We start from the raw sequence: 57,671 nt of genomic DNA on the forward strand, positions 1-57,671 counted from the left end.
CGGGGTGTGCGGAGTGGGCTTGTCGCGTGGGGAGTTGGGGGTGGAGCTCATGCGTTCTCGCCCTGCGCCTGGATCGCCGTGATCGCGACCGTCGTCACGATGTCCTGGACGAGCGCGCCGCGCGACAGGTCGTTGACCGGCTTGCGCAGCCCCTGGAGCACCGGGCCGACGGCCACCGCGCCCGCCGAGCGCTGCACGGCCTTGTAGGTGTTGTTGCCGGTGTTCAGGTCCGGGAAGATCAGCACCGTCGCCTGGCCCGCCACCTCCGACTCCGGCAGCTTGGTCGCCGCGACGGACGGTTCGACCGCCGCGTCGTACTGGATCGGGCCCTCGATCCGCAGATCGGGCCTGGCCGCGCGCACCAGCTCGGTCGCCTCGCGCACCTTGTCGACATCGGCCCCCGAGCCCGAGGTTCCGGTGGAGTACGACAGCATCGCGATCCGCGGCTCGACCCCGAACTGGGCGGCCGTGGCCGCCGCCTGGACGGCGATGTCCGCGAGCTGCTCCGCGTTCGGGTCCGGGTTGACCGCGCAGTCGCCGTACACCAGCACCTTGTCGGCGAGACACATGAAGAAGACGGAGGACACGATCGACGCCTCCGGCTTGGTCTTGATGATCTCGAAGGCCGGGCGGATCGTCGCGGCCGTCGAGTGCACCGAACCCGACACCATGCCGTCGGCCAGGCCCTCCTCGACCATCAGCGTGCCGAAGTAGTTCGCGTCCGACACGACGTCGTACGCCATCTCCACCGTCACGCCCCGGTGGGCGCGCAGCCGCGCGTACTGCTCGGCGAAGCCCTGGCGCAGCTCGGAGGTGACCGGATCGATCAGCTGCGTGGAGCTCAGGTCGATACCGAAGTCGGCCGCCTTCTTCCGGATGACGTCGGTGTCGCCGAGCAGGGTCAGCTCGCAGACGCTGCGACGCAGCAGTACGTCGGCGGCGCGCAGTACACGCTCCTCGGCCCCCTCGGGCAGGACGACCCGGCGGCGGGCGGCGCGTGCCCGCTCCAGCAGTTCGTGCTCGAACATCATCGGCGTCACATGCCCGCTGCGGGCCACCGACATCCTGGCCAGCAGATCGGCCGTGTCCACATGGCGCTCGAACAGGCCGAGCGCGGTCTCCGCCTTGCGCGGGGTGGCCGCGTTCAACTTCCCTTCCAGGCCGAAGAGTTGCGTGGCGGTGGGGAAGGAGCTGCCGGGTACGGAGACGACCGGCGTGCCGGGTGCGAGCCGGGCCGCCAGGGTCAGGACGGACTCGTCGGGCCGCTCGTCGAGGGTGAGCAGGACGCCCGCGATGGGCGGGGTGCCCGCCGAGTGCGCGGCGAGGGCCCCCACCACCAGATCGGCGCGGTCCCCCGGGGTGACCACCATGCAGCCGGGTGTCAGCGCGCCCAGGAAGTTCGGCAGCATCGCGCCGCCGAAGACGAAGTCGAGCGCGTCACGGGCCAGGCCCGAGTCGTCGCCGAGCAGCACCGTGCCCCCCAGGGCGTGGGTGATCTGCGCGACCGTGGGGGCGGCCAGGGCCGGCTCGTCGGGCAGCACGTAGCAGGGGACCGGGAGCTGGGACGTGAGGCCCTCGGCGATCGCCCCGCGGTCCTCGGCGGCGACCCGGTTGACGACCATCGACAGGACGTCGCAGCCCAGGACCTCGTAGGCGCGGTGGGCGTTACGGGCCTCGGCCCGTACGGACTCGGCGCTCTGGCCCTTGCCGCCCACCACGGCTATCACGGAGGCGCCGAACTCGTTGGCGAGCCGTGCGTTCAGCGACAGCTCGTCGGGGAGCTGGGTGGCCGCGTAGTCCGTACCGAGGACCAGCACGACCTCGTACTCCCGGGTCACCCGGTGGAAACGCTCGACCAGCCGGGACACCAGCTCGTCCGTACCCCGCTCGGCCTGGATCGCGGCCGCCTCGTGGTAGTCGAGCCCGTAGACGGCCGACGGGTCCTGCGACAGCCGGTACCGCGCGCGCAGCAGGTCGAAGAGGCGGTCGGGTCCGTCATGGACCAGCGGGCGGAAGACTCCCACCCGGTCCACCTGGCGGGTCAGGAGTTCCATGACTCCCAGCTCGACGACCTGGCGGCCGTCGCCGCGATCGATCCCGGTCACGTACACGCTGCGCGTCACGCGTGTTCTCCCGTCCGTGCTCGTGGGACGTCCCCGCGGTGGGCCGCGAGGAGGCGTCCCCGCGGTCCGTGGGAGGTCCCGGCTCATGTGAACTCAATGGAACTCATATGGGGAACTTATGTTTGGACAAAAATTCCCGTTAGGGTGGCGATGCGCTCTTGACAATACCTCTGTGGGTGATTAAGGCCCCTGTGGGAGTGGCTCGGGGAGCCGAGAGGAATCGGAGGCCCTGGAACGGGTATCCGACAGCCCTCCGCTCAAACGGTCGGCGGATATGAGGTCCCGGCCTCCCATGGGAAGATCGGGAGCACCGTCGGGACCGTCGGGAGCACCGGGCTCGGTGGGCTCGGTGGCCTTGGGCTCGGCTCACGAGCGGAGGGGCGAAGTCCTGTCGGGGGCCGGAGGCCGCCCCTCGTCCCGGTTCTTTTCGTTCTTTTCGTTCACCCCGTCCGTTCCTGTCCCCCCGCACCCCGGGAAAGCACAGCACTAGCGAGCAGGAGATACAGCACGATGCGTATCGGAGTTCTCACCGCAGGCGGCGACTGTCCAGGCCTGAACGCAGTGATCCGGTCGGTCGTGCACCGGGCCCTGACCGGGCACGGAGACGACGTCATCGGGTTCGAGGACGGCTTCAAGGGGCTGCTCGACGGCCACTTCCGTCCGCTCGACCTCAACGCCGTCAGCGGCATCCTCGCCCGCGGCGGCACGATCCTCGGCTCGGCCCGGCTGGAACGCGGCCGGCTGCGCGAGGCCGCCGAGAACTGCGCCGAACTGGCCCACCGTTACGGCATCGACGCGCTCATCCCGATCGGCGGCGAAGGCACGCTGACCGCCGCCCGGCTCCTCTCGGACGCGGGGATGCCCGTCGTCGGCGTACCGAAGACCATCGACAACGACATCCACTCCACCGACCGCACCTTCGGCTTCGACACCGCCGTCACCGTCGCCACCGAAGCCATCGACCGGCTCAAGACCACCGCCGAGTCACACCAGCGGGTGATGGTCGTCGAGGTCATGGGACGGCACGCGGGCTGGATCGCGCTGGAGTCCGGCATGGCGGGCGGCGCGCACGGAATCTGCCTGCCCGAACGGCCCTTCGAGGTCGACCGCCTCGTCAAAATGGTCGAGGAACGCTTCTCCCGGGGCAAGAAGTTCGCCGTCATCTGCGTCGCCGAAGGCGCGCACCCGGCGCCAGGATCGATGGAGTACGGCAAGGGCGAGATCGACCAGTTCGGGCACGAGCGGTTCCGGGGCATCGGGAACGTACTCGCGGCGGAGCTGGAGCGGCGGATGGGCAAGGAGGCCCGGCCGGTCATCCTCGGGCATGTGCAGCGGGGCGGCACACCGACGGCGTACGACCGGGTGCTGGCGACGCGGTTCGGGTGGCACGCGGTGGAGGCGGCGCACCGGGGCGAGTTCGGGCGGATGACGGCGTTGCGGGGGACGACGGTGGAGATGGTGCCGTTGGCGGAGGCGGTGACGCAGCTGAAGACGGTGCCGGAGGACAGGATGTTCGAGGCGGAGTCGGTGTTTTAAGGGCTCGGTTCGTCTCCGGGGCGGGGCGCCGTCCGGCGGGGGTGCGGTGCCGTGTGGCACGGGTGCGTCGTTGTGGGTGCGGGGGCCGGTGGCTCCGGAGGCGCATGTCCGGACTGCATGAATTACGCCGCGTGCGGGTTGTCTTTCAGGTGCGGGTTGTCGTGCGGCACAAACCACGCTTTACGTCCGGACACGTCACCTCCTGCGCCCCCGTCCCCCTCCCGCCGGTTCCTCGCCTGCCGGTCGCGTTGGGGGTGGGTAGGTCCGCCGCCCCGCCCCCGGCCTGGGGGGTGATGGATGGGGGCTGGGGTGGTTTCCAGCCCCGGGCGCTGTCATCCCTTTACCGCGCCGCCCAGCGCGAATCCGCCCCCCAGCCGTCTTGAGATCAGGACGTACAGCACCAGCACCGGTGCCGAGTAGAGGATCGAGAACGCCGCCAACTGCCCGTAGACCACCGATCCGTAGTTGCCGAAGAAGGTGAAGATCGAGACCGAGGCCGGCAGCTGGTCCGGGGTGAGCAGCAGCATGAACGGTACGAAGAAGTTCCCCCACAGCTGGATGAAGGTGTAGATCGTCACCACCGTCAGCCCCGGCCCCATCAGCGGCAGCACCACCCGCGTCAGCGTCTGGAAGTTCGACGCCCCGTCGGTCCACGCCGCCTCCTCCAGGACCGTCGGCACTCCGTCCATGAAATTCTTCATCAGCCAGATGGAGAACGGCAGTTGGGACGTGGCGAGGAAGAGGGACGTGCCGTACATCGTGTCGATCAGGTCGACCTGGACGAAGAGTCCGTACACCGGCACCATGATCGCGGTGATCGGCAGACAGGTCGTGAAGAGGATCGTCAGCAGGTACGGGCGGTTGAAGCGCGAGCGGTAGCGGGAGAGCGGGTACGCCGCCAGTGCCGCGCACACCACCGTCAGCAGGGTCGCGCTGCCGCACAGCAGCAGGCTGTTGAGCATCGGTGTGAAGGTGATCTCGTCGGTGAGGACCGCGTCGAAGTTGTCCGTGGTCAGTGACGAGGGGACCCGTACGCGCATGTCCGCCTCGGCGTCGACCGACGCCAGTACGAGCCAGATCAGGGGCAGCGCGAAGGCCGCCGAGGTCAGCAGCAGGGCGGCGTTCGCGGCGAGAGCGGTCCTGGTGCGGCGGGTGAGCGCGGGTCTCATCACACCTCGACCTTCATCAGGCGGAGATAGACGATCGAGAAGAGCGAGCCGACCAGCAGCAGAAGCAGTGCGACCGCCGTGCCGTAGCCGATCAGGCTCTTGAGGAACGCCTGGTCGTACATGAACACCGGAAGGGTCTGGCTGCGGTTGCCCGGGCCGCCGCGCGTCATCGCCCAGATGAGGCCGAAGACGGAGAGGGTGGAGAGGGTGTTGAGCATCAGGTTCGTGCCGATGGAACGGCGGATCATCGGCAGCGTGATGTGCCACAGCCGCCGTACCCCGCTCGCGCCGTCGACCTGTGCCGCCTCGGTGACGTCCTGGGGGATCTCGGAGAGCGCGGCCGAGTAGATCAGCATGGAGAAGGCCGTACCGCGCCAGACGTTGGCGAACGACACCGCGAGAATCGGCAGTGTGAACAGCCAGTTCTGGGACGGCAGATGCAGCCAGTCCAGAATCGCGTTCAGCGTCCCCTCGCGGCGGAAGAACGCGTAGAGCAGGAACGCCGCGACGATCTCGGGCAGCACCCACGCGGCGATCACGAGGGAGCCGGTGAGCGTACGGAGCGGCCGGGAGGCGGCGCGCATCAGGCCTGCCAGGGCGAGCCCCAGGGAGTTCTGGCCGAGGACGGACGAGACGAAGGTGAAGACCAGGGTCAGCCAGACGGCGTTGCGGAAGTTCTCGTCGGAGAGGGCGCGGCGGAAGTTCGCCAGGCCGACGAAGTCCGAGGCCGAGGAGCCGGTCAGCTGGGTGTTGGTGAACGCGATCCAGACGCAGTAGCCGATGGGACCGGCCAGGAAGAGCAGCAGGAGGGCGGTGGCGGGGGCGAGCGGCAGCCAACGCCACAACCGGCGCCGACGGCCGGCGGGACCCTTCCGGGGCGTCTGAGCGGGTGCCCCCGCCGGTTCCGGGGCGGGCATCTGAGCGGGTGCCCTCGCCGGTTCCGGGGCGGGCATCTGAGCGGGTGCCCTCGCCGGTTCCGGGGCGTCCGCGGATCGCGGTGGCCCCGGAACGCCCACCGCGTCGGCCGACGTCACTTGTCGGCCACCGCGCCGTCCACGATCGTCCTCAGCTGCTCGTCGTACTCCTTCGCCGCCTTCTCCGGAGACCCGTCACCCGTCGTCACCGTCTCCATCGCCTCGCCGATCGCCGTCGACACCTGCGGATAGACCGGCAGCGCCGGGCGGTAGTGCGTGACCCCCACCAGCTTGGTGAAGAAGTCGATGCCCGGCATCGACCTCAGATACCGGGGATCGGCCGCCACGTCCTTCCGTACGGCGATCTGCGCGTCGACCACGGCCCACTCGACAGCGTTCTCCCGGGTCTGGAGCGTCTTGAGGAAGTCCCAGGCCAGATCCGGGTTCTTGGACTTCTGCGGGATCGCCCACGTCCAGCCGCCCGACATCGACACCTGGCCCGGCGCCTGCCCGTTCTGCGTGGGCATCGGCGCCTGCCCCAGCTCCTTCGACCAGTCCGGCCACTCCTTCGGGCCCTTGTTGATCCAGTTCTGGCCCATCCAGGAACCGTCCAGCGAGATCGCCAGCTTCCCCTCCGGGAACCACTCGGTGGCGACGTGGGTGGTGATGTTCGGATCGAGCGCGTCGGACACGTCGGGGCCGAGCTTCTCGCCGTACACCGTCTCCACGAAACCGAGCGCGTCCCGGAAGCCCCGGCCGCCCGTCACCCACTTCTTCGCGCCGGTGTCGTACAGCGGGTCCGCGCCCGTGCCGTACAGCAGCATCTCGAAGCCCTGCATCACCGCCACCTCGCCGGGGGCCTTGCCGGTGTAGACGTTCAGCGGGATGACGCCGGGGACCTTCCGCTTGACCGTGCGGGCCGCGTCCAGGACCTCGGCCCAGTTCGCGGGCCGCCAGTCGGCGGGCAGGCCCGCCCGCGCGAAGATCTTCTTGTTGAACCAGAGGCCGCGGGTGTCCGTGCCGTCGGGGACGCCGTACGTCTTGCCGTCCTCCGCCTCGGCCGCCGCCTTCGCCGTGTCGACGAACTGGTCCCAGGCGTCCCACTTCGCCAGGTAGTCGTCCAGCGGGCGCAGATAGCCGGCCTTGATGTCGGCGTTGATACGGAAGGTGTCCTCGTAGACCAGGTCCGGCGCGGTCTTGGGGGAGCGCATCATCTGCTGCGCCTTGGTCGCGTAGTCGTTGTCCGGCGCCTGGATGGGGATGAGCTGGACCTTTTTGCCCGGATGCGCCTTTTCGAACTGCTTCTTCACGGCTTCGAGATGGCGGTCCTTGAAGCGGATCTTGTTGTCGGTGGACCGGTTGTACGCGACCTTGACGGTGTCCGGATCGCTGCCGGAACCGCCGCCGCACGCGGTGAGCGAACCGGCGGCGAGGACGGCGACGAGGATCAGTGGGGCGGTGGGGCGCACGGGCACGACCTCCTCATGAGCCGCTGAGGGCTGCCCGGCGACCGTAGGACTGGGCCAATACCAAGGTCAATCCCCTTGCAGGGGAGAGTAGTTGGCGCCCCCCGGCTTGCTGGGGCGCGTTCGCACGCGCGGGGCCGACCGGCCCGGTGGGGTCTGCTTGTTCCGGTCGGGCCGGTGGGGCCTGCTCGGTCCGGTAGGCCCGGTGAGGCCTGCTCGGTCCGGTCGGTCCGGTGAGGCCCGCTCGGTCCGGTGGGGTCTGGTCAGCCGGGGCGGGTCAGTGGGTCGCCGCGATCCAGCGGTACTGGAGTTCCGGGCGCCCGACCTGCCCGTACTGCGGACTGCGCTCGGCCCGCCCGTTCGTGACCAGGTGCTCCAGATAGCGCCGCGCCGTGATGCGCGAGATCCCGACCTGGACCCCGGCCTCGGCGGCCGTCAGCCCGGTGCCGGACGCGCGCAGTGCCCGGGTCACGGCCTCCAGCGTGGGGGCGCTCAGCCCCTTGGGCAGCGAGGACGGCTGCGGGGCCCGGAGCGCGCCGAGCGCCCGGTCCACCTCCTCCTGGCCGCTGGCCTCGCCGGCCGCCGCCCGGAACTCGGCGTACCGGGTGAGCCGGTCGCGCAGCGTGGCGAAGGTGAAGGGCTTGAGGACGTACTGGACGACCCCGAGGGACACGCCCTCCCGTACCACCGTGAGATCGCGCGCCGAGGTGACCGCGATGACATCCGCGTGATGCCCGGCCGCGCGGAGGTTGCGCAGCAGCTGGAGCCCGTGCCCGTCCGGGAGGTACAGGTCGAGCAGGATCAGATCGATGTCCGTACGCTCCAGCGCCCGCCCGGCCTCCACCCGGGAGTGGGCGACGCCCGCGACGGTGAAGCCGGGCACCCGGCCCACGTACAGCTGGTGCGCGTCGGCCGCGACCGGATCGTCCTCGACCACCAGCACCCGGATCGCCGGGCCGGCTGAGTCCGTGGCACTCATGGAGTCGCCTCCGTGTCACCGGACGTGCCCGCGCGACCAGAAGTACTCGAGTCACCGGAAGGACCCGAGCCCGCGTCCGTCGTGTCCGTGCTCCTCGTGCCCGCGTCCGTCGTGCCCGCGCGCCTCGTGTCCGCGCGCCTCGTGTCCGTGCTCCTCGGGTCCGCGTCCGTCGTGCCCTCGTGGCTCGTGTCAGCGCGCCTCGCGGCCGTACCGGCGTCGCCCGGCCGATTCCCCAGCGGCAGCCGTACGGTGAACTCAGCGCCGCCCTCAGGGCCCCGCGTCAGCCGCACCGTCCCGTGCGCGCGGTGCACCGCCTGCCGTACGAGCGCCAGCCCGAGCCCGCGCCCCGGCCCTCTGGTCGACCAGCCGCGCCGGAACACCTCGTCCATGTCGCCGGGCTCGACTCCGGCGCCGGTGTCCCGTACGTCCAGCAGCAGCTCGTCGTCCTCGACCAGCGCGGCCACCATGACCCGCGCGCCCTCACTGCCCTGGGCCGCGTCCATGGCGTTGTCGATCAGATTGCCGAGGATGGTCACCAGGTCGCGCGCCGGGAGCGACTCCGGCAGGACGCCGTCGTCGATCTGGCTGTCCTCCGTGAGCTCCAGCTCCACACCGCGTTCGTTCGCCTGCGCCGCCTTGCCCAGCAGCAGCGCCGCGAGGACGGGCTCGCCGACCGCCGCGACAACACGGTCCGTGAGCGCCTGGGCCAGTTCCAGTTCCGCTGTCGCGAACTCCACCGCCTGTTCCACCCGTTCCAACTCGATCAGCGAGACCACTGTGTGCAGCCGGTTGGCCGCCTCGTGCGCCTGTGAGCGCAGAGCCTGGGTGAACCCACGCTCCGAGTCCAGCTCTCCGGAGAGCGCCTGCAGCTCGGTGTGGTCGCGCAGAGTGATGACCGTACCGCGCCGCTCACCGCCGACCACCGGCCGCGTATTGACCACCACTACCCGGTCGGCTGTCATGTGCACCTCATCCGTACGGGGCGTCGCGGAGAGCAGGGCGCCGGTGAGCGGCACGGGCAGGCCCAGCTCCGCCACGGGACGGCCCACGGCGGAGTCGTCGAGGCCGAGCAGTTCCCGGCCGCCGTCGTTCATCAGCGCGATCCTGTTCGCGCCGTCGAGCATCAGCAGCCCCTCGCTCACGGCGTGCAGCGCGGCCTCGTGGTAGTCGTGCACGCGGCTCAGTTCCTCGGCGTTCATTCCGTGGGTGTGCCGCCGCAGCCGGGCGTTGACCACGTACGTACCGAGGCCGCCGAGCGCCAGCGCCCCGCCCGCCATCAGAGCCAGTGCCTGGACCTGCTTGGTCACCTGCGAGGAGACCCGTTCGACGGTGATGCCGACGCTGACGAGACCGACGATCCGGTCGCCGTCCCGCACCGGGGTGACCACCCGGATCGACGGGCCGAGCGTGCCCGTGTAGGTCTCCGTGAACGTCTTGCCGTGCAGCGCCGGTGCCGTACGGCCCAGGAAGGGCTTCCCGATCCGCGACGGGTCGGGGTGCGTCCAGCGAATGCCCTGTGGGTTCATGATCGTGATGAAGTCCAGGCCGGTGTCGTGCCGTACCCGCTCCGCGTACGGCTGGAGCTTGGCCGTCGGATCCGACGTACGGATCGCTGTTTGTACAGAGGGCGAATCGGCCATCGCGTGCGCCGTCGCAACCACTTCTTTGCGCGCGGTGTCGTCGGCCTGGGCGCGTCCGGTGATGTACGCGAAGACCGCGCATCCCGCCACGACGGCCGCGACCAGCACGACCTGCATGGCGAAGAGCTGGCCCGCGAGGCTGCGCGGTCGGGGCAGGTGCATGCAACAAGAATGCCTGGCCTGATTCACATGAACGAAATGAACGTAAGGGTGACCAGCATCACAGCCGTGGTGGATAGTCACCGGGACCCCTCGAGACAGGGACGGGGGAACGCAGGAGACGAGTCAAGGAGGACCCGTGGCCGCAGCAAAGCGGGACCGTACCCACTTTCTGTACATAGCGGTGATCGCAGCCGTACTGCTCGGCATCACGGTGGGCTTCGCGGCCCCCGGTGTGGCCGTCGAGCTGAAGCCGCTAGGTACCGGCTTCGTGAACCTCATCAAGATGATGATCTCCCCCGTCATCTTCTGCACGATCGTGCTGGGAGTCGGGTCGGTCAGGAAGGCCGCGAAGGTCGGCGCGGTGGGCGGACTCGCCCTCGGCTACTTCATGGCGATGTCGACGGTCGCACTGGCCATCGGCCTGGTCGTCGGCAACATCCTGCACCCCGGTGACGGTCTGCACATCACCGAGGCGGCTCGCAGCGCGGGTGCGGCGCAGGCCGAAGGCGGCGGCGAGACCACCGCGGAGTTCCTGCTCGGCATGATCCCGACGACCATGGTGTCGGCGTTCACCGAGGGCTCGGTCCTCCAGACGCTGGTCATCGCGCTGATGACGGGCTTCGCGCTCCAGGCCATGGGCTCGGCGGGTGAGCCGGTGCTGCGGGGTATCGGGCACATCCAGAAGCTGGTCTTCCGGATCCTCGCCATGATCATGTGGGCCGCGCCGGTGGGTGCCTTCGGCGCCATCGCGGCGGTCGTCGGCGAGACCGGGCTGGACGCCCTGAAGTCGCTCGCGATGATCATGATCGGCTTCTACATCACCTGTGCGCTCTTCGTCTTCCTCGTCCTCGGCGCGCTGCTGAAGCTGGTCTCGGGCGTCAACATCTTCTCGCTGCTGAAGTACCTCGGCCGGGAGTTCCTGCTGATCCTCTCCACGTCCTCCTCGGAGTCGGCGCTCCCGCGTCTGATCGCGAAGATGGAGCACGTGGGCGTGAGCAAGCCCGTCGTCGGTATCACCGTGCCGACCGGCTACTCGTTCAACCTGGACGGCACGGCCATCTACCTGACGATGTCCTCGCTCTTCATCGCCGAGGCCATGGGCAAGCCGCTCGCGATCTCGGAGCAGATCTCGCTGCTCCTGTTCATGATCATCGCGTCGAAGGGCGCGGCGGGTGTCACCGGAGCGGGCCTGGCGACGCTGGCCGGAGGCCTCCAGTCGCACCGGCCCGAGCTGGTGGACGGCGTCGGCCTGATCGTCGGTATCGACCGCTTCATGAGTGAGGCGCGTGCCATGACGAACTTCGCGGGCAACGCGGTCGCCACGGTCCTCGTCGGTACGTGGACGAAGGAATTCGACAAGGAACGGGCGGCGAAGGTGTTCGCCGGGGAGTTCCCGTTCGACGAGAAGACCCTGGTGGACGACGGCCACGGCGGCGGCGACAGCGATGACGCCGACGGCGGCGAGTCGTCGCAGGCCGGCCAGTCGCAGGAGCCGGCGCCGAGCCTGGAGAAGGGCGTTGTCGAGGCGCGCGGCGGCGACAAGGCTGGAGTCTGACTCCTGGGTCCGACCGCTGCTGAGTCCGACCACTTTGGTCCGACTCCTCGGTCTGATCCCTCAGAGGTTCCTCGAAGGGCTCCTGGAGAGCCTTTCGAGGCCCCAAGAGCCCCAGGCCGGGGCTTCTCCCCCCTTTGTCCCGGCCTGCCTCAGAGCCCCAGGCCGGGGCCTTTCCCCCTCACCCCGGCCTGGGGCTCCAGCCGTGGACCCTGCGGGCTTCGGGTAGTCCCGCACGTCGTACGGGGCGGTGGCCCCGCAGGTCGTACGGGGCCACCGAAGCCGTAGATCGTCGAAAGCCGGCCCCGGTCAGGCGCCGACGTACGCCGCGAGGTGCTCGCCCGTGAGGGTGGAACGGGCGGCGACCAGGTCGGCGGGGGTGCCCTCGAAGACGATCCGGCCGCCGTCGTGGCCCGCGCCCGGCCCGAGGTCGATGATCCAGTCGGCGTGCGCCATGACCGCCTGGTGGTGCTCGACGACGATGACCGACTTGCCGGAGTCGACGAGCCGGTCGAGAAGGCCGAGCAGCTGCTCGACGTCGGCGAGGTGGAGGCCGGTGGTCGGCTCGTCGAGTACGTAGACGCCGCCCTTCTCGCCCATGTGCGTGGCCAGCTTGAGCCGCTGCCGCTCGCCGCCGGACAGCGTGTTGAGCGGCTGGCCGAGGGTGAGGTACCCGAGCCCGACGTCGGCGAGCCGGTCCAGGATCCTGTGGGCGGCCGGGATACGCGCCTCGCCCGCGCCGAAGAACTCCTCGGCCTCGGCCACCGACATCGCGAGCACCTCGCTGATGTCCCGGCCGCCGAGACGGTACTCCAGCACCGACGCCTCGTACCGTTTGCCGTCGCACTCCTCGCAGGTGCTCGCGACACCGGCCATCATCGCCAGATCGGTGAAGGTCACACCGGCGCCGTTGCAGTTGGGGCAGGCGCCCTCGGAGTTGGCGCTGAACAGGGCCGGCTTCACACCGTTGGCTTTCGCGAACGCCTTGCGGATCGGTTCGAGCAGCCCGGTGTACGTCGCCGGGTTGCTCCGCCGCGAGCCTCGGATCGCGCCCTGGTCGATCGACACCACATCCTCGCCGGCGGCCCCCGACAGCTGAGGCAGTGACCCGTGTACGAGCGAGCTCTTGCCGGAGCCCGCGACGCCGGTGACGACGGTGAGCACCCCGAGCGGGATGTCGACGTCCACGTCGCGCAGGTTGTGCGCCGTCGCGCCCCGGATCTCCAGTGCGCCGGTGGGCGTACGCACCTTCTCCTTGACGGCGGCCCGGTCGTCGAAATGGCGGCCGGTGAGGGTGCCGCCGGCTCGCAGTCCCTCGACGGTGCCCTCGAAGCAGACGGTGCCGCCCGCCGTACCGGCGCCGGGGCCGAGGTCGACGATGTGGTCGGCGATCGCGATCGTCCCCGGCTTGTGCTCCACGACGAGCACCGTGTTGCCCTTGTCCCGCAGCCGCAGCAGCAGGCCGTTCATCCGCTCGATGTCATGCGGGTGGAGCCCGATGGTGGGCTCGTCGAAGACGTAGGTGACGTCGGTGAGCGAGGAGCCGAGGTGGCGGATCATCTTGACGCGCTGTGCCTCGCCGCCCGACAGCGTGCCCGCCGGCCGGTCGAGCGAGAGGTAGCCAAGACCGATCTCCACGAACGAGTCCAGGGTGTGTCCGAGCGTCGTGAGCAGCGGCGCCACCGACGGCTCGGCCAGGCCGCGGACCCATTCGGCCAGGTCGTTGATCTGCATCGCGCACGCCTCGGCGATGTTGATCCCACCGCTCCCGCCGCTCCCACCGATCCGCGACGACCGGGCCGGCTCGCTGAGCCGGGTGCCGTCGCACTCGGGGCAGGCGGTGAAGGTGACCGCCCGGTCCACGAACGCCCGGATGTGCGGCTGCAACGCCTCCCGGTCCTTGGAGAGGAACGATTTCTGGACCTTGGGTATCAGCCCCTCGTAGGTGAGGTTGATGCCGCTGACCTTGACCTTCGTCGGCTCCCGGTAGAGGAAGTCGTGCAGCTCGGTCTCGGTGAAGTCGCGGATCGGCTTGTCCGGGTCGACGAAGCCCGACTCGGTGAAGATCCGCAGGGTCCAGTGGCCGTCCTTCGTGTAGCCGGGGACGGTGATCGCGCCCTCGGCGATCGACTTGGAGTCGTCGAAGAGCTGGGCGAGGTCGATGTCGGAGACCGTGCCCCGGCCTTCGCAGCGCGGACACATGCCGCCGGTGCGGGTGTAGGTCTGCTTCACGGTCTTACGGGCGCCGCGTTCGACCGTGATCGCACCGCTCGCCCGGACCGAGGGGACGTTGAAGGAGAACGCGGGCGGCGGACCGATGTGCGGCTGCCCGAGCCGGCTGAAGAGGATGCGCAGCATCGCGTTGGCGTCGGTGGCGGTGCCCACCGTGGAGCGGGCGTCGGCCCCCATCCGCTGCTGGTCGACGATGATCGCGGTCGTCAGACCTTCGAGTACGTCGACCTCGGGCCGCGCCGGCGTCGCCAGGAAGCCCTGCACGAAGGCGCTGTGGGTCTCGTTGATCAGCCGCTGCGACTCCGCGGCGATCGTGCTGAACACCAGCGAGCTCTTGCCCGAGCCGGAGACGCCGGTGAACACCGTCAGCCGCCGCTTCGGGATCTCGACGCTGACGTCCTTGAGATTGTTCTCGCGCGCGCCGTGCACGCGGATCAGATCGTGGCTGTCGGCATCGTGCGGCGCAGGCGACCGCGTGTGGTCCGTTCTCGTGGCCATGCTTCTCGTGTCTCCGTATCTGTTGGCGGAGCCGCCTTCGCGGTCCCGTCGGTGTCGCCTGGCTCGATGCGAACAGCTGCGAGCAGTACGTCTGGTTGCGAGCAGACGCCCGATTTCAGTACGCCCGGTTTCAGTACGTCCGGTTCGGTACGTCTGGTTCTTCTCCGTCGGTGCGGTCGCGTCCGTCGGCGCGGTCGCGGCAACGGTCCGCTGTCGGCCTGACGGCGGTGTCGGCCGGTGTCGGCCGGTGTCGGCCGGTGTCGGCCGGGGAAGGCCGGGTGGCGCGACGCCTGTCCGGCCTGTGTCAGCCGGTTTCGGCCGGGGGCGTGCTCGGCGCGAGACGCGGGTTCGCCTGCAGGGTAGCGCCAGGGCGTGTCACGAAAGTAGCGCCGCCGGGCCCGGAGGGCGTCGCGGGCCGGGCGGGACTCTCGTCACACGCCCTGGGTTCGCGGGACCGGAGCTCACTGCCCCCGGGGCTGGGTGAAGCGCAGCATGTTGCCGGAGGGGTCGCGGAAGGCGCAGTCGCGGACGCCGTACGGCTGGTCGATCGGCTCCTGCAGCACCTCGCCACCCGCGGCGCGGATGCGTTCGAAGGTGGCGTCGCAGTCGTCGGTGCTGAAGATGACACCGCGCAGCAGGCCCTTCGCCAGCAGTTCCGCCATGGCCTGCTTGTCGGCGGGGGAGGAGTTCGGGTTCGCGACGGGCGGTTCGAGAACGATGTTCACATCGGGCTGCGACGGCGCGCCGACAGTCACCCAGCGCATCCCCTCCCAGCCGACGTCGTTGCGCACTTCCAGGCCGAGAACGTCCCGGTAGAAGACGAGCGCCTTGTCATGGTCGTCGACGGCGATGAAGCACTGCGAAAGCTTGATGTCCATGCGTTTCACGCTACGGGCGGGGTGCGGGTTCCGCTTCTCCGTTCCTGACCGGTCAGGAACGGAGTGGTCAGGAACGAGCCGGACCGTTCCTGACCGGTCGCGTGTGGATCTTGGCGACACAGGCCGGGATGGCGGCGCCCTCGTCATGGCGGCGGGCCCGGTACGAACTCGGGCTCTCGCCGACCAGCTCCGTGAACCGCGAGCTGAACGACCCCAGCGAGGTGCAGCCGACCGCGAAGCAGACCTCCGTCACCGTCAGGTCACCCCGCCGCAGCAGCGCCTTGGCCCGCTCGATCCGGCGCGTCATCAGGTAGCTGTACGGCGTCTCCCCGAACGCGGCGCGGAAGCTGCGGGAGAAGTGACCCGGTGACATGAGGGCGACGCGCGCCAGCGCCGGAACGTCGAGCGGCTCCGCGTAGTCGCGGTCCATCCGGTCACGGGCCCGGCGCAGCCGGACGAGGTCCTCCAACGTCACACGACCACCCTCCCACAGCGCGGGGCGCCGCCGGTGTCGGTGCCGTACGGGCCGGTTCGCTCAGGCCCGGGTGGCTGCCACCGCCGTACGTACGGCGGTCACCAGCGCGTCGTCGTCATGTTCCTCGCTCGCCCACGCCACGTGGCCGTCGGGGCGGATGAGGGCGGCCCGTACCCCGGACCACTCGGGGCGCGGGCCGGCCGGCGGCTCGGACAGCGGCGCGCTGTGGACGGTGATGTCCGGTGCGAGCACGAGCGGCCGGCCGCCTGCCGCACCCGTGAGCGTGCCGGTGAGATCGAGCAGGACGTGACGGCCGTCGTTCAGCAGGCCGAACAGGGACTTCCCGTGGGAGGCGAAGGCCAGGTCCGGTGCGCGCCGCCCGGTCAGCGGGTGTACGCCGACGGTCGATGCGTCCAGTGTGTCCGGTGCGTCCGGCGCGTCCCGTGCGTTCGTCACGGGCGGGTAGGCGACGGCGAGCGCCGACACGCGCTCGGCGAGGTCCTTCGAGAACTCCGGCCGGGTGGCGATGAGTTGACTGAGGAACGAGCGCAGCGCCTGCCCCTCGGGCGTGAAGCCGGTGATCAGCGCGGTCTGCGCGCGCGTGCTCTCCAGGAGGTCCGCGCCGACCGGGTGCCGCTCGTCGTGGTAGCTGTCCAGAAGGCTGTCGGGCGCGGTGCCGTTGAGGGTCGCGGCCAGCTTCCAGCCGAGGTTGGTGGCGTCCTGGACGCCGATGTTGAGCCCCACGCCCCCGGTGGGGAAGTGCATGTGCGCGGCGTCCCCGGCCAGCAGTACCCGCCCCGCGCGGTACCGCGCGGCCTGCCGGGTGGCGTTGCCGAACCGTGAGAGCCAGACCGGGGCCCGCATCCCGAAGTCGTCGCCCGTGATCCGTACGACGTTGTCCCGCAACTCCTCCAGGGTCAGTTCACCGGACGGATCGGTCCGTACGTCGTCCCGCCCGATGCCGATGAAGCGGTGGAACCCGCCGGGCATGCGGAGGGCCATCAAGCCGCCCTGGAGGTTCGACACGCTGATGCCCCGAGTCTGCGGCGGGCTGTCCAGGACGACATCACCGAGCCAGCCCCAGATCGTGGCGTCGGTGCCGGGGAAGTCGATGCCCGCCGCGCCGCGCACGGTACTGCGGGTGCCGTCGCAGCCGACGACGTACGCCGCTTCCAGCGTGTACGGCCCGTCCGGTCCCTCGACCGCCACGGTCACCGAGTCCTGCCGCCGGGCCGGTCCCGTCGGCCCTGCTGGTCCCGCCGATCCCGTCAGTTCCGCCGACCTCGCCAGTCCCTCGGAAGCCGTCAGTCCCTCGGAACCCGCCAGTCCTGCCAGTCCCACCACCCGGTGCCCACGTCGTATCCGTACACCGGCCGCTCGTGCGTGCTCCTCCAGCAGCTCTTCCGTACGGGCCTGCGGAAGCGCCAGCGTGAACGGGAACGGCGTGTCCAGCACGCTGAAGTCCATCCGGTCGTCCAGGCCGCCGAAGTGGCCGTCGGGGAGCCGTACGCCCTCCGTGAGGAACTTCTCCACCAGGCCCCGGAAGGCCAGGATTTCGAGGGTGCGCGGGTGGAGCGTGAGCGCTTTCGAGTGCGAATCCCGCTCCTCCCGGGCCTCCAGAAGGGTGACGGACACCCCGCCCAGCCGTAGCTCTGCGGCCAGCCAGAGCCCCACCGGCCCGGCGCCGACCACGACAACCTGCTGCTCCACGCATCCTCCTTGGTCGCTGACCAATAACTCTGCTCAGTAGACTAGGTCAGTGACAAAAAGGCAACAGGACGGTGAACCCTCCCGGCCCCGGCTCGACCCCGGGACCGTGGTGAAGGCGGCGCTGGAACTCCTCGACGAGAAGGGCGTGGAGGCCGTGTCGATGCGCGGCATCGCGGAACGCCTCGGCGTCCGGATGAACACGGTGCTCTGGCACGCCAAGTCCAAGGCCCGTCTGCGGGAGTTGATGGCGGACGCGATCGTCGCCGACATATCGCTGGACGATCTGCCCGACCCCTGGGAGGAGCGCGTTCGCGCCCTGGCCCACCGCTACCGCCGCGCCCTGCTCGGGTACCGCGACGGGGCCGTGATCGTGGCCGGTACGTACGCCGCCGAGCCCGCCACGCTCGGGTCGTCCGAAGTGATGGTCGAGGCGCTGCTCGAAGGAGGGCTGTCGGAACGCGACGCGGCCTGGGCCTGCTTCACCATCGTCTACTACGTGCTGGGGCTGGTCCAGGAGGAGCAGGCGGCCCCGGACGCGGTCGGCCACCGGCTCGTCGGGCCGCTCGCCTCCGGGGACTACCCCTCGCTGAGCCGGGTCGCCGCGCACCTGGCGGGGCCGTCCTTCGACGAGCGCTTCGACTACGGCCTCTCCCTCATCCTGCGATCACTGGCTGAGGACAAGTCGCCTGGCCCGTCCGGCGGTTGAGAACGGGCCCGGCGACGTGGCGCGCGGCTACCAGGCCACCGGCAGCTCGCACGGGAAGCGCCGGATGGTCTCCGTGTCCCAGCGCAGCTCCTCCGCCGGAACCGCCAGTCGCAGCTGCGGGAACCTGGCCAGCAGGCCGCCGATCGTGACCTCCAGCTCCGCCATGGCCAGGGGGGCCGCGATACAGCGGTGTCCGCCCCAGCCGAAGGTCATGTGCGGAGTGTTCGGCCGGTGCGGGTCGATGTCGTGCGGGGTGGTGAACCTCTCCGGGTCGCGGTTCGCCGTCAGGTACGACACGTGGACGAAGTCGCCTGCCCGGATCGTCACTCCGTCCATCTCCACGTCCTCCAGTGCGACGCGCGGGATGCCCACGCCCTTGCGGAACGGGATGTAGCGGAGAAGTTCGTCGAGCACCGGCGTCAGCGACTCGGGCCGGCTCCGCAGCAGGTCCATCAGCTCGGGGCGGGTGAGCAGGAGGTAGGCGATGTTGCTGATCTCGCAGGTCGCCGTGTCGTGGCCGCTCAGCATGAGGGTGAGCGCCATGACCGCGAGGTCCTTGTCGTCGAAGGCGTCGTCACCGTCCTTGGCGGCGGCCAGGGTGCTGATCAGGTCGTCCCCCGGGGTGCGCCGCCGCTCGGCCACCAGCGCGCCGAAGTAGTCGCGCAGCCGCGCCTTCGCGTCCGCCGCCGCCTGTCGCGTGTCCGGGGCGGTGGACAGCATCTGATGGGCGTACGTCTGCATCCGGGGCCGGTCGTCCGGGGCGATGCCCAGCAGCTCGCAGATGGTGTGCTGCGGGAGCTTGTCCGACAGGTGGTGGGCCAGATCGGCCGGGGCGCCGTGCTCGGCCATCTCGTCCAGGAGCCCGGCGACGATGCCCTCGATGGCGGGCCGCATCCGGTCCACGTGCCGCTTGGTGAACGCCTGCGAGGCCAACTGCCGCAGCCGGGTGCTCCGGGGCGGGTCCATCACATTGATCGACTCGGGGGAGACGATCGGCTCCGGGGTCAACCGCGGGTAGTTGTGGCCCATGATTCCCGCACGGCTGAACCGCTGGTCGGTGGTCACCTGCCGCACCCCGTCGAACCCCGTGACCAGCCAGGCGTCCGCGTCGCCGTACGGCAGCCGGATCCGCGAGACGGATCCTTGGGACATGAGCCCCGCGAGTGAGGGATCGAATTCTAAAGCCTCGCTGAAATCGAACGGACAGGTGATTGATTCGCCAACTTCGGTCATCAAGTACTCCAGGACGAACGCGAACGGTCATCCGGCCAGTGGGGCGGACGGTGTGAGTGAGGGATAATTACCTCCCTCATTTCGCACATATGCCTGCGGTGCGGCAAATGGCGACGACTCGTCATTGTGTTCGTATCGACGGGCTCGCGATCACCGATCCGGCCACACCGCGATCCCGCCGCTGTCCGCGCATGACGCCGGCGACCACCCTCGGATGGCCGCCAGGCAGGGAACAGGACGTACTGTCCGGCTCGTGGAATCCCGGGTCAGAAGCGCCGTCCCCAGTTCACGGTCGCCGAGGCACGGTCGTTCCAACCGAACTGGCTCAGGTGGAAGTAGGTCCGCCCGGCGGGCAGGTAGAGCTGCGAGCCCTGGTAGTTGATGTTCTCGTACAGCGAGATATCCCAACGGCACCAATTGACCGAGGAGATGAAGTCGTTCCAGTTGCCCGTGTGCAGGAATCCGCGCGGCACGCGCGTGAGGTCGCTCCAGGCCCGCGCCGGACCGTTCTGCAGCCAGTCCCCGCCCCCGTCGTCGTGCTCGTAGTAGTACGAAAGCTCCGACAGCGAGTCCGGATTGGTCGTGCCGACGTCATGGAACGGCGCCGCGAGCAGGTGGTTGTTGAGCCCCTCCATGGACGTGAAGCTGTACATGACGGGGTTCTTCTTCGCGTCAAAACCTGGCGTCGAGTACAGCGCCTGCCCGTCGAATTGATGCACTGTGCCCGGCTCGTTGGTCTCGCCGTCGATCACTACCTTCATGGCCGGCGGCTGATGCGGCTTCGGTGCCGGCGGGGCCTTGCCGTCGAGGCCGATCATCATGAGGTGGTCCTCGTGCGAGAGCGGGGCGGAATCCGCGAAACGGTCCACTATCGCGTCGAACGAGTCGATGCCGGATTCCGCGAGGCTCGCGCGTACCCGCGCGGCCCTTTTCTTGTGGCTCGGGTCGGTGGGCATGCGGCTCAGTTGCTCGGTCATGGTTCTCACCTCTCTTGACGAACGTGATCGCCCTTGACGAACGTGATCGCCAACCGGCGCCAGCCAAAAGGAGGTTGAACCTGATGGAAAACCGGTGCTCGGATGTGGCGATGCGGCAGCCCCGCCTATGACCGGCGCCTGGGATCGGTTCCATCGGGTCCGATCAAGAGCGAGCACACCCCGGGCCGTATGGCGTATTCATGCTGCGGACATGCGCCGCCCGGGAGATAACCCCTTTTACTCACAAGCGTAGGTGCCCCTATGACGGCACGCCAGTTGGCAGGTGCCGGGAATGAATGCCTCGGGCCGGTGCGATCGACATAGGCCGAACAGGTGATTGTTTTGTCGGCCGATCCGCACTTAATTCCGCGATGCTCTCGTCCGTCGGGAGACTTGCCCTCGTTTGGGTCAATACGATCCGATGATCACTATGGCGGGTGTGATCGGGGTTCAACGTTCCTCACCTACTCGGGAGAAACCATGCGTATTCGCACGTCCCTCGCTGCCGCCGCCCTGGCCGCGTCCGCGGTCCTCGCGGGCGCCGGTTCCGCTGTCGCCGACGCTGACGCCGACGCCATCGTCGCCAACTCCCCCGGCGTCCTCTCCGGCAACAACATCCAGGTGCCGATCCACATTCCGGTCAACGTCTGCGGTAACACCATCAACATCATCGCGCTGCTGAACCCGACGACCGGCAACGTCTGCATCAACGCGGACGGTGGCGGCCACGCCAAGAAGGGTCACGGCCACCACGGAGGCTGATCTCGGCGGTCAGGCTCACCGGCGCGGCGCCCCGACCGGGGCTGTCGGCGCCGGTGAGCCTGACGGCACCCGTCACGACCCCGCCCGCGACGGGGATCGCGCTCTACCGGTCGAGCTCCTCCGGCATCTGTCGTCGGTGCTGTTCGTAGAGGGTGGCGAACACGCGGGTGGCCGCGGCCAGGGCGCGCATGTGGTCGTAGGCGTGGCCGGGGGGAGTGCGGGGGGTGGGTTGGGCGTCGCGGTCGAGCAGTCCGTACGCCGTTCTGTACAGAGACACATAGTGCGGGGAATCGGTGTCGCCCAGGTCTTCGCACAGGAGCAGGGCGAGCTGGCCCCGGAGCTTGAGCGTGGTGATGTCCGTCCAGTCGCGCTCGGGGAGCGCGAGCCGGCGGGCGAGGGCGGCGGCGACGGTACGGTCGATCGTCACGAGATCCACGGGATATGACGCCTGCTGAGCGCTCCCGACACCGCCTGCACTTCCGGCCTCACGGCAGGTGGCTCTGGGCGTGGGGGAGAACGGCAACCGTTCGAGTTCGCGCAGACGCCACCGGCGCAGGGCGGCCAGGAGGCGGTGAAGTGTCTCCGTATCCGTGGTGTATTCCGGTGCCCGCCAGGGCCAATGGAGTCCCGGAATGCGGCGGTTGATGGTCATCGGACCCCCGCCTTGTACGTACTGAACGCCTGCGTGCCGACGGTGCACCAGGTACACGTCCCGCGCCGCCCCCAGGTGCGGGCGAGCGTGGCGACGAGCAACATGCCCCGGCCGTGCTCCTCTTCCGGCCCCGGTTGTTCGACAACGACCCGCGCGGGGGAATGGTCGTCCACCTCGATCAGCACCTCGTCCGTCTGGTCGTACGAGAGCGAGAACCGGACACACTCGCCCCGCCCGTGCACCACGGCGTTGGTGACGAGTTCACTGACCAGGAGCTGTACGGTCTCGATCGCCTCCTCGCACACACCGCCCTGCCGCAGGAGCGTGCCGGCGGTACGGCGCATGTGCTCGACGCGGCGAGGGTGCGGCCGGAACGAGATGTGCAGGCGCACGGCACCGCGTATGTCGACTGCGGTTGCTGGTGGGGGAGTTGTGCTTTGAGTGGAGGGAGGCATCGCGTGTCCTTGCCGTCGATCCCTTGGGGAAGCCGCGGGGCCGCCTCTCGGCCCGACGCCCAGCTTTCGTATGCTCACTCAAAGCGTCGAAGTGACTGCGTTGCGTGAGTTGCGTGTATAGCCTGGCATCAGATCCGCTGCTGTTGGGACGTTCTAGCGGGATTCTGTTGGCAAGTTCCGCCGTGAATTACCGCGTGAGCGAGGGTGGTTGATGCAGGAGCGCGGTGACTCCCGCTGTGACGAAGAAAGTTCCTTGCGGAAGCGGAAGCAGCGTCGACACACTGGACAGTGCTCTGAGAGGACCTCGGATGATCACGGACATCGAATCGGCAACGCCCGCGCTGTGCCGCTTACACCTGGGCAACGAGCTGCGTCACCTCAGGCAGAAGGCCGGGCTTACCTCAAGTCAGGTCGTCAGGAAGCTCTTCTGGAGTCCGTCGAAGCTGACTCGGCTGGAGACGGGTGAGAACTCGGTTGTCGAGCCGTCCGATGTCATGGCGCTCTGCCAGATCTTCGCGGCCGACGAGGAAACGACCGAGTTGCTCAAGGGGTACGCGGCGGTCACCAAGACAAAGCGGGACTGGTGGCAGTCCACCGAGTATCGCCCGGTCATCGCCCCAGGCTTCAGGGCGTACTTGGGGCTGGAGGCCACGGCCACCGCCTTGCACAACTACGAGTCCGAGTTCGTTCCCGGCCTGCTCCAGACCGAGGCCTACGTGCGCGCGACCCACCGGAGCGCGCACCAAGGTCTCAGCGAAGAGGAGATCGCCCGCATGGTCGCGGTGCGGATGACTCGGCAGAAGGCCCTGCGTCGGGAACCGCCGTTGAAATTCGCGGCGGTGGTCAGCGAAGCGGTGCTGTACCGGCAGGTTGGAGGTCCCGAGGTCATGCGAGCACAGCTCGCGCACATCACCGAGGTGGCGTTGCTGCCCAACGTCCGGGTCCAGGTGATCCCCTTCAAGGCCGGTGCTCACCCGGGGATGAACGGAGCTTTCCACACGCTCCAGTTCCACGACCGGGATGCTCTTAAGCCGATCATCTATTTTGAGAACCTTGCCGACGCCTGGGTGAGTCGGCGGCAGTCGGACGTGGAGCTTCACGAGGAAGCGTTCAACGAGCTGCAAGCCATCGCTCAGGGGCCTCAGGAGTCCTTGAGCGTGATCAAGAAGGCAATGAAGGAGCTTTGATTCCGATGTCGACCATGGCTCGTGCGCTGAGCGGCGCAGATTGGTTCAAGTCGAGCTACAGCAATGACCACGGCGGAGCGTGTGTCGAGGGTGCCCGTCTTGACGGCGATGCCATGGCCGTGCGTGACTCAAAGGATCCCCACGGCCCCGCGTTTGTCTTCACTGGCCGGGCGTGGACAGCGTTTGTTAACGCTCTTGGTGCCGGGGGTCGTTCGTAAGGATCCACTTCATATGCCACCTGTGGGCTGTTCTCCCGGCAGCGGGCCACAGGAGTCCCTGAGCATGATCAAGAGGGAAAAGGAGCACTGATTCTGATGAAGATCACCGCTGACACGCTGTCTGGTGCCGACTGGTTCAAGTCGAGCTACAGCGATGACCAGAAGGGCATGTGTGTCGAGGGTGCCCGTCTTGGCGGCGATGCCATGGCCGTACGTGACTCCAAGGATCCCCATGGTCCCGCGTTCGTCGTCACCGGCCGGGCGTGGACAGCGTTCATCGACGCGGTCGGCGCGGATGGCCGCTCGTAAGGCTCGACTTCGTACGCCACTGTGGGCCGCTCTCTTCCCGGGAGCGGCCCACAGTCGTCACATCCCCCTTGAGCTGGGGACCCTGGCCCCGCAAGCCGTCGCTCGCGGGTGACGTGAGGGTGCGCGGGGGTGCTTCGCGGGGCGGCCCGAAGGCCGTACGCAGGCGTTTCGTGGTGACGTGGGGGCCAGATGATTCGGATTTCAATATGTTGATACCGTGATTTCTGGGGTGCCATCCCGCCCCGTGAAGTGAACCCTCAGCAAGGAATCAGCAATGAAGAGCGACCCTCTCTCTGAAGCGAAGGAAGCCGACCCGACCTCCTCCGTCATCCAGGCGACACGAGCGACACGCTGGGATCCCACCGGCGACTCCTGGGAGACCACCTCTCGCGGGCGCGCCGTCCTCAGTGATCCGCGGCTCAACAAGGGCACCGCGTTCACCGAGGGCGAGCGCCGCCGTCTCGGGCTGACCGGCCTGATCCCGTCCCAGGTGATGACCCTGGAGCAGCAGGTGACCAGGGCCTACGGGCAGTACCGGGCCAAGGCCACGGACCTGGACAAGAACGTGTATCTCCGGTCCCTCCAGGACCGTAACGAGGTGCTGTTCTACCGGCTGCTGGGCCAGCATCTCAGCGAGATGCTGCCGATCGTGTACACGCCCACCGTCGGCACCGCGATCGAGCGCTACAGCCATGAGTACCGGCGCTCCCGTGGCATCTACCTCTCCGTCGATTCCCCTCAGGACATCGAGCCGGCACTGCGTGCGAGCGGTCTCGGCCCCCAGGACGTCGATCTGCTCGTCGCCACCGACGGCGAGGCCATCCTCGGGATCGGCGACTGGGGTGTGGGTGGCATGGACATCTGCATCGGCAAGCTCGCCGTGTACACGGCGGCGGCAGGCATCGACCCGGCGCGTGCGGTGCCGGTCGTCCTCGATGTCGGCACCAACCGCCAGGAGCTGCTGGACGACCCGCTCTACCTGGGCAACCATCATCCGCGCGTGGACCGTGAGACGTACGACGCGTTCATCGCCGAGTACGTCGCCGCGGCCGGCCGGGTCTTCCCCGACGCGTTGCTGCACTGGGAGGACTTCGGTTCCTCCAACGCCCGCCGCATCATCGACACGTACGGCGACCGGGCCCTCACGTTCAACGACGACATCCAGGGCACCGGAGCGGTCAATCTGGCGGCCGTGCTCTCCGGCGCCCGGGTCACCGGGGCGCCCCTGCGCGACCACCGCGTGGTGATCTTCGGTGCGGGTTCGGCCGGACTCGGGATCGCCGACCAGCTGCGCGACGCCCTGATCGCGGACGGCCTCGACCCGCAGGAGGCGTCGGACCGGTTCTGGTGCATCGACCGGTACGGCCTGGTCGTGGACGACGCCGAAGGGCTCGACGAGCACCGGCTGCGGTACGCCCGCAAGGCCGCCGACGTCGCCGACTGGGAGCGCGACGCGCAGGTCGGCGGCATCACCCTCGCCGAGGTCGTCCGCCGCGCCCGTCCCACCATCCTCATCGGCACCTCGGGTCAGGGCGGTGCCTTCACCGAGGACGTCGTACGCGAGATGGCGGCGCACACCGAGCGGCCCGTCATCCTCCCCATGTCCAACCCGACGCCGCTGGCCGAGGCCAAGCCCGAGGACCTGGTCCGGTGGACCGACGGACGGGCTCTGATCGCGACCGGAAGCCCGTTCCCGGCGGTGGAGCACGACTCCGTCACCCATGTCATCGGCCAGGCCAACAACGCTCTGGTCTTCCCCGGGCTCGGGCTCGGCGCGATCGTGGCGCGTGCCACCCGGATCACCGAGGGCATGTTCCTCGCCGCCGCCCAGCAGATCGCCGCCATGGTCGATCCGACGACTCCCGGGTCGCCCATCCTTCCCCTGGTGGACCACCTGCGGGAGACCTCCGCCGCGGTCGCCGTCGCCGTGGCCCGCGCCGCGCAGCGTGACGGTGTGGCGCGCGCGCCCCTCGGCGACGACCTCGAAACCACCGTACGAGACGCCATGTGGAGCCCGGACTACAGCCCGGTCAAGCCAGTCTGACGCCCGTAACAGCAGACGCAAGGGACAAAGACTGTGAGCTTCACTCATATCTTCACGATCATCGTGCCTGTCTTCCTCGTGATCGCCCTCGGTTACGGGGCCGGGCGAGGACAGGCGTTCAGCGGGGAGCGCGGCGGTGCGCTCACGGTGCTCACGATGCAGTTCGCCCTTCCGGCGGCACTGTTCCTGAGCATCATGAACACCCCGCGCCACACCCTGCTCAGCCAGGGGCCCCTCGTCGGGATGCTCGCACTCGGGCTGCTCAGCCTCTACGTACTGATCTTTCTCGGACTGCGGACAATCGGGCACGTGCCGACCGAGAGGGCGGCGATCCAGACGCTGGCGGCCGTCCAGCCTCAGTACGCCTTCATGGGCGTCACGATTCTGGGCAGCCTGTTCGGGGCCGCGGCCGCGGCGATCCCGATCGCCATCGCCGGCATCCTGGTGAATGTCATCCTCGATCCCGTCGTGCTGATCCTGATCAGCCTCGACCGGAAGGGCGCCGACGCGTCGGAAGCGTCGGGAGTGTCGGCAGTGTCGGAACGTGCCTCGGTGCCTGGGCCCCGGAACGCGTCCCGGCGCGTCCCGGTGTCGGCAACTGTCGGGGGCGCCTCCACCGGGAGCGGCTCGGTGAGCGGCGAACGGCTGGACGACGAGACGCCGGACGGTGAGACGCCGCACGGTACGGAAGGGCACGCCGACGCGCCGGTATCCGCCGGCGGTGGCGGCAAGCCCAAGCCCACCTGGTTGCGGATCCTGGAGCCGCTGCGCAAGCCCTTCGCCTGGGCTCCGCTGCTCGGGCTGGTCTTCGCGCTGACCGAGGTCCACCCGCCCGAGATGATCAACTCGTCGCTCAACCTGGTGGGACAGGCGGCCTCGGGCGTGGCGCTGCTGTCGGTGGGCGTGACTCTCGCCCGCGTCGGCAGGCCCCAGCTCAGTGCCGGAGCGTTCGGTATCGCGCTGTGCAGTGTGGTGGTGCTGCCACTGAGCGTCTACGGCATCGGCCTGCTGCTGACCACGCAACAGGTCGCGGCGCAGGCGGCGTTGATCGTCGCCTTCCCCGTCTCGCCCGTACCGATGATGCTTGCCTCGCAGCACGTCAAGAGCGAGGAGCACCGCATAGCCTCGGCCGTGATCATCAGCATTGTGCTGGCCTTCATCACACTGCCGTTGATGATCAACCTGACCGGCTGACCCGCCGCTCAACGGGCTGACCGGAGGACGGGCGAGCGTGAAGGGGCGGGCCGGAGGATTCGGCCCGCCCCTTCACGCTCACCGCCCCTTCGTGCTCGCGCCGATGAGTTTCGGGCGGCGCGGGGGTCGGTAAGGGTGAAGACGTTCTCGCACAACTCGTATGAGGAGACACGCATGGCCACCAAAGGATTTACCACCTGTCTGTGGTTCGACGGACAGGCGGAAGAGGCAGCGAACTATTACGCCTCGATTTTCAAGGACTCCAAGGTCGGCCGGATCGTCCGGCACACCGAGGCCGGGTCGGGGCCCGTCGGATCCGTGCTGACTGTCGAGTTCGAGGCCAACGGCCAGAAGTTCGTTGGGCTGAACGGTGGGCCGCTGTTCACCTTCAACGAGTCCATTTCGTTCCAGATCCACTGCGACAACCAGGACGAGGTGGACCACTACTGGCGCCTGCTCTCGGACGGGGGCGCGGAATCCGACTGCGGCTGGGTCAAGGACAGGTACGGAGTGTTCTGGCAGGTCGTCCCCAGCGGACTCATCGACATGATCAGCGACCCGGATCCGGAGAAGGCGGGGCGGACCATGGAGGCGATGCTGTCGATGCACAAGCTCGACATCGCCACACTGGAGAAGGCCTACGCGGGCGAGTAACGGGGCCGGCCGCCACGAAGCGCGGGATGACGCGCCAAGGCCGCCATGAAGCGCGGAGGATGAGGCGCCGGGCTGCCATGAAGCGCGGCAGGATGGGGCGCCGGGCTGCCATGAAGCGCCGGATCAATGGGCCGGGGTGACCGATGATCCGGCGCTTCATGGGCGCGTCACCGCATGGTGCGGCAGTTGCCGGGACTACTCAACGGACCCGTTACACCCTGCACTCCGGTACGCCACTGGCGCTGACCCAACGGGCTGAGACGTACTTACTGATCTGTCCCGAGACGCGGTACCACTTGTGGTTGCCCTCGACGTTGCCGCCCCGCACGAAGCAGTCCAACCTGACCTTGCGGTCCGAGTTGATCCGGCCCCACTCCCTGGCGCTGACCCTCGGCTCCTCACGGATGGCCACAAAGTCTCTCGCGGTGACCGTGCCCGTGAACGGAGCCGCTGCCTTCACGTCCGTCGGCGATGCCATGGCGGGCGTGGCCGTCACGGCTCCGGTGCCGGCGACCATGAGTGCCGCGAGGACCGCGATGCCCCTGGCCTTGGTGCGCAGTTCGTACATGGATTCCTCCTTCTGTGCGGGTGAATTGCCTTGTCATTTATGGCACTTCGGTCGGGGCGTCAGCCAGAAGGAACGGAGATCCTCACCCTTACGGGGGTGTGGTGCAGGCAAACGGGGTGTATTTGTGTCGCATAGGCGCCAGCTTGCATGGGGCCGGAGTATGACCAATGGCGTTTACGCGCCAATGGGTGGGTGCGCCTATTGCATCTCGACTAAAGTCAACCAGCTCTTTACGGCGTGCAATGCGATTTGATGATGAGCGGGGAACGGTTCGGAGGGAGCGCCGGGCGGCCGAATCGGACGGCCGAACCCGTCGCCCCAGTCCGATGGATCAGGCCGACGGCTAAGTACCCGACGGCTCAGTACTCGACGGTTCGGGACCCGACGGCTCAGTACCCGACCGGGCGCACCAGGCCCGTCTCGTACGCGAAGACCGCGGCCTGAGTCCGGTCGCGCAGGCCCAGCTTGACCAGGATCCGGCTCACATGGGTCTTGACGGTCTGTTCCGCCACCACCAGGCGCTCGGCGATCTCCGCGTTCGACAGGCCCTGGGCGATCAGGGACAGAACCTCGGTCTCGCGTTCCGTGAGGTCGCCGATCCGGTCCTTGAGCGGGGCGCGGGGAGCGCCGGTCATCCGGGAGAACTCCGCTATCAGGCGCTTGGTGATGTTCGGGGAGAGCAGGGCGTCACCGGCCGCCACCACCCGTACCGCCTGGGCGAGTTCGGCGGCCGACGCGTCCTTCAGCAGGAATCCGGACGCGCCCGCGCGCAGCGCCTCGTACACGTACTCGTCGAGATCGAAGGTGGTCAGCACGAGGACCTTGACGCCGTCACCGCCCGGTTCCGTGATGCGACGGGTGGCCTCGATGCCCCCGAGCCGGGGCATCCGGATGTCCATCAGGACGACGTCCGGGGCGAGTTCGGCGACCTTGTCGACGGCGTCGAGTCCGTCCACGGCCTGACCGACGACCTCGATGCCCTCCTCCGCGTTGAGCAGCACCGTGAATCCCTGACGGACCATCATCTGGTCGTCGGCGATCAGTACACGGACGGCGCGTAGGGCGCGGACGGGCGTGGTCATGGGGTGTCCTCGGCAGGGGTGGTGGGGAAAGCGGGTGCGACCGGGGTGACAGGCGGCTTCGCGGGGTGTTCCGTGGGAGGAGTGGTGAGATGGGCCGTGGGAAGGCTCGTGGTCACCTCGTAACCGCCGTCCGGGGTAGGGCCGGTGACCAGTTCGCCACCCAGCATCGTGGCGCGTTCGCGCATCCCCAGCAGCCCGTGTCCGTCGCCCCGCGAGGGCGGGGCGGGCGTTGTCGGCGCGGTGTTGACGACCTGGATGGTGAGGCCGTCCCGCCGGTATCCGATCGCCACCCGCACCGACGATCCGGGCGCGTGCCGCAGAGCGTTGCTGAGCGCCTCCTGGACGATGCGGAAAGCTGACAGTTCGACGCCCGGCGACAGCGGGCGCGGCTCTCCGGTGATCTCGGTGCTGACCGTGAGTCCGGCGCCGCGCACCTTGCCGACCAACTCGTCCAGCTGGTCGAGGGAGGGCTGCGGGGCGTGCCGTACCGCGTCGGACAGAGCGTCCTCGGAGCGCAGCACGCCCAGGACCCGCCGCAGTTCGGTCAGCGCCTCGACCGCGTTCTCGCGGATGCCCGCGAGATTCGCCTTCAGCTCGTCGGACGGGTCCTTTACCAGGTGCGGGGCCACCTGCGCCTGGATGGAGATCACCGACATGTGGTGGGCGACCACGTCGTGCAGCTCGCGTGCGATCCGGTTGCGCTCCTCCAGCAGAGCGCGCCGGGCCCGTTCCTCGGCGGTCAGCTCTTCCTGTACGACCAGTTCTGTACGGGCCACCCGGCGGCCCCGCAGTGAGGCGCCGACCACCGTCGCGATCACGAGGGCCAGGACACCTTCGGCGACGTTGGGGCGGTACATCGGAGGGGGCAATACCAGGCAGGACAAGCCCAGCAGGGAGTTGAGCGCCAGAGCCTCGACCGCCACCCGGGGGCGGACCCGCAACGCCAGCAGGAAGAGTGTCCCGGCCTGGAGGACGAGTCCGGGCGCGGTCCAGGGGATGGACGCGGGTCCGAGCGCCGAGGGCACGGCCGCCTGGGCGCCGATGAACATGACGATGGTGGACAGCCACCAGGCCGGTACCGGGCGGAACATCGCCATGATGAGTGCCACCGACTGGATCACGGCGAGCAGGGTGCCGAAGACCGGTCCCAGTCCGTAGTCGGTGGAGAGCATGGCCGTATTGACGATGGTCGCCGGATAGGCGACGAGGACCACGAGGACGTGCGGCAGCCGGGCCAGCCGACGCGGTCGGCTCATGCGGGGCAGCGGATCGGCGGCCGTCGTCCACAGGTCCGTACGGAGGGTACGTGGCACCGCGACAAGAGCACGGGGTACTACGAGGAGGGCACGTGGCACCGCGCGAAGGGTACGTGGCAACCGGGGCGGTGCCGCTGTCGGCCGCCGCTGCCCGGTGTTCTCCCCGCTGGATTCCCCGCCCCCCGTGGACACGGGGTCAAGGTTAGACATGCCGCGAGGTCCGTTCCGGGGCGGGGCGCTGCGCGGGTACGGACTCCGTCCTGCCCCGCACGATGCCGGTTCGGCTGGGCACGGTGCCCGCCCGACCTGTTCGACTCGTCCGGCCATGTGGCGCGGGTCTTCTCTGCTCGTACGTACGGAACGTCCCCCAGCACACCAGCAGCGCCACCGCGAACACCGGCAGCCAGGCCACCCGGGCCAGCACCCAGCCGGAGCCGTCGGGGACGGTGTGCAGGCCGGGCAGGACCCCGGCCGCGAACAGGCCGACGGCGGTGACCGCGATCATCGCGGTCTGGTGCCAGAGGAAGACCGTCATCGCGGAGAGGTTCACCAGCGCCACCGCCGCCCACGCGACGGGGCGCCGCAGCACCCTCCGCAAGGGACCGAGCAGCAGCAGGGCCGCCCCGCACTGGGCGAGACCGAAGGTGACGGCCGCGAGGGTGGGCGGGTCGAGGTTGGATATGGCGGCCCCGGGCACCCCGACCATGGACGCCGGATAGCCGGCCCACAGGACGAGCGCGGTGGTGGCGGCGGTGCCGCCGAGCAGCAGCGTCCAGCCGGTCCGGCGGCCGTGCGGGCCGCCCCTGGCCCAGAGAGTCCCCAGGCAGTACGGGACCAGCCAGCCGGCCGCCACATTGAGCCAGCCGATCCAGCCGATCCAGCCGAGCCCGCCGAGCAGACCGAGGTGGCCGAGCCAGTCCGACCGGCCGGGGTCGCCGAGGCCGAACCGGATCAGGTCGACATGCAGGACGACGGCGAGCGGCCAGAGCGGATGCAGCCTGGCGACCAGCGGGGTCGCCGCCGTCAGCCCGGCGAAGACCAGCAGGAACCAGAGCGGCGACAGGACCAGCTTGAGCAGGGTGTGTACGGTCTCCGGGCCCACCCCGGACACGAGCATCGCGACGGACGCCACGGTCCACACCGTCAGTACGGCGGCGACCGGCCGGAACAGCCGGGCCATCCGGGCGCCGACCCACTGCCCGTACGGCACGCCCTGGGCGCGGGCGGAGGCGTAACTCCTCGCACCCACATGCCCGCCCACCAGGAAGAAGACCGCCAGGGTCTGGAACAGCCAGGAAATGGGGATGAGTTGGGGCATGTGCTGGAGCGGTCCGGCTCCGTGGACCGTGCCGCTGTCGGCGACCAGGGCGGTCACCAGCCAGTGGCCGAGCACCACCCCGAGGATGGCGAGGGCGCGCAACGCGTCGACGGCGCGGTCGCGGCCGGGCGGAGTGGCGTGATCGATCCGCCGGACGAGGTCACGCATGACGGGTCATCATGGAGGCGCGCTGTCCGGCGGAGGCCCGTTGTCCGGCGGACGGGTGCTGTTCGCCGGAAGGATGCTGTCCGGAGACGATCCGGGCGAGGTTCTCCAGCGGTACGGAGCCGGGCCTCAGGTAGTCGCTGTGACCGCCGTCGCCCGCGGCGAAGACCCGGGCGCCGAACTCCGGCGAGACCGGGTCCGTACCGAACCCGACGGTGAGGAAGGGGAGTTGGAGCCGCGTGTGCGGCACATCGGCGATCCAGTCGTCGGCGCCCCGGCCGGCCCAGACCGTGGCCCGGGTACGCAGAGCGGCGACGTTGCCGACACCGGCGCCGGGGCTCCCGAACAGGACCATGTCCGCGACATCCAGCCCGGACGCGGCCCGTCCGCAGACCACGGAGCCGTAGGAGTGGCAGAGGAGGGAGATCCGGGCGGTGGGCCTGGTCGCGGCCAACTCCCTGACGAAGCGGCGGAGTCCGGGGGCGGCGTCATCCGCGAGGCCGGGCGTCAGTGCCTTGGGACTCACCGTGCCGGGTGTTCTGTACCCGAGCCAGGCGACAACGGCGGAGGCGTCCCCCAACTCCCCCTCTTTATTGCGCAGTTCATGTCGGAGTGCGATAGCACCCGACCGGAAGCGGGCGTACGTGTCCAGGCCGGTGTCCGATCCCGGGACCAGCACGGCGATCCGCTCGGCCCGGGACAGGTCGCCGAAGACCTCGGTGGTCCGGCCGCCGTCGCGGCCGTCGAAGGAGAGGAAGTGGCGCTTCCGGCCCGCCATGGTGCGCAGCACGGCGGCGCGCTTCCGGTCGCCGTGTTCGGCGGCCATCCGCTCGGCCGCCCGGATGCCCGCGCGGTTGACGGCGTACCGCTCGGCCAGGGTGCCGGGGTCCGCTGCCCGCAGCGGTGCGAGCGCGGCCCCGGCCGGAACCGGCGCCGCGACCGCCGCGGGGCGGGCCGCGCCCGACACCGGCACAGCCACCGATGCGGTGACGAACGCGGAGAGCAGGGCGTGGCGCAGACGGCTTCTGAGGGGGCGGGACGCCATGGCGGGTGGTCCTTCCGTACCGGAACTGTGTCGTGCTACCGGAACGGAATCTATGAGTCACGCCACGTGGTCGGCGTCCCGCCAGGGAGGGCATGCCGTACGTAGCTCTGAAGTACTACGGGTAGGGGGAGCCGATCAGCGGGTACGGCGCCGCCATGCGTGGGGAGGGGCGGGTGCTTCGCGGTGCCGTACGGCGCCCCTCCGCGCCGACGTGGATCGGCACGTACGGCGCCCCCTCCGTGTCGCTCCACGTCGCTCCGGGCCGCTTGTCCGGGGCAGCACGGTGGGCACCCTCAGCCGGCGTCGGAGCCCGTGTCGGCCAGCGAACGGATGTCGGTGTTCGCGCCGCACAGCACCACACAGATCTTCTCGCCGGGGCCGGGACGGTACGGGGCGGAGCCGCGCGGGCCGTCCGCGGCGGACGGGCCGGAGCCGTCCCGGGCTGAGCCGGACGGACCGTCCGAGTCCGACGGGCCGGTGAGGGCCGCGAGAGCTGTGGCGGCGGCGTGTTCGACGGCGATACGACGGTCGTCCCAGAGGGACTGGCGGGCGCGCACGATCTCCGTATCCGGCACCAGGACGCTCTGTACACCGTCCTGCTGGGCGGCGCGGAGAGCCATGGCCGAGGCGCGCGGGGCGCCGAGCGAGTCGGCGGCGACCGAGTCGACCGGGGTGTCGACCGGGTGGCCGGCCTCGATCGCGGCGTTCAGGGCGCGGCAGTTCTCCGGCTCCACCGCCACGACCCGTACGCCGTGGTGCCGAGCGGCCGTCGCCACCCCGGCGAACAGCCCGCCACCGCCGACCGCCACCACCACCGTGTCCAGGTCCGGGAGCCGCTCGTGGATCTCCTCCATCAGGGTGCCCGCGCCGGCGGCGATCAGTGGAAGGTCGTAGGCGTGCGAGGCGAGCGCGCCGGTCGTGGCGGTGAATTCCTCGCAGGCGGCCAGGGCTTCGGCGTACCCCGTACCGACCAGGCGCACATCGGCACCGTACGAGCGGAGCCTGGCGACCTTGACCGGTGGGGCGGTCCGGGGCAGGAACACCGTCGCCGTCACACCCTGCCGCCGCGCCGCCCACGCACAGGCGAGGCCCGCGTTGCCGCCGGAGGCGATGGTCACTCCGGCGTCCGGGAGGGTGCCGGAGTCGCGGTGGGCCTGGAGGAAGTTCTGGGCGCCTCGGGCCTTGAAGCTGCCGGTGTGCTGCAAGTACTCCAACGCCAGCCACACCTGGCCCGGTTCGAGGTCTGTGGAGTCGACTCCGACCCCGACCCCGATGCCGAGATCGAAGGCGGGCGCAAGGGCGATCGGGCGGGTCCGGCCCGCGATGCGGTCGGTGGCGGCTTTGATGTCGCCGTGGGTGAGGTGCTGCAAGGGGGTGCTCCCTGAGGGTCGCGCGTGCGCCGGTACCCGGTGCGTATGTTCCGTAACTATCGCCGAGATCTGCCCGTGGTGGCCGACCACGGGGTCTTCTACGGAGCAAAGGAGTCTTCTACGGAGTGACGGAGTCTTCTGCGGCGCGCTGCACCAGTTCATCCGCGCTGCCGACCCCGGGCTGCCCATTCCACAGGTACCCCACAGCGCCGGAACGCCGTTGGTGCGGCACCAGGCGCATCACCGCACTCTTTGAGGTCGTCCATAAACGATCTTTGAGTCGATGCCATCGGGCGGCTGGGCGTTATGGACAGCCGATTCGGCATATCATGTCCTATATGCGGAGATCTCGGTCCCGTCACCCCGGAAGAATCTCGGGCGGGAAAGCCGCTGGCCAGGGCGGCTACACGTGTCAATAGTGCCTTTGTATACAACTCTCGGAGGCATAGAATTTTCGGTCTTGGACAGCGATGGGCTGAGACGCACCGGCTCCCGAGGCCCAGAGCATGATTCGCTCGGGGTGCCGCGCCAGGGCATGTTCTCTCCACAGCTGAAGGGTTACCAACACTGTGCAACAGGTCCAAGAATTTGGTGACAACCCTGTTGAAGTACGAGAAACCGGACACTACACCGAGGAATACGTCCCCAGCTTCGTCGAGAAATGGGACTCTCTCATAGATTGGGAGAAGCGCGCGGCGAGCGAGGGGAACTTCTTCATCGACCTGCTGCGTGAGCGGGGCGTGAAAAGCGTGCTCGATGTCGCGACGGGTACCGGATTTCACTCCGTCACGCTGCTGGCGGCCGAATTCGATACGGTAAGCGCCGACGGCAGTGCCGACATGCTTGCCATGGCCTTCGAGAACGGTATGAAGAGGGGCGGCCATATTCTGCGCGTGGTCCAGGCGGACTGGCGCTGGCTCAACAGGGACGTCCACGGGGAGTACGACGCCATCGTCTGCCTCGGGAACTCCTTCACCCATCTCTTCTCGGAGCGCGACCGGCGCAAGGCACTGGCCGAGTTCTACGCGATGCTCAAGCACGACGGAATTCTCGTGCTGGACCAGCGCAATTACGATGCGATGCTGGACGACGGGTACAGCAGCAAGCACACCTACTACTACTGCGGTGAGGACGTCACCGTGGAGCCGGAGCACGTCGACGAAGGGCTGTGCCGCATGCGGTACACCTTCCCGGACGACTCCGTGTATCACCTCAACATGTTCCCGCTCCGGAAGGACTACACCCGTCGGCTCATGTCCGACGTAGGATTCCAGCGCATCGAGACCTTCGGGGATTTCCAGCACACCTACCGTGGTGAGCAGCCGGACTTCTTCGTACACGTCGCGGAGAAGGAGTATCTGGTGGAGGACGAGGAGAAAGAGCGGTACACGGGCGCGGTCAGTACCGCCCGCAGTTACTACAACTCGCCTGACGCCGACGCCTTCTACGCCAGCGTGTGGGGCGGTGAGGACATTCATATCGGGCTCTACGAAAGCCCCGGGGAGCCCATCGCCGACGCCAGCCGCCGGACCGTCCAGCGGATGGCCGCGAAGCTGGAGCTGACCGAGGAGTCCGTGGTGCTCGACCTCGGCTCGGGCTTCGGCGGCTCGGCCCGGTATCTGGCCGAGACGTACGGCTGCCGGGTTCTCGCGCTCAACCTCAGCGAGGTGGAGAACCAGCGCCACCGGGAGCTCAACTCGGCGCGCGGTCTCTCCGACCGGATCGAGGTGGTGGACGGGTCCTTCGAGGACATTCCGTACAACGACGCCCAGGTCGACGTCGTCTGGTCCCAGGACGCCTTCCTGCACAGCGGGAACCGCGTCCAGGTGCTGGAGGAGATCGCCCGGGTGCTGCGCCCCGGCGGCCATCTCATCTTCACCGACCCGATGTCGGTGGACGGCTGTCCCACCGGAGTGCTGCGGCCCATTCTCGACCGCATCCACCTGGACGACATGGGGTCGCCCGGTTTCTACACGCGCGAGCTGGCCAGGCTCGGATTCTCCGCCGTCGACGGCGGCTTCGAGGAGCATCGCGAGCAGCTGGTGACCCACTACGCGCGGGTGCTTGAGGAGACCGGGCACCAGGAGGCCCAAGGGCTGACCAGGAAGGTCAGTCATGACTACCTCACCCAGATGAAAAAGGGCCTCGGCCACTGGGTCGACGGCGGTCGTGAGGAGTACCTCACCTGGGGCATCTTCCACTTCACGCTCGGCGACGGCCGGTAGCAAGTAGCAGGTACCAGGTGGCACCGTACGGGCCCGTGGCGGCCTGTGTCGGCGTGTCCGGGCCGGGTGACATGTACCCGGCCCGGACAGGCACCCGTGACGAGCGCCCACCCGCGACGTGCGCCCACCCGTGACTCGCACCCACCCGCGACGTGCACCCATCTGCGACTCGCGCCCACCCGCGACCACGAAATCGCCGCTCTCTGCCGCACCCTGGGTCTTGCTGTGCCAATCCGGGGTCGGCCCCACGTCGAGGGTGCGAAGGAGACAGAACGATGGTCGCTCTGAAGGACGCGGTGGGCCGTTACGGGATCTGGAGCGGGGCCCTGCGCTCCGAGGATCCCGCCCTGCGCGCGGAGATTCCCGAAGCCGCCGCCGAGCTGGAGGAGCTGGGCTTCGGAGCCGTCTGGCTCGGCGGCAGCAGCGGAGTCGAGCATGCGGAACCCCTCATCGGGGCCACGTCCCGGCTCACCGTCGCCACCGGCATCCTCAGCATCTGGCAGCACGAGGCCCCCGATGCCGCCGCTCGCTTCCTGGAGCTGGATTCCAGGCACCCCGGGCGTTTCCTGCTCGGTATCGGCGCCAGCCACGCCAAGCTCGCCGCACAGTACCGGCGGCCCTACTCGGCGATGGTCGGCTACCTCGACGGTCTGGAAGCGGCCGGTGTACCGGCCGGGCGGATCGTCCTGGCCGCCCTCGGCCCGAAGATGCTCGAACTCTCCCGTGACCGCGCGGGAGGAGCCCACCCGTATCTCGTCACCCCCGAACACACCGCGCAAGCACGTGAGTTGCTAGGAACCGGCCCGCTCCTCGCGCCCGAGCTGAAGGTCGTGCCGGACTCCGATCCGGAGACCGCCCGCGCCACCGCCCGTGATTACCTCGCCATGTACCTGACCCTGCCGAACTACACGAACAACTTCCTGCGGCTGGGCTTCACCGAGGACGACTTCACGGACGGCGGCAGCGACCGGCTCGTCGACGCGGTCTGCGCCTGGGGTGACGACGACAGCATCCGCCACCGCATCGATGCTTTCCACGCGGCGGGCGCGGACCATGTCGCTCTCCAGATCGTCACTCCTGGCAGCGCTCCGGGTGCTCCCGAAGCGCTGCCCCGTACGGAATGGCGCCGGCTCGCCGGGCTGCTGGCCTGACGGGCCGTCATTTCCGCTGCTGTCTCGTCCGCCGTCCCGTTCGTGCGTCAGTCGAACGGGATACGGACCATCGACTGATTGCCGATGCCGAGCGTGCCGGCGCCGTTGCCGATGGCGTTCCAGACCTCGATCCGCACCTTGCCGTTCACCAGATCGCCCTGCGTTCCGGTGGACGACTTGAGTCCGCGCGCCTGCGTGTAGTGCTCGTAGCCGGGGAGCGGATCGGTCGCGAAGTACTGGTACGTCTCCGTCCGGTCCCAGGTGCCGTCGCCCGTACGGTCGTAACTCACCCTGACCTGCGACCCGTTGCCCACCACCGTGCCCGCGTCCACGAAGAGGTCGAACTGCGTCGAGCCGCCGTTGTACTTCCGGGTGATCCCGCCGGAGGTGAAGGTGGCCGGGTTGTGCGGGTCGCCGTCGTAGTTGGCGCCGCCCGCCGTGGCGAGGCCGGCGGTCGCGGCCGAGCCGGTGGAGTCGCCGAGGCCGGCGCCCGTCCGCGCGTACAACTGCGAGGAGCCCGTGGGCGGATCAGTGGGCTCCCCGGTCGAGCCGCCGCGCGTCCATGCGGCAACGTAGTCGACCAGCATGGGCCGTCCGGGAACGGTCTCGGCGGTCGGGGTCCGGCCTCCGAGCGCGTCGGGGAACGCGCCGCCGATCGCCACGTTGAGCAGGATGAAGTACCCGGCGTGCTCGGTCATGTTGGACCAGGTGGCGGCGTCGAACTGGTTCTGCCGGAGGCTGTGGAAGAGCTGTTCGTCCACGTACCAGCGCAGCTCGTTGGGGCTGACGGAGCGGTCCCACTCGAAGCGGTACGTGTGGAAGGCGGACTGGCAACTGGAGCCGGGGCAGGCACGGTTGGCGGCGAGGCCGGTGGTCTCGTTGCAGGGTCCGCCGGGGTTCACACCGCAGTGCAGCACGCCCCAGACCGAGTTGATCCCGTTGACGTTCTCCATGATGTCGAACTCGCCGATGCCGGGCCAGTTCCAGTAGTTGCCGCGATACGGCGCGCCGAGGGCCCAGAAGGCGGGCCAGTAGCCGAGCGCGGCGTTTCCCGTCACGTTCGGCATCTGGATGCGGCTCTCGATACGCAGAGTGCCGCCCGCCGGAGCCTTGAAGTCGGAGCGCCGGGTCTCGATCCGGCCCGAAGTCCAGTTCCCCGCGCCATCCCTGAGCGGGGTGATACGGAGATTGCCGCTGCCGTCTAGGCTCAGGTTGTCGGGGCTCGCGGTGTAGTTCTGGATCTCGCCGGTGCCCCAGTTGCCGGGCCCGCCCGGATAGCTGTGCCCCGTGTCGGTCTGCCAGTTGGCGGAGGAGGGCAGGGTGCGGTTCGCGCCCTCGAAGTCGTCGCTCCATTGCAGGTTCCAGCCGGGCGCGGGCGGTACGGCACCCCGTGCGGTGTCGGCTCCCGTGACACCGACTAATCCGGCGAGGGCGACGGCCGTGGCGAGGAGCGTCGCGAGGAGAGGCGTACGGGGGATGAGGGGCGCACGCCGGGCGCGAGGCGTACGTGTGGTGCTGCTCATAGATATGTCGCGGCCAGTACGTCTGAAGCGGATCGGTCTCAAGGAACACCTCCGGTGCGGTGGTGCCGAGGGGGTTGAGAGCGCTCTCAGTAAGTCTTGTAGCCGGGGCGGGGCCGACCGTCAATGGCCGCCGCTTCCGGCGGCCGCCTCCGGCTACCGCCTCAGAGGATGCTCCCCGGGACGCTTGCCTTGACGTCGGCGTCAAGCCGTACGGTCGCAGACATGCGAATCGGCGAGCTGGCGGAGCGGGCCGGGACGACCACCCGGACGCTGCGCTATTACGAGTCCCGCGGGCTGCTGCCCGCCCGGCGCGCGGTGAACGGCTATCGCACGTACGACGAGAGCGATCTGCGGCTCCTCCGGCAGATCAGGACCCTTCAGGACTTCGGGTTCGGACTTGAGGAGACGCGGCCGTTCGTCGAGTGCCTGCGTGCCGGGCACCCGGCCGGGGACTCCTGTCCCGCCTCGCTCGCCGTGTACCGCCGCAAGCTCACCGAGCTGGACGGTCTGATCGACCAGCTCCAGTCGGTACGCGCCCAGGTCGGGTCCCAGCTGGCGCGGGCGGAAGAGGCACGGGCGGAAGAGGCACGGGCCGGGCTGGCGGCCGGAGCGGCTGTGCCGGGCGGTCCTGAACCACGGTGTGAGCTGACGGCATACGCACTCAGCGACGACAATCACGGAGGCGAAGAAACATGATCGAGACAGCGGGCGCCGGAACAAGGACGACAGCGGTGACGACAGCGAGGGTCGTGCCGACGACAGCGGCGGTGACAGCGAGGACCGTGCCGACGGCGGTGGTCACGTCGGTGACGGACGCGGACTTCGACCACGAGGTGCTGAAGTCCGAGCTCCCGGTGCTGCTGGAGTTCACCGCCGACTGGTGCGGCCCGTGCCGCCAGCTCGCCCCGGTACTGAGCGCCGTGGCCGAGGAAGAGGCCGGCCGGATCAAGGTCGTCGAGCTCGATGTGGACAGCAACCCGGAGGTCACGACGCGGTACGGCGTACTCGCGATGCCGACGCTCATGGTGTTCCGGGCGGGGGAGCCGGTGATGTCGGTGGTCGGCGCCCGCCCGAAGCGCAAGCTGCTGGCGGAACTGGCGGATGTGCTCTGACCTGTCGGCCGAGTCGGTTCGGCAACGGCGTGGGAGAGGCCAGGACAGGGGCCGAGGGGGCGTCGCCGGGCGTTACCGCCCCCTCGGAAACCCTGTGACGCATGGTTCCGGCCATGCGGACATCCGGAACGCCTGAGGCGGGCGCCCATCAGGCGAAGGGCCGGCCGATCGGCCCCGGCACCCGGAAGGTCAGCCGATCGGCTCCGGCATCGGGACCACGTCGTACGCCAGGTCGATCGTGTCCCCGGTGGCGGGGTCGCCCAGCTCGACGCGCCAGCGCCCGGCGAACTGGTCCACGCCCTCGGCCATGGGGATCGTGCCGGAGATCAGGACCGTACCCGGCACCAGGTCACCGCGCTCACGCAGTACGTCGGCCCAGTAGCCGGGGGTGAGCAGTTCGGCCAGCGTGCCGTCCTGGATGAGGGTTTCCTTCCCCTCCGAAGCCACCCAGGCGCGCAGCGTCAGGGCGTCGAGCCGCTCCTCGACGTCGGCCAGCCGCCAGGCGCGGCGGGCGAGCACGTCGGGGCTCGCGTTCTTGCTCCACGCCACCCCGTGCACCTCCAGCTCGCGGTCGGTGTGGTCACAGGCGGCCGTCAGCAGCAGCTCGCCGTCGCCGTCCACCACCAGGGCCCATTCGGCCTCGCCCGAGGTGCGGCCGTGCTGCACACTGACCTGATCGGTGTGCTGGGCGAGGTACGGGGAAACCGGGTAGAGCGCCGGCGTCACGGAAGGCGCGGGCACGCCCAGCTCGGCGAGCTCGGCGACATGCGCGGCCACGTCGGCCTGGCTGCGTCCGGCGTAGCCGGCGTTGAGTACCTGGACGACATCGACCTGCCGGGTGGTGCCGTCGGGCAGTTCGAAGGTCAGCAGCGCCATGAGGGTCTCCACATCGTTCGCGGTATCGGGGAGGTTAACTTTGCGCCTAAGCCTTGCGCATACGACCTGTATACAAGAAGTATGCCGGAAGGTCGATAGCGTGCCTCACCTCAGGACGGAACGCGGTCACCCCAAAAGCCCGGAACGCGCCCCACCCCAAGGACGGAAGTCGTGAACCACACCACGAGCACCGAAAAGCCCCCGCCCGGCGGGTCCGCGGTCCGCCGCGCCTTCTTCGCCAGCCTCACCGGAACCGCCTTGGAGTGGTACGACTTCGCGATCTACTCCGTCGCGGCCGCGCTGGTCTTCGGCGATGTCTTCTTCCCCTCCGAGGACCCCGCCACCGGTACGCTGCTGGCCTTCTCGACGTACGCCGTCGGGTATGTGTCCCGGCCGCTGGGCGGTTTCGTCTTCGGCCGCCTCGGCGACAAGATCGGCCGTAAAAAGGTCCTCATCGCGACCCTCGTACTGATCGGGGCCGCCACCCTGATGATCGGGCTGCTGCCCTCGTACGCCACGATCGGCGTGACCGCGCCCATCGTCCTCGTCATCCTCCGCTTCGCCCAGGGCGTCGGCGTCGGCGGCGAGTGGGGCGGAGCCGTACTGCTGTCCAGCGAGTTCGGCGACCCCCGCCGGCGCGGCTTCTACGCCTCGGCCGCCCAGATCGGTCCGCCGGCCGGAAACCTCATGGCCAACGGTGTTCTCGCCGCCCTCGGCGCGCTGCTCACCGAGGACCAGTTCCTGAGCTGGGGCTGGCGCGTGGCGTTCCTGCTCTCCGGCGTCCTCGTCTTCTTCGGTCTGTGGATCCGGGCCAAGCTTGAGGAGACCCCGGTCTTCAAGGCGATGGAAGCCGAGAAGAAGCGCCCCGAGGCGCCGATCCGGGAAGTCTTCACCACGCACCCCCGCGCCCTGGCGGCGGCGATCCTCAGCCGGGTCGCGCCGGATGTGCTGTACGCGCTGTTCACCGTCTTCGTACTGACCTACGCCACCGGCGAGCTCGGCATGTCACGTGGCTCCGCGCTGGCCGCCGTGCTCATCGGCTCGTCCCTCCAGGTCTTCCTCATCCCGCTCGCCGGGGCGCTGTCCGACCGCGTCAACCGGCGCCTGGTGTACGGCGTCTCCGCCCTGGCGGCCGGTATCTGGCCGTTCCTGTTCTTCCCGATGATCGGCGGCGGGAGCTGGCCGCTGCTCGCGCTCGGTGTCGTGGTCGCGCTGGCCCTCCACTCGCTGATGTACGGGCCGCAGGCGGCGTTCATCGCCGAACAGTTCTCCCCGCGGTTGCGCTACACCGGCTCCTCGCTCGCCTACACACTCGCCGGCGTCATCGGCGGAGCCGTCGCGCCGCTGCTCTTCACCGCGCTGCTCGACGCGTACGACTCGTGGATCCCGCTGGCCCTGTACGTGGCGGTCACCGCGGCCGTCACGATCACCGGACTGTGTCTGGGCCGCGACGGCACACACGCGGACGACGAGAACCTGGACGAGGCCGACGCGGCCGGCACGGACCGGCCCGTGGGCTCGCAGACCGCGTAGACCGCCTAGGCCAACGGCAACGGCACCCGCACCCCGTACCCGCACTCGCCGAAGGAACCGCCCATGCGCATCGCACTGAGCCAGATCACCACCGGTCCCCGCCCCGACCAGAACCTCGGACTCCTCCGCGAAGAAGCTCTTCGCGCCGCCGAGGCGAACGCGCGCGTCGTCGTCTTCCCCGAGGCCTCGATGGCCTGTTTCGGGACCCCGCTGGGCCCGGTCGCCGAACCGCTGGACGGTCCGTGGGCCACGGCGGTCCGCCAGATCGCGAAGGACACCGGGCTGGTCGTGGTCGCGGGCATGTTCACCCCGGCCCCCGACGGAAAGGTGGCCAACACCCTGCTCGCCACCGGCCCCGGGGTCGAGGCGTCCTACGACAAGATCCATCTCTACGACGCCTTCGGGTTCGCCGAGTCCGACACCGTGGCGCCCGGTTCCCAGGTCGTCACCATCGATGTCGGAGGCACCCGCATCGGCCTCGCCACCTGCTACGACGTCCGTTTCCCCGAGCTGTTCCGGGCGCACGCGGACGCCGGAGCGGTCGTGTCGTTGCTCCTCGCCTCGTGGGGCGCCGGCCCCGGCAAGCGGGAGCAGTGGGAGCTGCTGACGAGGGCCCGCGCGCTCGACGCCACGCTCTGGCTCGCCGCCGTCGGCCAGGCCGACCCGGCGGCGTCCGGGACCCCCGCGACGTCGAAGGCGCCGACCGGGATCGGATACAGCGCGGTCATCGGGCCGGACGGAACCGTACGGCAGAGTCTCGAAGACGCGCCGGGGATGCTGCTCGCCGACCTGGACCTCGACGAGGTCGACTCGGTACGCCGGGCCATCCCGGTGCTGGCCAACCGCAGGCTGTCCCCGGCCGGAGGCCCCGCGTCGGACTGAGCGCCACAAACGCACGCGGGGAAGACCGGGCGCACACGCGCACGCCGGGCCGACCGGGGTACGGGTCGGCCCGGCGTCCTATCCGGCGAGCAGCACTTTGAGGGTCGTCTCCAGATGGCTGTCGATCGCGGTGTGCGCGGCCCCCGCGTCACCGGCGGCGATCGCGTCCAGAATCGCCTGATGCTCGGTCAGTACGGATTTCTGCCGCCCGTACTGGTTGTACAGCGCCACCACCCCGGCCCGGATCTGCCGGCTGCGCAGACCGTCGTAATGCCGGTTGAGCAGCGCGTTCCCCACCGCCGACACCATCGTCGCGTGGAAGAGGTGATCCACGGCGATGAACTCCTTGGCGTGCTCGGGCCCGCTGAGCGTGCGCTGGCGCTCCAGGAGCGCGGACAGCTCGGCCACGGGCGCCTTGCCCCCGGGGATGATCTGCTCGGCCGCGTACCGCTCGACGATGCCGCGCAGCTCCATCAACTCGGTGATCTCGCGCCCCGACAGCGGTACGATCTGCGCCCCGCGCTTGGGGACCAGCCGTACGAGATCCTCGGCGGCGAGCAGCAGCAGCGCCTCGCGGATGGGGGTACGGGACACACCGATGCGGTCGGCGATCTCCTGCTCGGAGAGGAACCCGCCCTGTAGGTCCGGGTCGGTGAGAACGTTCTCCTTGAGAAACGCGTATGCCTTCTCCCGGCCCGATGTCACGACTGCCCCCACGGTTGCATACAACGAGTATACAGATCGGTGCGCCCCACGACGCGGCCCTTCGGCAAGGTGCCGCGAGGTCCCCGTAGGGTCCGCACACAAAAAATCCCCGGAACCGAATTGACGGCCGGGGTCTTCGTCTGCGTATATTGAATGTTTCCATGTCCTGATTTAATGAGGGCATGCATCAGGCAGCTAAGAAGTAGCGTATCGAACAGGGGCTGAATTGTCAAACGAGGACATGCGGGAATTGCGGAACGAGCAGCAATTCGTCTCCCTCCTCTATGAGCGCCTCGACGCCCTCAGGGAGCAGGCGGAGGCTGCCGTGGACGCGTCGACCGCTCAAGTCAGCACTGTGCGGCAGGCCCGTGTCGAACGGGACATCAGCGTCGCGGAGCACTCCGGCAGGGTGGCCTCGTTGAATGCCGTCGAGTCCGGACTCTGTTTCGGCCGGATCGATCTCGCCGACGGGGAAACCGCGAACGGGGAAATCGCGAACGGGGAAACCGCAGACGGGGAAACAACGAATGGCGGAACCGCGAACGGGGAATCCGGAGGCACCGGAACCGGTGGCGGGGAATCCGGTCACGGTACGAGTCACCACATCGGACGCATCGGAATGCGGCGGGACGATCAGCAGCGGACCCCGCTGCTGATCGACTGGCGGGCCCCCGTCGCACGCCCCTTCTATCTGGCCACCGGCTATTCCCCGATGGGGCTGCGCCGACGCCGTCACATCACCACCCACGGGCGCGAGGTCACCGCGCTGCACGACGAGATCATGGATCTCACCGACACCACCCGCACCGGCTTCGAGGACCCGGACGGCGACGCCGTGCTGCTCTCCGCGCTCAACTCCGCGCGTACGGGCCGGATGAGCGACATCGTGCAGACCATCCAGGCCGAGCAGGACCGCATCATCCGCGCACCCCACCGCGGGGTACTGGTCGTCGAGGGCGGTCCGGGCACCGGCAAGACCGCCGTGGCGCTGCACCGCGCGGCCTACCTCCTCTACGCGTACCGCGAGCAGCTGGCCCGCCGCGCCGTGCTGATCGTCGGTCCGAACCCCGCGTTCCTCGGCTACATCGGCGAGGTGCTGCCCTCGCTCGGTGAGACCGGGGTGCTGCTGGCGACGACCGGGGAGCTGTTCCCCGGAGTGCGCGTCACCGGTACGGACACTCCGGAGGCGGCCGAGATCAAGGGCCGGGCCGAGATGGCGCGGGTGCTGGCCGAGGAACTGCGCGACCGGCAGACCCTGCCCGAGACCGTCATCGAGATCGCGCACGAGGACCACGGCACGCTCCTGCTGGACCGGACCATGGCGGACGAGGCCAGGCAGCGTGCCCGTGACACCGGGCTGCCGCACAACCTGGCCCGGCCCGCCTTCGCCTTCCGGATCATCGACGCGCTGACCGAACAGCTCGCCGAGCGGATCGGCGCCGACCCGCTCGGCGGTCCGAACCTCCTCGACCCCACCGACATCGCCCAGCTCGGCAAGGAGATCGCCACCAGCCCCGAGGTGCAGGCCGCGATCGAGGCGCTGTGGCCGGGCCTCACCCCGGAGGGGTTCGTCTCCGACTTCCTGGCGGAGCCGGTCCGGCTCGGCGCGCACGACGCCGCAGTCGTACGGCGTCCCGGGCCCCGGACCGGGACCGACGCGCGGACCGACTGGACGCCGGCCGATGTGCCGCTGCTGGACGAGGCGGCCGAGCTGCTCGGCGAGGACGACAGCGCGGCCCGCGCCGCCGCCGCGGTGGAGCGGCAGGAGCGGATCGACTACGCCAAGGGCGTGCTGGAGCTGTCGTACGGCTCCCGTACGCAGGAGTTCGAGGACAAGGACGACGACGAGTCGGAGGTCCTCGCCGCGCACGACGTCATCGACGCCGAACGGTTCGCCGACCGGCACGAGGAGCTCGACACCCGCAGCGCCGCCGAACGGGCCGCCGCCGACCGCACCTGGGCCTTCGGCCATATCGTCGTGGACGAGGCGCAGGAACTGTCCGCCATGGCCTGGCGGTTGCTGATGCGCCGCTGCCCGAGCCGTTCCATGACCCTGGTCGGCGACCCCGCCCAGACCGGGGACGCGGCGGGCTGCGACTCGTGGCAGCAGATCCTCCAGCCGTACGCGGGGGACCGCTGGGAGCTGACGAAGCTCGGCGTCAACTACCGTACGCCGACGGAGATCATGGAGGTCGCGGCCGAGGTGCGGCGGCTGGCGGATCCGTCCTTCGAGCCGCCGAAGTCCGTACGCTCGACGGGCACCGGACCGGTCGTACGGGCGGTGGAGAGCGCCGCCCTGGCCCGTACCGCGGCCGGACTGGCGGCGGAACACGCGAGCGAGGGGCGGGCCGCGGTCATCGCCCCGGCCGCGCTGCTGCCCGCGCTGGCGGCCGAACTGCCCGACGCCTCCTGGGGCGTGACGCCCGACCTCACCCGCCATGTGGTCCTGCTCGACGCCCGGCAGGCGAAGGGCCTGGAGTTCGACACGGTGATCGTGGTCGATCCGGAGGGCATCCTGGACGGCTCGCCGCGCGGCATCAACGACCTGTACGTGGCGCTGACACGGGCGACCCAGCGGCTGGGGATCGTACGTGACGCGGCGGTGCCGGCCCGGCCGGCGTCGCTCGGCGCCGTGGACAAGTCGAGGGCGTAGCGGACAGGTCAGGGTCGTAGCAGACGTCGTGGCCCCGCCGGAGAGCGGATCCGGCGGGGCCACAACTGCGTCTGATGCTACGTCAGGAAATCGCCTGACGGAACGTCAGGAAGGCCGCAGCCAGACCGTCGCCAACGGCGGAAGTGTCAGCTGGATGCTCGCCGGACGGCCGTGCGCGCCCACCGACTCCGGCTTCAGCGGCTCCTCGTTGCGCACATCGCTGCCGCCGTAGCGCCCCGCGTCCGTGTTGAGGACCTCGGTCCAGGCCGAGAACTCCTCGGGGACACCGAGCCGGTACTGATGGCGGACCACCGGCGAGAAGTGGGAGACCGCCAGCAGGGGCGAGCCCGCCGCGTCGAAGCGCAGGAACGCGAAGACATTGTCCTCACCCGCGTCGCCGTCCACCCACGCGAAGCCCTCGGGCTCGGTGTCCCGCTGCCAGAGCGCGGGCGTCGCGCCGTACACCGTGTTCAGTTCGCGGACCAGATCGCGCACGCCCCGGTGGTCCGCCTCCGCCTCGTACGACGGATCGAGCACCCACCAGTCCGGTCCATGGCTCTCCGACCACTCCGCGCCCTGCGCGAACTCCTGACCCATGAACAGCAGTTGCTTGCCGGGGTGGGCCCACATGAAGCCGAGATAGGCGCGTTCGTTGGCGCGCTGCTGCCACCAGTCACCGGGCATCTTGGAGACCAGCGCGCGCTTGCCGTGCACGACCTCGTCGTGGGAGATCGGCAGGACGTAGTTCTCGCTGTACGCGTACACCATGGAGAAGGTCATCTCGCCGTGGTGGTACTTGCGGTGGACCGGCTCCTTGGAGACGTACTCCAGCGAGTCGTGCATCCAGCCCATGTTCCACTTCAGGCCGAAGCCCAGCCCGCCGAAGCCGTCGGCGCCGACATGGTGGGTGGCGCGGGTGACACCGCTCCACGCGGTGGACTCCTCGGCGATGGTCACCACACCGGGGCAGCGGCGGTAGACCGTGGCGTTCATCTCCTGGAGGAACGCCACCGCGTCGAGATTCTCCCGGCCGCCGTGCTCGTTCGGGGTCCACTGGCCCTCCTCGCGCGAGTAGTCGAGGTAGAGCATCGAGGCGACCGCGTCGACGCGCAGCCCGTCGACATGGAACTCCTCGCACCAGTAAACGGCGTTGGCGACAAGGAAGTTGCGTACCTCCGTGCGGCCGTAGTCGAACTCCAGCGTGCCCCAGTCCGGGTGCTCGGCCCGCTGCGGGTCGGCGTGCTCGTACAGCGGACGCCCGTCGAACTGGGCCAGCGCCCACTCGTCCTTCGGGAAGTGCGCGGGCACCCAGTCGACCAGCACCCCGACACCCGCGCGGTGCAGGGAGTCCACGAGATACCGGAAGTCGTCCGGCGTGCCCATCCGGGACGTCGGCGCGAAGAAGCCGGTGACCTGATAGCCCCACGAACCGCCGTAGGGATGCTCGGCCACCGGCATCAGCTCGACGTGTGTGAAGCCGAGATCCTTGACGTACGACGGAAGCTGGGCGGCGAGCTGACGGTACGTCAAACCCGGTCGCCAGGAGGTGAGATGGACCTCGTACACGGAGAACGGAGCCGCGTGCACGGGGCGGTCGGCGCGGTGCGCCATCCACTCCTCGTCGTGCCACACATGGTGCGACTCGGTGACGATGGAGGCGGTCGCGGGCGGCACTTCCGTACGCCGGGCCATCGGGTCGGCGCGCAGGGTGCGGGACCCGTCCGGGCGGGTGATGTCGAACTTGTAGAGCGCGCCCTCGCCGACCCCAGGCACGAACAGCTCCCACACCCCGGTGGAGCCGAGCGAGCGCATCGGAAGGCTGGTGCTGTCCCAGTACGTGAAGTCACCGGTCACCCGGACGCCCCGGGCATTGGGCGCCCAGAGGGTGAAACGGGTGCCGGTCACGCCCTGGTGGACCATGGGCCGGGCGCCGAGCGCCTGCCACAGCTCCTCGTGCCGGCCCTCGCCGATCAGATGCAGGTCCAGCTCCCCGAGGGCGGGCAGGAAGCGGTACGGATCCTGCACCTCCAGCTCGTCCAGCTCCTCCGTGACATCGCTGTAGCGGACGAGGAGGGAGTATTCCGGTACGGCGCGCAGCGGCAGGACGCCGGAGAAGAAGCCGTCGCCGTCGTCGTTCAGCGCGGCTCGTACGTTCGCTCCCTCGGCGACGACGCTCACGGCGCGCGCGTACGGCCGCAGCGTCCGGAAGAGCACGCCGTCGCTGACCGGGTGCGCCCCCAGCAGCGCGTGCGGATCGTGGTGCGAACCGGCCAGCAGCCGCTCCCGGTCACCGCCGGCCGGCGGCGGCGCCGCCCGGACCGTGCGGACCGCCGCGCGGCCGCCGGTCCTGCCGACCCGCGTCCGGCCCTCGGCGGCCTTGCCGGGGGCCTTGCGCGGTCTGGGCGCGGAGGCGGAGGCGGAGGCGGACGCGGATGTGGACGCGGACGCGGCGGCCGAGGAGGATGCCGCGCCGGTGGCCCCCGCCGCCGAGGTCCCCGTTGGCCCCCCCGAGGCCTTCGGGTGTTTGCGGCGCGTCGGCTTCTTCTCGGCGGGCGCGGGGACCGGCGCCGGGAGGGCGGTGGTGGGGCGCTCGGGCTCGGGCGGACGGTTGGACGGCGGACGGGGGGTCACGGGGGCTGCCTCCTCGGCGGACTTCACTGCTGGTCGGAGCGGGTGCGAGTGCAGGTGCGGGGATGGATGCGAGTGCAGGGACGGGTGCGGCGGGTGGTGCTGGGGATGTGGGAAGGGAGTTGTGGGGAGTTGTGTGTGGGGGGACAGGGACCGTGGTGCCGGCCGGTCCCCGTGCCGCTGCGCCGGACCACGAGACGGACCACTGGGCGGACTATGAGGCGGACTATGGGGCGGGCCACGAGGCGACTGGGGCGGCGCCCGTACCGCTCGGCCGTGGCGGGATGACACCGCGTCAGACGCCACCCGCCAGCCGGCGGATCGCCGCCATCGGCACCGGCAGCCAGTCGGGGCGGTGTCTGGCCTCGTACAGCACCTCGTAGACCGCCTTGTCCGTCTCGTACGCGCGCAGCAGCTCGGGTTCCGCGCGCGGGTCGGTGCCCGAGACCGCCGCGTACCCCTCGCAGTACGCCGCCCGGCAGCGCGTCGCCCAGTCCGGGCGCCACGGCTCGTGGGAGCGGGCCGCGTAGTCGAAGGAGCGCAGCATGCCCGCGACATCGCGGACCGGCGGCTGCGGGCGGCGGCGTTCGGCGAGCGGTCGGGCGGGCTCACCCTCGAAGTCGATGACCGACCAGTTCCCGTCCGGGGTGCGCAGGGCCTGGCCCAGATGCAGATCGCCGTGCACGCGCTGGGCGGGCCGGCCGCGCCCCGCCTCGCCCAGTCCGGCGAGCGCGTCGAAGGCGCCGCGCAGCCCGGGGGCGTACGGCCCCAGCGCGGGCACCGCCCGTGCCACCACGTCGAGCCGCTCGGCCATCCCGGCCGCCAGCTGCCCGGTCTGCCGACGGCCCAGGGTCACCGTCGGCAGGGCGGCGGCCAGCGCGATGTGCACCTCGGCGGTGGCCCGCCCCAGTGCCCGCGCCTCGGTGGTGAATTCACGGTCGTCGGCGAGCGCGGCCAGCGCGAGCTGCCAGCCGTCCTGGGAGCCGCGCAGGTACGGCTGGAGCACCCCGAGGGTGAGGGAGTCGCCGCTGCCGGACGGGTCGTCCGCCTCGAACCAGCCGACGGGCGCGGGTACCCGCCCGCAGCCCTCCGCCGCCAGGGCGAGCGGCAGTTCCAGATCCGGGTGGGGACCGGGAAAGACCCGGCGGAGGATCTTCAGGATGTACTCGTCCCCGTACACCAGCGAGGAGTTCGACTGCTCGGCGTCGAGCAGCCGGCCGGCGAGTCCGGACGGGACGGAGTCGGCCCGGTCGAACCGCAGCGTGCCCAGCGCGCCGGGCGTGCGCAATCGTTCCAGCAGCAGTTCGGCGAGGCGCGGATCGTGCAGGCCCTCGTAGACGGTACGGCCGGCCAGCGGACCCTGAGTGGCATGGCCGACGAGGGCGGGGGCCAGGTGGGGCGGCAGCGCGTTGCGTACCCCGAGCAGCAGCTGATAGCAGTCGTCGGCCGGCGCGGGAGCGGAGGGGGTGGAGGTGGGAATCGACGGCGGCGGCCCGGTGGCCCCGCGCTGTTCGACCCGTACCAGTAGATGCAGCAGCCCCGGATTCCCCGTGTCCGACGGCTGCAGTTCGGTGACCGTCACCGGTACGAAGCCGGTGACCGCACGGCCCTTGCCCGCGAACCAGCGCTGGTGCGGGAGCCATTCGTGCAGCATCGGTGCGAGCGAGCCGACCAGCTCTCGCGCGTCGACCGGCGACAGAGAGGGGGATACGGCGGACGGGGGAGCGGGTGGGACGGTGGGCGAGGCGGTGACGAGGCGTGGGGTAGTCCAGGTGGATGCAGCCTTCGACATGGCATCGCGTCCTTTCCCCGGGCACACCACAGGATGCGCAGAGTGTCCCGGATTGCGGCAATGGCTGTCCGGCTGTGCGGGACGTGTCGGGTGAGGATGATCCGAACGGATCGTTTTCGTACGAACTCGATCGAACTGGATGTTTGGGAGACTGCCCCGTGCGGGGCGACGGAAACCGCCTCGCACGGGGGCCACGCGTTAACACCGGGTCACGGGTCAACGCGTGGTCGAAGGACTGCGAAGGACTGCGAAGGACTGCGAAGGCGCCTTCACGCCGTCACGACGGCGAGACGTCCTTCCTGAGGCGGAACCAGTAGAAGCCGTGCCCCGCGAGTGTCAGCAGGTAGGGCCATTCGCCGATGGCGGGGAAGCGCACCCCGCCGATGAGCTCCACCGGATGACGCCCGGCGAAGGCCTTCAGGTCCAGCTCCGTGGGCTGCGCGAAGCGCGAGAAATTGTGTACGCACAGCACCAGGTCGTCGCCCTCGCCCTGTTGGGAGGGGGCCTCGCGCAGGAAGGCGAGCACGGCCGGGTTGGACGACGGCAGCTCGGTGTACGAGCCGAGCCCGAAAGCGGGGTTCTGCTTCCGGATCTCGATCATTCGCCGGGTCCAGTGCAGCAGCGAGGACGGCGACGCCATCGACGCCTCCACATTGGTGACCTGGTACCCGTAGACCGGGTCCATGATCGTCGGCAGGTAGAGCCGGCCGGGGTCGCTGGACGAGAAGCCCGCGTTCCGGTCGGGGGTCCACTGCATCGGGGTTCTCACGGCGTCCCGGTCGCCGAGCCAGATGTTGTCGCCCATCCCGATCTCGTCCCCGTAATAGAGGATCGGGGACCCGGGCAGCGACAGCAGCAGAGCGGTGAACAGCTCGATCTGGTTGCGGTCGTTGTCCAGCAGCGGGGCGAGCCGGCGCCGGATGCCGATGTTGGCACGCATGCGCGGGTCTTTGGCGTACTCCGCGTACATGTAGTCGCGTTCTTCGTCCGTGACCATTTCGAGGGTCAGCTCGTCGTGGTTGCGCAGGAAGATGCCCCACTGGCAGCCCGTCGGGATGGCCGGGGTCTTCGCCAGGATCTCCGAGACCGGGTAGCGCGATTCGCGCCGTACGGCCATGAAGATCCGGGGCATCACCGGGAAGTGGAACGCCATATGGCATTCGTCCCCGCCCGCCGCGTAGTCGCCGAAGTAGTCGACGACGTCCTCCGGCCACTGGTTGGCCTCGGCGAGGATCACCGTGTCGGGGTAGTTGGCGTCGATCTCCTTCCGTACGGCCTTGAGGAACTCGTGGGTCGCCGGAAGGTTCTCGCAGTTGGTGTTCTCCTGCTGGTACAGGTACGGCACGGCGTCCAGCCGGAAGCCGTCGATGCCCAGGTCCAGCCAGAACCGGAGCGCGGAGACGATCTCCTCCCGCACGGCCGGGTTCTCGTAGTTGAGATCCGGCTGGTGGGAGAAGAAGCGGTGCCAGTAGTACTGCTTGCGGACCGGGTCGAAGGTCCAGTTGGACGTCTCGGTGTCGACGAAGATGATCCGGGCGTCCTGGAACTGCTTGTCGTCGTCGGCCCAGACGTAGTAGTCGCCGTACGGTCCGTCGGGGTCCTTGCGGGACTCCTGGAACCAGTCGTGCTGATCGCTCGTGTGATTCATGACGAAGTCGATGATCACGCGCATGCCGCGCTGGTGCGCGGCGTCGACGAACTCCACGAAGTCGGCGAGATCACCGAACTCGGGGAGCACCGCCGTGTAGTCCGAGACGTCGTAACCCCCGTCGCGCAGCGGCGACTTGAAGAACGGCGGCAGCCAGAGGCAGTCCACTCCGAGCCACTGGAGATAGTCCAGTTTGGACGTGATGCCCTTGAGGTCGCCGATGCCGTCTCCGTTGCTGTCCTGGAACGAACGCACCAGGACCTCGTAGAAGACAGCACGCTTGAACCAGTCGGGATCGCGGTCCTTGGCCGGGGTGTCCTCGAACGTGTCGTGGACAGGCTCATTGACGATCATGATGTGGGTGACCCTCCGATCGGCGGGGACGGTCGCAGAACCACGATGTGCGCGGGCGTGACGCCCGGCTCTAGGCGCACATAGTTGGCTCTGCCCCAGTGATAGGTCTCTCCGGTGAGCTCGTCGCGCACCGGGACGGTCTCGTGCCGTTCGAGGCCGAGCCGCTCCATGTCCAACGAGACCGTCGTCTCCTGGGTGTGGTGAGGGTCGAGGTTCACGACCACCAGAACGATGTCCGTGCCCGACCGTTTGCTGTACGCGATGACCGCGTCGTTGTCGGCGTGGTGGAAGTGGATGTCACGCAGCTGCTGGAGCGCGGGATGACGCCGTCTGAGGCGGTTGAGCGTGGTGATGAGGGGGGCGATCGTGCGGCCCTCACGCTCCGCCGCTTCCCAGTCCCGGGGCCGCAGCTGGTACTTCTCCGAGTCAAGGTACTCCTCGCTGCCGGGCTTGGCGGGGGAGTTCTCACAGAGTTCATATCCCGCGTACACACCCCACGTCGGGACCATTGTCGCGGCCAGCACGGCCCGTACCTCGAAGGCGGGACGGCCGCCTTCCTGGAGGTAGGAGTGCAGGATGTCAGGCGTGTTGACGAAGAAGTTGGGCCGCATGTACGCGGCGGACTCACCGGACAGCTCGGTCAGGTAGTCGGTGAGTTCCCGCTTGGTGTTCCGCCACGTGAAGTACGTATACGACTGCTGGAAGCCGATCGCGCCGAGCGTGTGCATCATGGCGGGCCGGGTGAAGGCCTCGGCCAGGAAGATGACATCGGGGTCGGTGCGGTTGACGTTCGCGATGACCTTCTCCCAGAAGAGCACCGGCTTGGTGTGCGGATTGTCGACGCGGAAGATCCGTACGCCGTGGGACATCCAGTGGCGCAGGACGCGGGTCGTCTCCCGGACCAGGCCGCGCAGATCCTTGTCGAAGGCGATCGGGTAGATGTCCTGGTACTTCTTCGGCGGGTTCTCGGCGTACGCGATGGAGCCGTCCGCGCGGTGGTGGAACCAGTCGGGGTGCTTGGCGACCCAGGGGTGGTCGGGGGAGCACTGGAGCGCGAAGTCCAGCGCGACCTCCATGCGCAGGGTGCGCGCCGTCTCCACGAAGTGGTCGAAGTCCTCGATCGTGCCCAGGTCCGGGTGGATCGCGTCGTGCCCGCCGTCGGCCGAGCCGATCGCCCAGGGCACACCGACATCGTCGGGGCCGGGCGTCAGGGAGTTGTTGGGGCCCTTGCGGTGGGTGGTGCCGATGGGGTGGATCGGCGGCAGGTACACGACGTCGAAACCCATCGCGGCTACGGCGGGGAGCCGTTCGGCGGCGGTCCTGAACGTGCCGCTGACGGGCGGCTCGTGCTTGGCGTCCTTCCTGCTGTCCTTCCTGCTGTCCTTCTTGCCGTCTTTCTTCGCGCCGCCGCTCGTGCGGGTGCCTTTGGGGACGATCGCGCCCTCGGAGCGCGGGAACAGCTCGTACCAGGAGCCGTACAGCGCGCGCCGGCGCTCGACCAGCAGCGGCGAGGGGCGCGAGGAGCTCACGAAATCGCGCAGGGGGTGGCGGGCGAGGGCGGCTTCGGCCTCCGGGGCGAGCGCGGCGTCGAGCCGGGCCCGGGCGGACAGCGACTCGTCACGCATCGCGTCGGCGGCGGCCAGCACGGCCTCCCGGCCCTCGCGCTTCGGCACGCCGGCGGCGGCCCGTTCGTACAGCTCGGCGCCCTCCGCGAGGACGAGCGCGATATCGGCCTCGTCGGTGGCCGCCGGGATCTTGATGCCGGCCGCGTGGCGCCAGGTGGCGAGCGGATCGCTCCACGCCTCGACGGTGTAGGTCCACCGGCCTTCCTCGGTGGGAGTGACCTCGGCGCCCCAGCGGTCGGTGCCGGGGGCGAGTTCACGCATCGGGGTCCAGGGGCCGGGGCGGCCGGCGGGGTCCATCAGGACGACGTTGGCCGCGACGGCGTCATGGCCCTCGCGGAAGACGGTCGCGGTGACCTCGAAGGACTCACCGCTCACCGCCTTCGCGGGGCGTCTGCCGCAGTCGACGAGCGGACGTACGTCCAGGACGGGAATGCGGCCAATCAGTGGTTTCACTCGATCACCTGTGGGCTGTGCGGGCGTGACAGGCAGGGCAGGTGGAGCAGGTGGAGCAGGTGGAGCAGGTGCGGCAGGTGGAGCAGGCGGGGCAGGTGGATCAGATGGAGCGGGTGGCGCGGGCGAAGAAGGTGACGCAGGTGGAGCAGATTGATCGCTTTGGATGGATTTATGCGTCTTTTCGCGAGGTTTGGGTGTTCTTTGTAGCTGCTCGGTAGACGACTGGGACGCTGCGAGCATGGCCGCTCCTGTCCGCGTTCACTCGAATAGCGCTGGAATCATGTGGAGACGCGCTCGTATGCCGTACATATGAGCCGCGCATGTGCCGTGCAGGTGTGCGCCGTACATGTGTGGCGTGCATGTGAGTGGTGCGCATGCGTGTGCGGGTGCGTCCTGAGCGTGCGCTGAGCCGTGCGTACCGCAGGAGCCTTCCCACTCCTTTCGGGTGGGCAATCCGGCGGTTTGTTAACTACTCGGGCGTACGGCGAACCACTCGTGCGACTGCCCGTGTAACTGCTTTGGGCGTACGGGCAGCAGCCCGGGGCGACAGGCGCGAACAGGAGCCGCTTCCTTGTCGGTTGCCCCGGCGGGGCGCGGACACCCGGGCGTGAGTGCGCGAATGCGCCGTGGTTGCGCAGGGCGGGGTACGGCTAACGTCGGACGGACGGTGGGCCGCACAGCGTGGTGTGTCCCACCGGTCCGGTTGTCCGGGCCGGTGTCCGGCTCGTACATCCGGCTCGTGTGTCAGTGGTTTGTCCGCTGCGGCTCGTATCTCCCCTGCGAAGGTGGAAGCGTGAAGGCAATCCGTCGGTTCACCGTCCGCCCCGTCCTGCCCGAACCCCTCCGACCGCTGGGCGAACTCGCCCGCAATCTGCGCTGGTCCTGGCATACCGAGACCCGAGAGCTCTTCGAGGCCGTCGACCCCGCCGGCTGGCGGGCCGCCGACGGCGACCCCGTACGGCTGCTCGGAAGCGTGTCCGCCGCCCGCCTCGCCGGGCTGGCCGGGGACCGTCCCTTTCTGGAGAGGCTGGCCGCCGTGGCGGCCGATCTCGACACCTACCTGCATGGCGACCGCTGGTACCAGGAACGCGACGGCCAGGGCGCGGAGCTGCCCGCGGCCGTCGCGTACTTCTCGCCCGAGTTCGGGGTGACCGCGGCCCTGCCGCAGTACTCCGGCGGGCTCGGCATCCTCGCCGGTGACCATCTCAAGGCCGCCAGTGACCTCGGCGTACCGCTCATCGGTGTCGGACTGCTCTACCGGCACGGCTACTTCCGCCAGTCCCTCTCGCGGGACGGCTGGCAGCAGGAGCAGTATCCGGTCCTCGACCCCGACGAGCTGCCGCTGACCCTGCTGCGCGAGGCGGACGGCACCCCGGCCCATGTCGTCCTCACCCTGCCGGGACACCGCTCGCTGCGCGCCTGCGTCTGGCAGGCGCGGGTGGGCCGGGTGCCGCTGCTGATGCTCGACTCGGACGTCGAGGAGAACGGACCGGGCGAGCGCGATGTGACCGACCGGCTGTACGGCGGCGGCAGTGAACACCGCCTGCTCCAGGAGATGCTGCTGGGTATCGGTGGAGTCCGTGCGGTGCGTGCGTACTGCCGGATCACCGGGCACCGGGCGCCCGAGGTGTTCCACACCAACGAGGGGCACGCGGGGTTCCTGGGGCTGGAGCGCATTCGTGAGCTGGTGAGTGCTGATGTGGGTGTGGATGCGGGTGGGGGTGTCGATGTCGGTGTGGATGTCGGTGTGGGTGTGGGTGCGGATGTCAGTGTGAGCGCCGGCTCCGGCACCGGTTCCGGTGGTTCCGGCTCCGGGGGCCCGCTCGGCTTCGAGGCCGCTCTGGAGGCCGTCCGCGCCGGGACGGTCTTCACCACCCACACCCCCGTACCGGCCGGGATCGACCGCTTCGACCGCGCGCTGGTCGCCCGTCACTTCGGCGACGACGGCGAACTGCCCGGCGTGGACGCCGAGCGGGTCCTCG

47 protein-coding genes (2 of these 47 running past the window's edge) are annotated in these 57,671 nt (G+C 69.5%); 19 read left to right on the forward strand and 28 right to left on the reverse strand.

Features of this window, described 5'->3' with window-relative positions; genetic code table 11:
• Both ACIQD6_RS04595 and pta read right to left on the reverse strand, forming a co-directional pair.
• Positions 1–51 carry the 5' portion of an acetate kinase gene (locus ACIQD6_RS04595; RefSeq protein ID WP_401877865.1) on the reverse strand. Its footprint begins 1,308 nt before the window's first position, so 51 of the gene's 1,359 nt are visible here — the first part of the coding sequence; the start codon lies at positions 49–51; the stop codon falls past the left edge of the window.
• The gene (pta, locus tag ACIQD6_RS04600) at positions 48–2,123 is read right to left on the reverse strand and encodes a phosphate acetyltransferase (protein WP_401877867.1); all 2,076 of its coding nucleotides are present in this window, start codon (positions 2,121–2,123) and stop codon (positions 48–50) included. The genes ACIQD6_RS04595 and pta overlap by 4 nt, the downstream gene beginning before the upstream one ends.
• Before the next feature lie 510 nt (positions 2,124–2,633).
• Here pta and ACIQD6_RS04605 point away from each other — a divergent pair.
• Complete coding sequence (locus ACIQD6_RS04605) at positions 2,634–3,659, forward strand: ATP-dependent 6-phosphofructokinase (RefSeq protein ID WP_401877869.1); 1,026 nt, start codon at positions 2,634–2,636, stop codon at positions 3,657–3,659.
• Positions 3,660–3,991: 332 nt separating this feature from the next.
• On the opposite strand, the gene ACIQD6_RS04610 is transcribed toward ACIQD6_RS04605, so the two are convergent.
• From ACIQD6_RS04610 to ACIQD6_RS04630, 5 genes are all read right to left on the reverse strand, one after another.
• On the reverse strand, positions 3,992–4,828 hold the full coding sequence (locus ACIQD6_RS04610) for a carbohydrate ABC transporter permease (protein ID WP_401877871.1): 837 nt from the start codon (positions 4,826–4,828) through the stop codon (positions 3,992–3,994).
• Complete coding sequence (locus ACIQD6_RS04615) at positions 4,828–5,745, reverse strand: carbohydrate ABC transporter permease (protein ID WP_401877873.1); 918 nt, start codon at positions 5,743–5,745, stop codon at positions 4,828–4,830. Before ACIQD6_RS04615 ends, ACIQD6_RS04610 begins: the two co-directional genes overlap by 1 nt.
• Positions 5,746–5,858: 113 nt before the next feature.
• Complete coding sequence (locus ACIQD6_RS04620) at positions 5,859–7,211, reverse strand: extracellular solute-binding protein (protein WP_401877875.1); 1,353 nt, start codon at positions 7,209–7,211, stop codon at positions 5,859–5,861.
• Between the two features lie 274 nt (positions 7,212–7,485).
• Positions 7,486–8,187, reverse strand: a complete 702-nt coding sequence (locus tag ACIQD6_RS04625) for a response regulator (protein ID WP_401877877.1) — start codon at positions 8,185–8,187, stop codon at positions 7,486–7,488.
• A complete protein-coding gene (locus tag ACIQD6_RS04630) occupies positions 8,184–9,989 on the reverse strand; it encodes an ATP-binding protein (protein ID WP_401877879.1) in 1,806 nt (601 codons plus the stop codon). Before ACIQD6_RS04630 ends, ACIQD6_RS04625 begins: the two co-directional genes overlap by 4 nt.
• Positions 9,990–10,125: 136 nt before the next feature.
• Here ACIQD6_RS04630 and ACIQD6_RS04635 point away from each other — a divergent pair, with 136 nt between their 5' ends.
• Positions 10,126–11,544, forward strand: a complete 1,419-nt coding sequence (locus tag ACIQD6_RS04635; RefSeq protein ID WP_401877881.1) for a cation:dicarboxylate symporter family transporter — start codon at positions 10,126–10,128, stop codon at positions 11,542–11,544.
• 306 nt (positions 11,545–11,850) lie between these two features.
• On the opposite strand, the gene ACIQD6_RS04640 is transcribed toward ACIQD6_RS04635, so the two are convergent.
• The 4 genes from ACIQD6_RS04640 to ACIQD6_RS04655 form a co-directional block, all read right to left on the reverse strand.
• Positions 11,851–14,271, reverse strand: a complete 2,421-nt coding sequence (locus ACIQD6_RS04640; protein ID WP_401877883.1) for an ATP-binding cassette domain-containing protein — start codon at positions 14,269–14,271, stop codon at positions 11,851–11,853.
• 461 nt (positions 14,272–14,732) lie between these two features.
• Positions 14,733–15,149 carry a VOC family protein gene (locus ACIQD6_RS04645; RefSeq protein ID WP_401877885.1) on the reverse strand — a complete coding sequence of 139 codons (417 nt, stop codon included), beginning with the start codon at positions 15,147–15,149 and terminating at the stop codon, positions 14,733–14,735.
• 67 nt (positions 15,150–15,216) lie between these two features.
• Positions 15,217–15,624: a helix-turn-helix transcriptional regulator gene (locus ACIQD6_RS04650; RefSeq protein ID WP_401877887.1), complete on the reverse strand. Its 408-nt coding sequence runs from the start codon at positions 15,622–15,624 to the stop codon at positions 15,217–15,219.
• Positions 15,625–15,684: 60 nt separating this feature from the next.
• Positions 15,685–17,334 carry an FAD-dependent monooxygenase gene (locus ACIQD6_RS04655; RefSeq protein WP_401877889.1) on the reverse strand — a complete coding sequence of 550 codons (1,650 nt, stop codon included), beginning with the start codon at positions 17,332–17,334 and terminating at the stop codon, positions 15,685–15,687.
• 49 nt (positions 17,335–17,383) lie between these two features.
• On the opposite strand from ACIQD6_RS04655, the gene ACIQD6_RS04660 reads away from it, so the two are divergent.
• Positions 17,384–18,040 (forward strand): TetR/AcrR family transcriptional regulator C-terminal domain-containing protein, encoded by a 657-nt coding sequence (locus tag ACIQD6_RS04660; protein WP_401877890.1) that lies wholly within the window; start codon positions 17,384–17,386, stop codon positions 18,038–18,040.
• Positions 18,041–18,067: 27 nt separating this feature from the next.
• Here ACIQD6_RS04660 and ACIQD6_RS04665 read toward each other — a convergent pair whose 3' ends face one another.
• Together ACIQD6_RS04665 and ACIQD6_RS04670 are read right to left on the reverse strand one after the other, a co-directional pair.
• On the reverse strand, positions 18,068–19,273 hold the full coding sequence (locus ACIQD6_RS04665; RefSeq protein ID WP_401877892.1) for a cytochrome P450: 1,206 nt from the start codon (positions 19,271–19,273) through the stop codon (positions 18,068–18,070).
• Positions 19,274–19,539: 266 nt separating this feature from the next.
• Positions 19,540–20,250 carry a hypothetical protein gene (locus tag ACIQD6_RS04670; protein WP_401877893.1) on the reverse strand — a complete coding sequence of 237 codons (711 nt, stop codon included), beginning with the start codon at positions 20,248–20,250 and terminating at the stop codon, positions 19,540–19,542.
• Positions 20,251–20,730: 480 nt separating this feature from the next.
• On the opposite strand from ACIQD6_RS04670, the gene ACIQD6_RS04675 reads away from it, so the two are divergent.
• Positions 20,731–21,012, forward strand: coding sequence for a chaplin (locus ACIQD6_RS04675; RefSeq protein WP_401877895.1), 282 nt, complete (start codon positions 20,731–20,733; stop codon positions 21,010–21,012).
• 103 nt (positions 21,013–21,115) lie between these two features.
• On the opposite strand, the gene ACIQD6_RS04680 is transcribed toward ACIQD6_RS04675, so the two are convergent.
• Together ACIQD6_RS04680 and ACIQD6_RS04685 are read right to left on the reverse strand one after the other, a co-directional pair.
• Positions 21,116–21,439 carry a hypothetical protein gene (locus ACIQD6_RS04680; RefSeq protein ID WP_401877897.1) on the reverse strand — a complete coding sequence of 108 codons (324 nt, stop codon included), beginning with the start codon at positions 21,437–21,439 and terminating at the stop codon, positions 21,116–21,118.
• A gap of 221 nt (positions 21,440–21,660) precedes the next feature.
• Entirely contained in the window at positions 21,661–22,056 is a 396-nt protein-coding gene (locus ACIQD6_RS04685; RefSeq protein ID WP_401877898.1) for an ATP-binding protein, read from the reverse strand.
• Between the two features lie 371 nt (positions 22,057–22,427).
• Between ACIQD6_RS04685 and ACIQD6_RS04690 the strand changes: the two genes are divergently transcribed.
• The 6 genes from ACIQD6_RS04690 to ACIQD6_RS04715 all read left to right on the forward strand — a co-directional run bounded on the left by ACIQD6_RS04690 (position 22,428) and on the right by ACIQD6_RS04715 (position 27,725).
• The gene (locus ACIQD6_RS04690; protein WP_401877899.1) at positions 22,428–23,306 is read left to right on the forward strand and encodes a helix-turn-helix domain-containing protein; all 879 of its coding nucleotides are present in this window, start codon (positions 22,428–22,430) and stop codon (positions 23,304–23,306) included.
• Positions 23,307–23,320: 14 nt separating this feature from the next.
• Entirely contained in the window at positions 23,321–23,524 is a 204-nt protein-coding gene (locus ACIQD6_RS04695; RefSeq protein WP_401878149.1) for a DUF397 domain-containing protein, read from the forward strand.
• 96 nt (positions 23,525–23,620) lie between these two features.
• Positions 23,621–23,833, forward strand: coding sequence for a DUF397 domain-containing protein (locus ACIQD6_RS04700; protein WP_401877901.1), 213 nt, complete (start codon positions 23,621–23,623; stop codon positions 23,831–23,833).
• A gap of 274 nt (positions 23,834–24,107) precedes the next feature.
• Complete coding sequence (locus ACIQD6_RS04705; protein ID WP_401877902.1) at positions 24,108–25,877, forward strand: NAD-dependent malic enzyme; 1,770 nt, start codon at positions 24,108–24,110, stop codon at positions 25,875–25,877.
• Between the two features lie 33 nt (positions 25,878–25,910).
• Positions 25,911–27,071 carry an AEC family transporter gene (locus ACIQD6_RS04710; RefSeq protein WP_401877903.1) on the forward strand — a complete coding sequence of 387 codons (1,161 nt, stop codon included), beginning with the start codon at positions 25,911–25,913 and terminating at the stop codon, positions 27,069–27,071.
• A gap of 174 nt (positions 27,072–27,245) precedes the next feature.
• Positions 27,246–27,725 carry a VOC family protein gene (locus ACIQD6_RS04715; RefSeq protein ID WP_401877905.1) on the forward strand — a complete coding sequence of 160 codons (480 nt, stop codon included), beginning with the start codon at positions 27,246–27,248 and terminating at the stop codon, positions 27,723–27,725.
• A gap of 211 nt (positions 27,726–27,936) precedes the next feature.
• Here the strand turns inward: ACIQD6_RS04715 and ACIQD6_RS04720 are convergent, their stop codons facing one another.
• The 6 genes from ACIQD6_RS04720 to ACIQD6_RS04745 all read right to left on the reverse strand — a co-directional run bounded on the left by ACIQD6_RS04720 (position 27,937) and on the right by ACIQD6_RS04745 (position 34,529).
• Positions 27,937–28,293 carry a hypothetical protein gene (locus ACIQD6_RS04720; protein WP_401877906.1) on the reverse strand — a complete coding sequence of 119 codons (357 nt, stop codon included), beginning with the start codon at positions 28,291–28,293 and terminating at the stop codon, positions 27,937–27,939.
• A 389-nt stretch (positions 28,294–28,682) separates the two neighbouring features.
• A complete protein-coding gene (locus ACIQD6_RS04725) occupies positions 28,683–29,375 on the reverse strand; it encodes a response regulator (protein ID WP_401877907.1) in 693 nt (230 codons plus the stop codon).
• Positions 29,372–30,631 carry a sensor histidine kinase gene (locus tag ACIQD6_RS04730; protein WP_401878152.1) on the reverse strand — a complete coding sequence of 420 codons (1,260 nt, stop codon included), beginning with the start codon at positions 30,629–30,631 and terminating at the stop codon, positions 29,372–29,374. Before ACIQD6_RS04730 ends, ACIQD6_RS04725 begins: the two co-directional genes overlap by 4 nt.
• A gap of 202 nt (positions 30,632–30,833) precedes the next feature.
• A complete protein-coding gene (locus ACIQD6_RS04735) occupies positions 30,834–32,117 on the reverse strand; it encodes an acyltransferase (protein WP_401877908.1) in 1,284 nt (427 codons plus the stop codon).
• A complete protein-coding gene (locus tag ACIQD6_RS04740) occupies positions 32,110–33,159 on the reverse strand; it encodes an alpha/beta hydrolase (protein ID WP_401877910.1) in 1,050 nt (349 codons plus the stop codon). Before ACIQD6_RS04740 ends, ACIQD6_RS04735 begins: the two co-directional genes overlap by 8 nt.
• 293 nt (positions 33,160–33,452) lie before the next feature.
• Positions 33,453–34,529 (reverse strand): threonine/serine dehydratase, encoded by a 1,077-nt coding sequence (locus ACIQD6_RS04745; RefSeq protein ID WP_401877912.1) that lies wholly within the window; start codon positions 34,527–34,529, stop codon positions 33,453–33,455.
• Between the two features lie 569 nt (positions 34,530–35,098).
• Here ACIQD6_RS04745 and ACIQD6_RS04750 point away from each other — a divergent pair.
• Together ACIQD6_RS04750 and ACIQD6_RS04755 are read left to right on the forward strand one after the other, a co-directional pair.
• Positions 35,099–36,754: a methyltransferase domain-containing protein gene (locus tag ACIQD6_RS04750; protein WP_401877913.1), complete on the forward strand. Its 1,656-nt coding sequence runs from the start codon at positions 35,099–35,101 to the stop codon at positions 36,752–36,754.
• 275 nt (positions 36,755–37,029) lie between these two features.
• On the forward strand, positions 37,030–37,905 hold the full coding sequence (locus ACIQD6_RS04755; protein ID WP_401877915.1) for an LLM class F420-dependent oxidoreductase: 876 nt from the start codon (positions 37,030–37,032) through the stop codon (positions 37,903–37,905).
• Between the two features lie 47 nt (positions 37,906–37,952).
• Here ACIQD6_RS04755 and ACIQD6_RS04760 read toward each other — a convergent pair whose 3' ends face one another.
• The gene (locus ACIQD6_RS04760; protein ID WP_401877916.1) at positions 37,953–39,428 is read right to left on the reverse strand and encodes a glycoside hydrolase family 16 protein; all 1,476 of its coding nucleotides are present in this window, start codon (positions 39,426–39,428) and stop codon (positions 37,953–37,955) included.
• A gap of 222 nt (positions 39,429–39,650) precedes the next feature.
• Between ACIQD6_RS04760 and ACIQD6_RS04765 the strand changes: the two genes are divergently transcribed.
• Entirely contained in the window at positions 39,651–40,124 is a 474-nt protein-coding gene (locus ACIQD6_RS04765) for a MerR family transcriptional regulator (RefSeq protein WP_401877917.1), read from the forward strand.
• Positions 40,125–40,210: 86 nt separating this feature from the next.
• The gene (gene trxA / locus ACIQD6_RS04770; protein WP_401878155.1) at positions 40,211–40,540 is read left to right on the forward strand and encodes a thioredoxin; all 330 of its coding nucleotides are present in this window, start codon (positions 40,211–40,213) and stop codon (positions 40,538–40,540) included.
• Between the two features lie 189 nt (positions 40,541–40,729).
• Here trxA and ACIQD6_RS04775 read toward each other — a convergent pair whose 3' ends face one another.
• Positions 40,730–41,416, reverse strand: coding sequence for a DUF2848 domain-containing protein (locus ACIQD6_RS04775; RefSeq protein ID WP_401877919.1), 687 nt, complete (start codon positions 41,414–41,416; stop codon positions 40,730–40,732).
• Positions 41,417–41,587: 171 nt separating this feature from the next.
• Between ACIQD6_RS04775 and ACIQD6_RS04780 the strand changes: the two genes are divergently transcribed.
• Both ACIQD6_RS04780 and ACIQD6_RS04785 read left to right on the forward strand, forming a co-directional pair.
• Positions 41,588–42,949 carry an MFS transporter gene (locus ACIQD6_RS04780; RefSeq protein WP_401877920.1) on the forward strand — a complete coding sequence of 454 codons (1,362 nt, stop codon included), beginning with the start codon at positions 41,588–41,590 and terminating at the stop codon, positions 42,947–42,949.
• Between the two features lie 63 nt (positions 42,950–43,012).
• A complete protein-coding gene (locus tag ACIQD6_RS04785; protein ID WP_401877921.1) occupies positions 43,013–43,831 on the forward strand; it encodes a carbon-nitrogen hydrolase family protein in 819 nt (272 codons plus the stop codon).
• A gap of 78 nt (positions 43,832–43,909) precedes the next feature.
• On the opposite strand, the gene ACIQD6_RS04790 is transcribed toward ACIQD6_RS04785, so the two are convergent.
• Positions 43,910–44,536: a GntR family transcriptional regulator gene (locus ACIQD6_RS04790; protein ID WP_401878158.1), complete on the reverse strand. Its 627-nt coding sequence runs from the start codon at positions 44,534–44,536 to the stop codon at positions 43,910–43,912.
• A gap of 226 nt (positions 44,537–44,762) precedes the next feature.
• Here ACIQD6_RS04790 and ACIQD6_RS04795 point away from each other — a divergent pair, with 226 nt between their 5' ends.
• Entirely contained in the window at positions 44,763–47,189 is a 2,427-nt protein-coding gene (locus tag ACIQD6_RS04795) for a HelD family protein (RefSeq protein ID WP_401877923.1), read from the forward strand.
• A gap of 105 nt (positions 47,190–47,294) precedes the next feature.
• Here ACIQD6_RS04795 and glgB read toward each other — a convergent pair whose 3' ends face one another.
• The 4 genes from glgB to ACIQD6_RS04815 form a co-directional block, all read right to left on the reverse strand.
• Positions 47,295–49,466, reverse strand: coding sequence for a 1,4-alpha-glucan branching enzyme (gene glgB, locus ACIQD6_RS04800; protein ID WP_401878160.1), 2,172 nt, complete (start codon positions 49,464–49,466; stop codon positions 47,295–47,297).
• Positions 49,467–50,112: 646 nt separating this feature from the next.
• Positions 50,113–51,609 carry a maltokinase gene (locus ACIQD6_RS04805; protein WP_401877925.1) on the reverse strand — a complete coding sequence of 499 codons (1,497 nt, stop codon included), beginning with the start codon at positions 51,607–51,609 and terminating at the stop codon, positions 50,113–50,115.
• 277 nt (positions 51,610–51,886) lie between these two features.
• Positions 51,887–53,611 (reverse strand): maltose alpha-D-glucosyltransferase, encoded by a 1,725-nt coding sequence (treS, locus tag ACIQD6_RS04810; protein WP_401877927.1) that lies wholly within the window; start codon positions 53,609–53,611, stop codon positions 51,887–51,889.
• A complete protein-coding gene (locus ACIQD6_RS04815; protein WP_401878162.1) occupies positions 53,608–55,680 on the reverse strand; it encodes an alpha-1,4-glucan--maltose-1-phosphate maltosyltransferase in 2,073 nt (690 codons plus the stop codon). Before ACIQD6_RS04815 ends, treS begins: the two co-directional genes overlap by 4 nt.
• A gap of 50 nt (positions 55,681–55,730) precedes the next feature.
• Here ACIQD6_RS04815 and ACIQD6_RS04820 point away from each other — a divergent pair, with 50 nt between their 5' ends.
• Positions 55,731–55,907 (forward strand): hypothetical protein, encoded by a 177-nt coding sequence (locus ACIQD6_RS04820; RefSeq protein ID WP_401877929.1) that lies wholly within the window; start codon positions 55,731–55,733, stop codon positions 55,905–55,907.
• A 575-nt stretch (positions 55,908–56,482) separates the two neighbouring features.
• Positions 56,483–57,671, forward strand: partial view of an alpha-glucan family phosphorylase gene (gene glgP, locus ACIQD6_RS04825; protein WP_401877931.1) — the 5' end (the start) only. It continues 1,583 nt past the right edge of the window; the window shows 1,189 of its 2,772 coding nt (coding positions 1–1,189); the start codon lies at positions 56,483–56,485; its stop codon lies off the right edge, out of view.

This window comes from Streptomyces sp. NPDC088400 (assembly GCF_044753355.1).
Taxonomy (GTDB): domain Bacteria; phylum Actinomycetota; class Actinomycetes; order Streptomycetales; family Streptomycetaceae; genus Streptomyces.

Coding starts and splice junctions, on each gene's coding strand:
- ACIQD6_RS04610 (WP_401877871.1), bottom strand. CDS start 4,828: ATGAGACCCGCGCTCACCCGCCGCACCAGGACCGCTCTCGCCGCGAAC.
- treS (WP_401877927.1), bottom strand. CDS start 53,611: ATGATCGTCAATGAGCCTGTCCACGACACGTTCGAGGACACCCCGGCC.
- ACIQD6_RS04625 (WP_401877877.1), bottom strand. CDS start 8,187: ATGAGTGCCACGGACTCAGCCGGCCCGGCGATCCGGGTGCTGGTGGTC.
- ACIQD6_RS04805 (WP_401877925.1), bottom strand. CDS start 51,609: ATGTCGAAGGCTGCATCCACCTGGACTACCCCACGCCTCGTCACCGCC.
- ACIQD6_RS04615 (WP_401877873.1), bottom strand. CDS start 5,745: ATGCCCGCCCCGGAACCGGCGGGGGCACCCGCTCAGACGCCCCGGAAG.
- ACIQD6_RS04740 (WP_401877910.1), bottom strand. CDS start 33,159: ATGGCGTCCCGCCCCCTCAGAAGCCGTCTGCGCCACGCCCTGCTCTCC.
- ACIQD6_RS04775 (WP_401877919.1), bottom strand. CDS start 41,416: ATGGCGCTGCTGACCTTCGAACTGCCCGACGGCACCACCCGGCAGGTC.
- ACIQD6_RS04645 (WP_401877885.1), bottom strand. CDS start 15,149: ATGGACATCAAGCTTTCGCAGTGCTTCATCGCCGTCGACGACCATGAC.
- ACIQD6_RS04730 (WP_401878152.1), bottom strand. CDS start 30,631: ATGAGCCGACCGCGTCGGCTGGCCCGGCTGCCGCACGTCCTCGTGGTC.
- ACIQD6_RS04715 (WP_401877905.1), top strand. CDS start 27,246: ATGGCCACCAAAGGATTTACCACCTGTCTGTGGTTCGACGGACAGGCG.
- ACIQD6_RS04705 (WP_401877902.1), top strand. CDS start 24,108: ATGAAGAGCGACCCTCTCTCTGAAGCGAAGGAAGCCGACCCGACCTCC.
- ACIQD6_RS04605 (WP_401877869.1), top strand. CDS start 2,634: ATGCGTATCGGAGTTCTCACCGCAGGCGGCGACTGTCCAGGCCTGAAC.
- ACIQD6_RS04640 (WP_401877883.1), bottom strand. CDS start 14,271: ATGGCCACGAGAACGGACCACACGCGGTCGCCTGCGCCGCACGATGCC.
- ACIQD6_RS04765 (WP_401877917.1), top strand. CDS start 39,651: ATGCGAATCGGCGAGCTGGCGGAGCGGGCCGGGACGACCACCCGGACG.
- ACIQD6_RS04755 (WP_401877915.1), top strand. CDS start 37,030: ATGGTCGCTCTGAAGGACGCGGTGGGCCGTTACGGGATCTGGAGCGGG.
- ACIQD6_RS04670 (WP_401877893.1), bottom strand. CDS start 20,250: ATGACCGAGCAACTGAGCCGCATGCCCACCGACCCGAGCCACAAGAAA.
- ACIQD6_RS04760 (WP_401877916.1), bottom strand. CDS start 39,428: ATGAGCAGCACCACACGTACGCCTCGCGCCCGGCGTGCGCCCCTCATC.
- ACIQD6_RS04785 (WP_401877921.1), top strand. CDS start 43,013: ATGCGCATCGCACTGAGCCAGATCACCACCGGTCCCCGCCCCGACCAG.
- ACIQD6_RS04725 (WP_401877907.1), bottom strand. CDS start 29,375: ATGACCACGCCCGTCCGCGCCCTACGCGCCGTCCGTGTACTGATCGCC.
- ACIQD6_RS04720 (WP_401877906.1), bottom strand. CDS start 28,293: ATGTACGAACTGCGCACCAAGGCCAGGGGCATCGCGGTCCTCGCGGCA.
- ACIQD6_RS04630 (WP_401877879.1), bottom strand. CDS start 9,989: ATGCACCTGCCCCGACCGCGCAGCCTCGCGGGCCAGCTCTTCGCCATG.
- ACIQD6_RS04700 (WP_401877901.1), top strand. CDS start 23,621: ATGAAGATCACCGCTGACACGCTGTCTGGTGCCGACTGGTTCAAGTCG.
- ACIQD6_RS04675 (WP_401877895.1), top strand. CDS start 20,731: ATGCGTATTCGCACGTCCCTCGCTGCCGCCGCCCTGGCCGCGTCCGCG.
- ACIQD6_RS04690 (WP_401877899.1), top strand. CDS start 22,428: ATGATCACGGACATCGAATCGGCAACGCCCGCGCTGTGCCGCTTACAC.
- ACIQD6_RS04735 (WP_401877908.1), bottom strand. CDS start 32,117: ATGCGTGACCTCGTCCGGCGGATCGATCACGCCACTCCGCCCGGCCGC.
- ACIQD6_RS04695 (WP_401878149.1), top strand. CDS start 23,321: ATGGCTCGTGCGCTGAGCGGCGCAGATTGGTTCAAGTCGAGCTACAGC.
- ACIQD6_RS04665 (WP_401877892.1), bottom strand. CDS start 19,273: ATGACCGAAGTTGGCGAATCAATCACCTGTCCGTTCGATTTCAGCGAG.